Source organism: Pseudoalteromonas sp. MT33b (genome assembly GCF_014117385.1).
Lineage (GTDB): Bacteria > Pseudomonadota > Gammaproteobacteria > Enterobacterales > Alteromonadaceae > Pseudoalteromonas > Pseudoalteromonas lipolytica.
Window position 1 is genome coordinate 115,343 of record NZ_CP059832.1, and the last position, 57,273, is coordinate 172,615.

General features: G+C 39.9%; 60 protein-coding genes (2 of these 60 only partly in view). 32 read left to right on the top strand and 28 right to left on the bottom strand.

Features of this window, described 5'->3' with window-relative positions:
- Window positions 1-139: the 3' portion of a hypothetical protein gene (locus H3302_RS16615; RefSeq protein WP_182396613.1), read on the top strand. Its footprint begins 74 nt before the window's first position; the window shows 139 of its 213 coding nt (coding positions 75-213); the start codon falls outside the window, past its left edge; its stop codon occupies window positions 137-139.
- A gap of 33 nt (window positions 140-172) precedes the next feature.
- Here the strand turns inward: H3302_RS16615 and H3302_RS16620 are convergent, their stop codons facing one another.
- The 10 genes from H3302_RS16620 to H3302_RS16665 form a co-directional block, all read right to left on the bottom strand.
- Entirely contained in the window at window positions 173-583 is a 411-nt protein-coding gene (locus H3302_RS16620) for a hypothetical protein (protein WP_182396614.1), read from the bottom strand.
- Between the two features lie 389 nt (window positions 584-972).
- On the bottom strand, window positions 973-1,158 hold the full coding sequence (locus tag H3302_RS16625) for a hypothetical protein (protein ID WP_182396615.1): 186 nt from the start codon (window positions 1,156-1,158) through the stop codon (window positions 973-975).
- 89 nt (window positions 1,159-1,247) lie between these two features.
- Entirely contained in the window at window positions 1,248-2,597 is a 1,350-nt protein-coding gene (locus H3302_RS16630; protein WP_182396617.1) for a zonular occludens toxin domain-containing protein, read from the bottom strand.
- Entirely contained in the window at window positions 2,594-2,908 is a 315-nt protein-coding gene (locus tag H3302_RS16635; protein WP_182396619.1) for a DUF2523 family protein, read from the bottom strand. The genes H3302_RS16630 and H3302_RS16635 overlap by 4 nt, the downstream gene beginning before the upstream one ends.
- On the bottom strand, window positions 2,908-4,395 hold the full coding sequence (locus H3302_RS16640; RefSeq protein ID WP_182396621.1) for a hypothetical protein: 1,488 nt from the start codon (window positions 4,393-4,395) through the stop codon (window positions 2,908-2,910). Before H3302_RS16640 ends, H3302_RS16635 begins: the two co-directional genes overlap by 1 nt.
- 87 nt (window positions 4,396-4,482) lie before the next feature.
- Window positions 4,483-4,710 (bottom strand): hypothetical protein, encoded by a 228-nt coding sequence (locus tag H3302_RS16645; protein WP_182396622.1) that lies wholly within the window; start codon window positions 4,708-4,710, stop codon window positions 4,483-4,485.
- Window positions 4,711-4,721: 11 nt separating this feature from the next.
- Window positions 4,722-4,925, bottom strand: a complete 204-nt coding sequence (locus tag H3302_RS16650; protein WP_182396624.1) for a hypothetical protein — start codon at window positions 4,923-4,925, stop codon at window positions 4,722-4,724.
- 2 nt (window positions 4,926-4,927) lie between these two features.
- Window positions 4,928-5,251: a hypothetical protein gene (locus H3302_RS16655; protein WP_182396625.1), complete on the bottom strand. Its 324-nt coding sequence runs from the start codon at window positions 5,249-5,251 to the stop codon at window positions 4,928-4,930.
- A gap of 43 nt (window positions 5,252-5,294) precedes the next feature.
- Window positions 5,295-7,286, bottom strand: coding sequence for a replication endonuclease (locus H3302_RS16660; protein WP_182396627.1), 1,992 nt, complete (start codon window positions 7,284-7,286; stop codon window positions 5,295-5,297).
- A 3-nt stretch (window positions 7,287-7,289) separates the two neighbouring features.
- Window positions 7,290-7,481, bottom strand: a complete 192-nt coding sequence (locus H3302_RS16665) for a hypothetical protein (protein WP_182396628.1) — start codon at window positions 7,479-7,481, stop codon at window positions 7,290-7,292.
- Between the two features lie 135 nt (window positions 7,482-7,616).
- On the opposite strand from H3302_RS16665, the gene H3302_RS16670 reads away from it, so the two are divergent.
- A complete protein-coding gene (locus H3302_RS16670; protein WP_182396629.1) occupies window positions 7,617-7,967 on the top strand; it encodes a DUF3693 domain-containing protein in 351 nt (116 codons plus the stop codon).
- A 184-nt stretch (window positions 7,968-8,151) separates the two neighbouring features.
- Here H3302_RS16670 and H3302_RS16675 read toward each other — a convergent pair whose 3' ends face one another.
- Window positions 8,152-8,718, bottom strand: a complete 567-nt coding sequence (locus H3302_RS16675; protein WP_036972643.1) for a YSC84-related protein — start codon at window positions 8,716-8,718, stop codon at window positions 8,152-8,154.
- A gap of 139 nt (window positions 8,719-8,857) precedes the next feature.
- On the opposite strand from H3302_RS16675, the gene H3302_RS16680 reads away from it, so the two are divergent.
- Window positions 8,858-10,069, top strand: a complete 1,212-nt coding sequence (locus H3302_RS16680) for a tyrosine-type recombinase/integrase (protein ID WP_182396633.1) — start codon at window positions 8,858-8,860, stop codon at window positions 10,067-10,069.
- On the top strand, window positions 10,069-11,256 hold the full coding sequence (locus H3302_RS16685; protein WP_182396634.1) for a sodium:proton antiporter: 1,188 nt from the start codon (window positions 10,069-10,071) through the stop codon (window positions 11,254-11,256). The genes H3302_RS16680 and H3302_RS16685 overlap by 1 nt, the downstream gene beginning before the upstream one ends.
- Before the next feature lie 22 nt (window positions 11,257-11,278).
- Here the strand turns inward: H3302_RS16685 and H3302_RS16690 are convergent, their stop codons facing one another.
- On the bottom strand, window positions 11,279-14,323 hold the full coding sequence (locus H3302_RS16690; RefSeq protein ID WP_180311835.1) for an FAD-binding and (Fe-S)-binding domain-containing protein: 3,045 nt from the start codon (window positions 14,321-14,323) through the stop codon (window positions 11,279-11,281).
- Window positions 14,324-14,470: 147 nt separating this feature from the next.
- Here H3302_RS16690 and H3302_RS16695 point away from each other — a divergent pair, with 147 nt between their 5' ends.
- Window positions 14,471-14,680: a PGPGW domain-containing protein gene (locus H3302_RS16695; RefSeq protein WP_036972636.1), complete on the top strand. Its 210-nt coding sequence runs from the start codon at window positions 14,471-14,473 to the stop codon at window positions 14,678-14,680.
- Between the two features lie 99 nt (window positions 14,681-14,779).
- On the opposite strand, the gene ppsA is transcribed toward H3302_RS16695, so the two are convergent.
- Entirely contained in the window at window positions 14,780-17,155 is a 2,376-nt protein-coding gene (gene ppsA / locus H3302_RS16700; protein WP_036972634.1) for a phosphoenolpyruvate synthase, read from the bottom strand.
- Window positions 17,156-17,308: 153 nt separating this feature from the next.
- Between ppsA and H3302_RS16705 the strand changes: the two genes are divergently transcribed.
- Window positions 17,309-18,118, top strand: a complete 810-nt coding sequence (locus tag H3302_RS16705) for a pyruvate, water dikinase regulatory protein (RefSeq protein ID WP_036972633.1) — start codon at window positions 17,309-17,311, stop codon at window positions 18,116-18,118.
- Window positions 18,119-18,199: 81 nt separating this feature from the next.
- Here H3302_RS16705 and H3302_RS16710 read toward each other — a convergent pair whose 3' ends face one another.
- Window positions 18,200-19,549: a class II 3-deoxy-7-phosphoheptulonate synthase gene (locus tag H3302_RS16710; RefSeq protein ID WP_036972631.1), complete on the bottom strand. Its 1,350-nt coding sequence runs from the start codon at window positions 19,547-19,549 to the stop codon at window positions 18,200-18,202.
- A 433-nt stretch (window positions 19,550-19,982) separates the two neighbouring features.
- Here H3302_RS16710 and H3302_RS16715 point away from each other — a divergent pair, with 433 nt between their 5' ends.
- Entirely contained in the window at window positions 19,983-20,858 is an 876-nt protein-coding gene (locus H3302_RS16715; RefSeq protein WP_182396636.1) for a DNA replication terminus site-binding protein, read from the top strand.
- Window positions 20,859-20,924: 66 nt separating this feature from the next.
- On the opposite strand, the gene H3302_RS16720 is transcribed toward H3302_RS16715, so the two are convergent.
- On the bottom strand, window positions 20,925-22,139 hold the full coding sequence (locus tag H3302_RS16720; protein WP_036972628.1) for a hypothetical protein: 1,215 nt from the start codon (window positions 22,137-22,139) through the stop codon (window positions 20,925-20,927).
- 770 nt (window positions 22,140-22,909) lie between these two features.
- Here H3302_RS16720 and H3302_RS16725 point away from each other — a divergent pair.
- From H3302_RS16725 to rmuC, 4 genes are all read left to right on the top strand, one after another.
- A complete protein-coding gene (locus tag H3302_RS16725) occupies window positions 22,910-24,148 on the top strand; it encodes an AAA family ATPase (protein WP_036972627.1) in 1,239 nt (412 codons plus the stop codon).
- Window positions 24,149-24,162: 14 nt separating this feature from the next.
- Window positions 24,163-25,125 carry a transcriptional regulator gene (locus H3302_RS16730; protein ID WP_036972625.1) on the top strand — a complete coding sequence of 321 codons (963 nt, stop codon included), beginning with the start codon at window positions 24,163-24,165 and terminating at the stop codon, window positions 25,123-25,125.
- Between the two features lie 416 nt (window positions 25,126-25,541).
- The gene (locus H3302_RS16735) at window positions 25,542-28,682 is read left to right on the top strand and encodes a DEAD/DEAH box helicase (RefSeq protein WP_182396637.1); all 3,141 of its coding nucleotides are present in this window, start codon (window positions 25,542-25,544) and stop codon (window positions 28,680-28,682) included.
- A 227-nt stretch (window positions 28,683-28,909) separates the two neighbouring features.
- Window positions 28,910-30,376, top strand: coding sequence for a DNA recombination protein RmuC (gene rmuC / locus H3302_RS16740; protein ID WP_182396639.1), 1,467 nt, complete (start codon window positions 28,910-28,912; stop codon window positions 30,374-30,376).
- A gap of 59 nt (window positions 30,377-30,435) precedes the next feature.
- On the opposite strand, the gene H3302_RS16745 is transcribed toward rmuC, so the two are convergent.
- A complete protein-coding gene (locus H3302_RS16745; RefSeq protein WP_036972620.1) occupies window positions 30,436-31,140 on the bottom strand; it encodes a hypothetical protein in 705 nt (234 codons plus the stop codon).
- A 125-nt stretch (window positions 31,141-31,265) separates the two neighbouring features.
- On the opposite strand from H3302_RS16745, the gene H3302_RS16750 reads away from it, so the two are divergent.
- A complete protein-coding gene (locus H3302_RS16750; protein WP_182396640.1) occupies window positions 31,266-31,835 on the top strand; it encodes a DJ-1/PfpI family protein in 570 nt (189 codons plus the stop codon).
- On the opposite strand, the gene H3302_RS16755 is transcribed toward H3302_RS16750, so the two are convergent.
- On the bottom strand, window positions 31,830-32,714 hold the full coding sequence (locus H3302_RS16755) for a LysR family transcriptional regulator (protein WP_081759768.1): 885 nt from the start codon (window positions 32,712-32,714) through the stop codon (window positions 31,830-31,832). The genes H3302_RS16750 and H3302_RS16755 overlap by 6 nt on opposite strands.
- A 94-nt stretch (window positions 32,715-32,808) precedes the next feature.
- Here H3302_RS16755 and H3302_RS16760 point away from each other — a divergent pair, with 94 nt between their 5' ends.
- The 4 genes from H3302_RS16760 (at window position 32,809) to H3302_RS16775 (ending at window position 37,268) form a co-directional block, all read left to right on the top strand.
- Window positions 32,809-33,297, top strand: a complete 489-nt coding sequence (locus H3302_RS16760) for a DUF2938 domain-containing protein (RefSeq protein WP_075593361.1) — start codon at window positions 32,809-32,811, stop codon at window positions 33,295-33,297.
- 9 nt (window positions 33,298-33,306) lie between these two features.
- Window positions 33,307-33,939 (top strand): thiopurine S-methyltransferase, encoded by a 633-nt coding sequence (gene tmpT, locus H3302_RS16765; protein WP_182396641.1) that lies wholly within the window; start codon window positions 33,307-33,309, stop codon window positions 33,937-33,939.
- A 112-nt stretch (window positions 33,940-34,051) separates the two neighbouring features.
- On the top strand, window positions 34,052-34,852 hold the full coding sequence (locus H3302_RS16770) for a class III extradiol ring-cleavage dioxygenase (RefSeq protein WP_182396642.1): 801 nt from the start codon (window positions 34,052-34,054) through the stop codon (window positions 34,850-34,852).
- 88 nt (window positions 34,853-34,940) lie between these two features.
- Window positions 34,941-37,268 carry a S9 family peptidase gene (locus tag H3302_RS16775; RefSeq protein WP_074988406.1) on the top strand — a complete coding sequence of 776 codons (2,328 nt, stop codon included), beginning with the start codon at window positions 34,941-34,943 and terminating at the stop codon, window positions 37,266-37,268.
- 89 nt (window positions 37,269-37,357) lie between these two features.
- Here the strand turns inward: H3302_RS16775 and H3302_RS16780 are convergent, their stop codons facing one another.
- Window positions 37,358-38,206, bottom strand: a complete 849-nt coding sequence (locus H3302_RS16780) for a LysR family transcriptional regulator (RefSeq protein ID WP_182396643.1) — start codon at window positions 38,204-38,206, stop codon at window positions 37,358-37,360.
- Between the two features lie 118 nt (window positions 38,207-38,324).
- Between H3302_RS16780 and H3302_RS16785 the strand changes: the two genes are divergently transcribed.
- Entirely contained in the window at window positions 38,325-38,987 is a 663-nt protein-coding gene (locus tag H3302_RS16785) for an FMN-dependent NADH-azoreductase (protein ID WP_182396645.1), read from the top strand.
- 70 nt (window positions 38,988-39,057) lie between these two features.
- Here H3302_RS16785 and H3302_RS16790 read toward each other — a convergent pair whose 3' ends face one another.
- Entirely contained in the window at window positions 39,058-39,516 is a 459-nt protein-coding gene (locus tag H3302_RS16790) for a GyrI-like domain-containing protein (protein ID WP_182396646.1), read from the bottom strand.
- Between the two features lie 190 nt (window positions 39,517-39,706).
- Here H3302_RS16790 and H3302_RS16795 point away from each other — a divergent pair, with 190 nt between their 5' ends.
- The 6 genes from H3302_RS16795 (at window position 39,707) to H3302_RS16820 (ending at window position 44,400) form a co-directional block, all read left to right on the top strand.
- Window positions 39,707-40,333, top strand: coding sequence for a fused MFS/spermidine synthase (locus tag H3302_RS16795; protein WP_036972611.1), 627 nt, complete (start codon window positions 39,707-39,709; stop codon window positions 40,331-40,333).
- The gene (locus H3302_RS16800; RefSeq protein WP_065979203.1) at window positions 40,318-41,205 is read left to right on the top strand and encodes a spermidine synthase; all 888 of its coding nucleotides are present in this window, start codon (window positions 40,318-40,320) and stop codon (window positions 41,203-41,205) included. Before H3302_RS16795 ends, H3302_RS16800 begins: the two co-directional genes overlap by 16 nt.
- Complete coding sequence (locus H3302_RS16805) at window positions 41,202-41,678, top strand: TlpA disulfide reductase family protein (protein WP_182396648.1); 477 nt, start codon at window positions 41,202-41,204, stop codon at window positions 41,676-41,678. Before H3302_RS16800 ends, H3302_RS16805 begins: the two co-directional genes overlap by 4 nt.
- Window positions 41,679-41,809: 131 nt before the next feature.
- Window positions 41,810-42,286 (top strand): MarR family winged helix-turn-helix transcriptional regulator, encoded by a 477-nt coding sequence (locus H3302_RS16810; RefSeq protein WP_036972607.1) that lies wholly within the window; start codon window positions 41,810-41,812, stop codon window positions 42,284-42,286.
- 4 nt (window positions 42,287-42,290) lie between these two features.
- The gene (locus tag H3302_RS16815; RefSeq protein ID WP_036972606.1) at window positions 42,291-43,352 is read left to right on the top strand and encodes an HlyD family secretion protein; all 1,062 of its coding nucleotides are present in this window, start codon (window positions 42,291-42,293) and stop codon (window positions 43,350-43,352) included.
- Window positions 43,353-43,365: 13 nt separating this feature from the next.
- Complete coding sequence (locus tag H3302_RS16820) at window positions 43,366-44,400, top strand: DUF2955 domain-containing protein (RefSeq protein ID WP_182396649.1); 1,035 nt, start codon at window positions 43,366-43,368, stop codon at window positions 44,398-44,400.
- Between the two features lie 30 nt (window positions 44,401-44,430).
- On the opposite strand, the gene H3302_RS16825 is transcribed toward H3302_RS16820, so the two are convergent.
- A complete protein-coding gene (locus H3302_RS16825; RefSeq protein WP_182396650.1) occupies window positions 44,431-44,754 on the bottom strand; it encodes a hypothetical protein in 324 nt (107 codons plus the stop codon).
- 133 nt (window positions 44,755-44,887) lie between these two features.
- A complete protein-coding gene (gene arfB, locus H3302_RS16830; protein ID WP_182396652.1) occupies window positions 44,888-45,301 on the bottom strand; it encodes an alternative ribosome rescue aminoacyl-tRNA hydrolase ArfB in 414 nt (137 codons plus the stop codon).
- A gap of 111 nt (window positions 45,302-45,412) precedes the next feature.
- Here arfB and H3302_RS16835 point away from each other — a divergent pair, with 111 nt between their 5' ends.
- A complete protein-coding gene (locus H3302_RS16835; protein ID WP_182396759.1) occupies window positions 45,413-45,973 on the top strand; it encodes a short-chain dehydrogenase in 561 nt (186 codons plus the stop codon).
- A gap of 45 nt (window positions 45,974-46,018) precedes the next feature.
- Here the strand turns inward: H3302_RS16835 and H3302_RS16840 are convergent, their stop codons facing one another.
- From H3302_RS16840 to H3302_RS16855, 4 genes are read right to left on the bottom strand one after another with little or no spacing between them, the layout of a single operon-like run.
- Window positions 46,019-46,753: a phytanoyl-CoA dioxygenase family protein gene (locus H3302_RS16840; protein WP_182396654.1), complete on the bottom strand. Its 735-nt coding sequence runs from the start codon at window positions 46,751-46,753 to the stop codon at window positions 46,019-46,021.
- A 4-nt stretch (window positions 46,754-46,757) separates the two neighbouring features.
- Window positions 46,758-47,339, bottom strand: coding sequence for a uracil-DNA glycosylase family protein (locus tag H3302_RS16845; RefSeq protein WP_180311825.1), 582 nt, complete (start codon window positions 47,337-47,339; stop codon window positions 46,758-46,760).
- Window positions 47,340-47,358: 19 nt separating this feature from the next.
- Window positions 47,359-47,721, bottom strand: coding sequence for a VOC family protein (locus H3302_RS16850; protein ID WP_036972597.1), 363 nt, complete (start codon window positions 47,719-47,721; stop codon window positions 47,359-47,361).
- Window positions 47,722-47,730: 9 nt separating this feature from the next.
- The gene (locus H3302_RS16855) at window positions 47,731-48,423 is read right to left on the bottom strand and encodes an aspartate/glutamate racemase family protein (protein ID WP_065979210.1); all 693 of its coding nucleotides are present in this window, start codon (window positions 48,421-48,423) and stop codon (window positions 47,731-47,733) included.
- Window positions 48,424-48,629: 206 nt separating this feature from the next.
- Here H3302_RS16855 and H3302_RS16860 point away from each other — a divergent pair, with 206 nt between their 5' ends.
- The 3 genes from H3302_RS16860 to H3302_RS16870 are packed head-to-tail and all read left to right on the top strand — an operon-like array spanning window position 48,630 to window position 50,901.
- Entirely contained in the window at window positions 48,630-48,971 is a 342-nt protein-coding gene (locus H3302_RS16860; RefSeq protein WP_036972593.1) for a hypothetical protein, read from the top strand.
- A complete protein-coding gene (locus H3302_RS16865) occupies window positions 48,968-50,569 on the top strand; it encodes a PepSY domain-containing protein (RefSeq protein ID WP_182396656.1) in 1,602 nt (533 codons plus the stop codon). The genes H3302_RS16860 and H3302_RS16865 overlap by 4 nt, the downstream gene beginning before the upstream one ends.
- Entirely contained in the window at window positions 50,566-50,901 is a 336-nt protein-coding gene (locus H3302_RS16870) for a DUF3325 domain-containing protein (protein ID WP_182396658.1), read from the top strand. Before H3302_RS16865 ends, H3302_RS16870 begins: the two co-directional genes overlap by 4 nt.
- 173 nt (window positions 50,902-51,074) lie before the next feature.
- Here H3302_RS16870 and H3302_RS16875 read toward each other — a convergent pair whose 3' ends face one another.
- Window positions 51,075-51,608, bottom strand: a complete 534-nt coding sequence (locus H3302_RS16875; protein ID WP_259369918.1) for a lipocalin family protein — start codon at window positions 51,606-51,608, stop codon at window positions 51,075-51,077.
- Window positions 51,609-51,712: 104 nt separating this feature from the next.
- Here H3302_RS16875 and H3302_RS16880 point away from each other — a divergent pair, with 104 nt between their 5' ends.
- From H3302_RS16880 to ggt, 5 genes are all read left to right on the top strand, one after another.
- Entirely contained in the window at window positions 51,713-52,165 is a 453-nt protein-coding gene (locus H3302_RS16880; RefSeq protein ID WP_036972589.1) for a YaiI/YqxD family protein, read from the top strand.
- Window positions 52,162-52,701 carry a DUF6942 family protein gene (locus H3302_RS16885; protein ID WP_182396659.1) on the top strand — a complete coding sequence of 180 codons (540 nt, stop codon included), beginning with the start codon at window positions 52,162-52,164 and terminating at the stop codon, window positions 52,699-52,701. Before H3302_RS16880 ends, H3302_RS16885 begins: the two co-directional genes overlap by 4 nt.
- Window positions 52,702-52,775: 74 nt before the next feature.
- Complete coding sequence (locus H3302_RS16890; protein ID WP_036972586.1) at window positions 52,776-53,144, top strand: response regulator; 369 nt, start codon at window positions 52,776-52,778, stop codon at window positions 53,142-53,144.
- Between the two features lie 29 nt (window positions 53,145-53,173).
- Window positions 53,174-53,986, top strand: a complete 813-nt coding sequence (locus tag H3302_RS16895) for an ABC transporter substrate-binding protein (RefSeq protein ID WP_182396660.1) — start codon at window positions 53,174-53,176, stop codon at window positions 53,984-53,986.
- 115 nt (window positions 53,987-54,101) lie between these two features.
- Complete coding sequence (gene ggt / locus H3302_RS16900; RefSeq protein WP_182396661.1) at window positions 54,102-55,799, top strand: gamma-glutamyltransferase; 1,698 nt, start codon at window positions 54,102-54,104, stop codon at window positions 55,797-55,799.
- Between the two features lie 417 nt (window positions 55,800-56,216).
- On the opposite strand, the gene H3302_RS16905 is transcribed toward ggt, so the two are convergent.
- Window positions 56,217-56,879 carry a class I SAM-dependent methyltransferase gene (locus tag H3302_RS16905; RefSeq protein ID WP_036972584.1) on the bottom strand — a complete coding sequence of 221 codons (663 nt, stop codon included), beginning with the start codon at window positions 56,877-56,879 and terminating at the stop codon, window positions 56,217-56,219.
- A 9-nt stretch (window positions 56,880-56,888) separates the two neighbouring features.
- On the bottom strand, window positions 56,889-57,273 hold the final stretch of the coding sequence (locus tag H3302_RS16910) for an SbcC/MukB-like Walker B domain-containing protein (protein WP_182396662.1). It continues 3,266 nt past the right edge of the window; the window shows 385 of its 3,651 coding nt (coding positions 3,267-3,651); its start codon lies off the right edge, out of view; it ends in the stop codon at window positions 56,889-56,891.

Here is a 57,273-nt window from a genome sequence, read left to right on the forward strand (position 1 = left end):
TTTATACTTATTTTATGTTTTTGTTAATTGGGTGTTTGAAAAACTTAGAGCTTACCAAGAAATTCGTTCTGCTAAGGCTAAAGCAGATCTAAAGGAATTGGAGGTTAAAAAATTTAAAAAAGATAATGATATTACGTAACTTAAGGTGAGCCTATTTATAGGCTCAATTACATCAACTACCTGTTTTTATGGCTAGTTCACCTACTATATCTAGCAATTGCTCCTGAAGATCAAATAAATATTTGTCTTGTACTTTAGTTTCGGATTTAAGCTTTTTATACATGGTTTCATGCTCTTTAGCTGACCATTTATAGCGATGAACAAACTGTACGTCCGATGGTTTTACTTTGCCCCATGGCGTAGTCATTACATTGTTATGATATGAAATACTACATTCTGCCCAAGGGCCTGTATCCGGTAAGTAGCCGCGATACATTATCCAAATCAGTTTTTCGACTGGTTTACTGGCTTTATTTGCTTTTACATATCTCCTTACTTGTCGTTCACTTACTCCGAGTTCTTTAGCTCCTTTTGCGTAGTCATATCCGAATAGCGTAACGAACTGCAATTTAAAGTTGCTCATTGTGATTTACTCCTTTTTGTTAAAATCACAATGCACACTCGGTTTCGGTGTAAGTGGTTTCGCTCCCCCCTATTAGTATATGGGGGGAGGGTGTTTCCCTCGGCTGCTGTGCCGTCCTTAACTCAGCTTGGTTTATCAGAAGGCAATCAACTTTTTTCAAAGACAGACTAGGGCAGTGAGTGCGATTAGCTTTCTCACTGAATTGATACCCGACCATAATAAACTGTATGTAAAATGGAAACATATTCTCGATAAAATGGGAATTTTCTGGAATGCATGACATGGCTTCGCCATCCTCCAAGAACTGGAGACACAAAGGTGACTGGTACGTAATAATGAAATTCATTATTACGTACTGATTAAAATGTTACGTAAAAAGTTACGTACCACTATATGGCCTTTTTCATACGACCTGTTTTAACGTTCCTTGCCATAAAAGGAATGTGGTCAGGGTTATCAATCAGAAACTCTATCATCTGTTTGATTTCAATTTCTGATTCGTCAGGAATCCAAAGGGTTACTTTCTTTAAGCCTTTAGACTTTTGTTTCTGTTCGTATTTTTGATTTCTAGTCATAGTGTCACCAGTGACAGGTAATAGGTTGACGTTTCTAAGCACACAAGGCAGAGGCTCGAAGCTCGCCTTTCTGCCTTTGTGTTGCTTAGTTAAAACTGTCTAAGGAAAATGTTTTTGTCAGAAAATTTTAAGATTGGTAAATCTTCTGTTAGGTATATCGAGTAACCGATTTTCTCTAAATAGTTTGAGCTAAGCGCTATTACTTCGGGCTCAGATACGATTTCGGATTTCTCGGTTTGATTTTCATCATCACCAAAAATTGAGGTGTTTTTCCTTTCGACGTTCTTACCAGTGACGCAGTTAATGTAATGCTCGACAGTGACAACGCCATGTTTCTTTTTAAGCACATAGCCACCGTATTCGTAGTCATCACATATTTCGTTTAGTGGATGCTCAAATTTCTGTGGCTTATACGTTAAATCTAATTTTGGTTTAACAGTCGGTTGTTGTGTTTGCTGTTTTACATCTGCACTTTTGGGTTCTGGTGTGCTGGCCGTTTCGGGTTCTTCTGAACTGCTCAGTCCTAAGCTACCGAGTAAGGTATAAAAAAGATAAATAAATATTGGGACAGCCAAGAGAAACAAAAACGCCTTTGGTGGTAATTTAAACTTTGCTGTATGTTCATCTGCTGACCAATAGACACCGTAAAAATTAGCATCTCGGCGCATAAGTTTAGTTGCACATTTCTCTAAGTCACCTTTGTAATCGGTATTGAATTGTTTATCACGTTGGAAGCGTGTAATCGCAGAGCCGCCCATTGGTCTAAAATAATGAATATGGGAGTTGGTACACTTTTGAATAACGTTATCTAAAAAGGTGTAGTGCTGAGTTACAAGGTGTATATCGACACCTGAATGTCGATGTGTTTGAAACCTTGTGTAATGGACTGGCCGTTTAGCGCTATTGGCCATTGGTGAAAAGTAATCCTGACACTCATCGAATACACTAATAGAGCCATTGGGTAAATCGAACCATTGCGTTGGGTCATCTACTTTTGTCCAGTGATAGTTAAGCAGCTTAATGGATTCAATGGTTGGCTGTTCGGCCTCAGCAATATAGGTATTTAAACCAGATAAGTTTTGTTTTGGATAACAACGGCGACACCAATTAACAAACAGCGTAATAGCGGCTTGTTCATCGTATAACTTAAACGAAGGTGCTAACCAAGGAACGTCTGTTAGCTCGACTAACCTGCCTTGTTCATGCGCTTTCTTTATTATCTTAGAATAACGAGATCCTTTTTTAGTTTGTTGGACTGTTGGATAGAACGAACCATAGAACCAACCCGCAAAACTATTTAAGAAATCTAAGTCGAGTAAGAAACACTTAATGTTGTTATAGAACTTTTCTTTTTGCGTGACGGCTGGGTCTTGGCAAATTTCTTTCAACGTATTTAATGTTTTGCCTGCACCTGGGACACCCGTTCGTAAATAAATCATGAGTTAGGTGCTCCCAATTTCATTTTTGTAACTGAGCCGCCAGACGTTAAGCCCCGAATTGTGAGTGCCGCAGCATAAGCGCCAAGCATAAACCCAATTGCTTGGTCTAATTTTGCGTAATTGAAAACAGCAATAACTTCAATTGGTAGCGTGGCCGCATTTGAAACAATGAGATTAAAGATATAATCAATACCGAATGAACCGAGTTCATAAGTAACATAGCCAAAACCGAGACCTACAAGAACCTTGGCTACAAGGCTGGGAAGTAGGGTAGCTAGTGCAGTGAAAAAGGCTTGAATTAGAAATGGCATTATACTGACCTCGCAATTATTGAAGCGCTATGAATCAAAGAGCTAAGAACGATTAACCCAGATATAGCCTGAAAGAAAACGATAAAATATTGAAAGCTAAAACAAAGAGATTTGCCGTTAGTGAGTGTGATACATTTTTCTGGAGGTAACTCGGCATTAGGTAGCCAGTTGTTATACTTTTGTGCGTACTGGTCTAAATTTCGGGTTTCATGACTGAGTTCTACACCGTCACCATTACCAATGCCTGCACATTCTTCGATTGTTCCCTCACAGTCTTCGCCGCCAATGTTACCTTCACCAGAGCCATTACCACCGCCGCCAGTTCCAGTACCATTCCCCTCTAAACCATTAATTGCATCAATAACCCCCTGCAATTTACCAACAGTTTGCGCAGCATTAATATCGGATTTCTTATCGGCCATGAAAAGAATCGTGCCTATTGAATCCATGGAATTGATTACTGCTTTTGTGTTTTCAACATCGGCATCAATTTTTTTGTTGTGTAATACATTATCGTTTTCAATCTGGTCATTTGTTGAGTTGGTGATTTCAGCTTCAACATTTTTCATCTGGCAGCTAGCATCCGCAGGGTCACAAGACTCCTTAGGCAAGTCAGGTTTTTTATCCTCCCCAACTTTTGCATCATCATTATTATGAGGGTCAACCTCAGGAGTCGTGGCTGTTGACTCTGGACAGGCCATAAGAGAAACACCATCTGCATTGGTGGTCACATTGCACTTTAAGTCCTCACCGTCATCAGCCATTTTGAAATTATCGTAAGGTTTGGTGCCACATGCCGCACCTTGACTAGTTCCAACTGCATAACTCTTTGATGTGATTTGAGTCGATTCAACAGTGTATGCACAACCATCATTGCAATACATGCCACCGCCAGAAAATGGAATACCACCAGTCATAGGTGAAGATGAAAGGTTTTCTCCTGAACCAGCTGCTGGACAAGCTTTTGGCATACATTCATCACCACCAGAAATGGCTTTCGAAGCTGCTAAGGAGTGGTATCCAGCAGGGCAATCATCAGGTAATTTTTCACGAGCGCATTTTAATGTGCCATCTGCTTCAAAGACTTCATATTTAAACATTGGGAAAGATTCAGGCGGGCAAGATGGCTCACCTTCTATTTGTGTCCAGTTCCCCAATTCCACTTTGACATAATTACACGTAGCGCAAGTTTTAAAGCTCGAATAAATATTGTAGATTGGCCCTGTTGAGCTCTGACCAATAAGAGAGGAAAAAGCATCACCAGCATTATCGCCATTCCTTGATTTATAATGGTCATCGATAAGTTTGACGCAAGCACCTAAAGGAATGTTAGTTTTATTAAAAATACCGTAATAATTACAGTTACCAATGTATTCAAATTTAGGGTGTTTCAAATTTTCCATATCTAGTTTAGTTGACTCGATTGAGTAAACATTAGAAACAAAAAAGGCGCTCATTAGCGCCAATATAAATATTAGTATTCGCATAATTGCGCCTTAGTTTTTAATCATCGAAAAGGATATAAAGTGCTAAAAGTCCGGAGACAATTAGCACTGTGTCTAATGTGATAAACATTAGCTAAAGGTTGTGCCTTTAAGCCATTTCCAGCCAACAGCCACAAAAGCAGCAGCTAGAAAAACGCCACCGATTAAATTCGCGTTATCAGTGAAGAATGTTTGAAAACTCGAAGTTGCAGCCGATACTTCTGGTGCAGCTTCCGCAAAAGCAGAGCCAGAGGCCGCAGCAAGTGCAGTAAGAATTCCCGCTTTAGTAAGCTTGTTTTTAAGAATGTTTGTTTTCATGGTTAAGTTCCTTATCTATTCCAAACCATTTTGTTTAATTTCTTCCAACCATAAGCGGTAAGAAGAACGACGATGATTGAAGGGGCAACTTCAGTTTTGAAGGTGTCCCAATCAAGCGGAACGGGAAGGGGCATTGCAACCACCTCCAACTCCACCGGACACTGTTTCTCTACAGGCGCAACGGGACAAATAGCAATGTATTTGTTCTCGCCCATAGTTAGTTTTTAACCTGTTTTGTTTCAGCTGGTAGACTGTGTAAGCGGAAACCTTTCCAGTCCATCTGGCGGGCAACGTTTGCACCTTCGTAATACTCGATATTGAGTAAAACAGGTTTTAAGCCCCAGCCATTAGGGTCTGATTGCATTTGTTCTAATTGCTTGTATGTGCCGTCTGCATATTGGTCAGCAGAGACTTTTACAGACAGAATTTGTGCAGGGTTTTTCGTGTGTAGCTTAAACTCTGCGGTTGTTGGGAGTGGCACACCTTTATCGTCTGTACGATTGATTGGTGCTAAATCAGTAATTGCGCCTTCAATATTCATAGCTAATTTCCTTAATGAGTGGTCGATAAATTAAAAGTTACAGTTAATGACACAAGTCCAAGCTCGCGATTTCATCGCTCATAATGTTGTCTGCAAGTGCTTCGTAATCCATGAACAAACACATGTTTTGATAGTCCTCTAAAACACATGCTTCTAAGAATTGCATTTCTTCTTTAGTCGGCTCGAATAAACGGCCATCGTCATGCCAGCCTTGAATCTGCTCTGATACGCCTATCATGATTTTGCGCTGAGCCTTAATGTCAGTTTCAGTCAAAATCTGTGACGTACCACGGCGAGTGATAACAACAACGGCATCCCATGCAACACCCAAAATACGGTTTGCTGGTTGGTCACCATATTTGGTGGCAAAGTAGGGCGACTGGGTTTCGCTTCGGCTAATCTCGCCTGTAATTTGGTCAACAATATCGGGTATCTGATAATGCAGTCTTAGCGTTTGGTCTTTACGCTTAACTTGTACGCCGCCCATTGCTAAACAAAACGCTTTCCAGTCAGATGAATCAGCGGCTTGACGAACCTTTTCTAAGGCATATTTTGATACGGTATCTAGTGTGGTTTTCATTGCGTTTGCAACCTCGCATTTGCCTTGTTCGCCTTGGCCTAGTCGTCTAAGTTCACGCCATAAACTGACAGATGGACCGCCGATTTGTTGAAAGCGTCTAATGTTAAAAGTGCTTGCCCATGTTGATGCACGTTCTGCGGCATCAGCGGGGAGTACGTTCATTTCACCTGCTTGAGAGCAAGTGACTTTATCAATGCAATCACCAGTAACAGCTTTGGTAATGTATTTAGCAATGTAACCAGCCGCAGAGCCTTTGTTTTTATTTATGGCTATTGCTTTAAAGCGGGTTGATGTCGTTTTAAATTCGTCGGGTGTATCTTGAGTGCAAAGCTTGCGTAATATGCTACGAACCTGTTTTGCTTCACCTTTTTCCATGAATAAAAGCATGTGCCAGTGTGGGCAACCGTCATGATGTGGCTCTACAACTCTAAAACCGTATGGTCTTAAATCTTGCTTAGCGAATAGGGCGCGGGCACGTTTCCAAATATCGTTAAAGTATTCTTGTGCATCTTGAGGGGTTGAACCGTTATATTTTTTGTTGGGTATGCCTGTATGGTGTACTGAATGAAAACGACTCGGCGCTGATAAAGTATAAAATTCACCACGATGGCCATGCATGTCGGCCAGTTCTTCAAAACCACGAATACGAACCATGAGTTCGGCGGCTTGTTGTTTACCCGATGTATGCGAACGTTCAATGATTGATTGTAATGTTTCAAATTCTTCAAATGGATTTGATTCATTAGGAACAACAAATAAATCAGACATGATTTGTTCTGATTTACGTTTTCTATCACGGCGGTTTTGGATGGTTGGTTGTGAGACATACGCACTCGCTTTTTTGTGAACGAGTCTTAAATCACGGGCTAATTGTTCGATGGTTACAGCTTGGATTTTGCGTAATTTTCTACGCCACCAAATAGGGTCTGCAAAACGGTTAAGTGCTCCAACTAATGATGTTGCTGAAAGGGCTGAACAGTATGGTGAAACCAGTACCGGTGCATCAATATCAAATGAATTTGCTAGTTCTTCTAACTGTGCAAATACTTGCAAGTTATGTCCTTTTTTAGCGATTTTAAGCTCGCAATAGCGAGCTTTTTGCTCTGCAATATCGCAAAGCTCATCGTCAGAAACAGATAAATTGATGTGTCCAAACTTCACATTTCCCAGTTTTAACGCTTCATCTGCATGCTTTAAACGGGCGTTTGCATCGGCTAAATTGCCGAATTTTTCAGCTAAAAAGTAACCCGTACTAAGCATGTGAGCAAGGTTAGAATGACGTTCAAATATACGATTTCGCCAAGATTGATAGTCGAAAAAACGTTCTTTCATTGGCTTAGATAAGTTCTCGAAAACGTCTTTTGCTGTGTTTGCTGGGTGCAAGTTGGCCGTTAAATTCATTGCTGCATTTAAGGGGAAAACCTTTGCGTATTGGTTAGATGATAGTGCGGTCATTTTCTATTTCCCTAAATCATCTGAATAAGAATCTTTAAGTGATGCGTTAATAGCTGCCAGAGCGCTGAAAATTACGAGTAAGTACAAGATGAAAAAAATCATCATTGTTACTGGGTCAGGAATATCGACTGAGAATGTATCGAGTAAATATTGAGATAAAGATTTGTTTAACTCATGTAATTTAGTGAAACTCATATCCGTATTCCTTGTTAAAATGACAAACGGTCACGTGTGACTGTTTTTTGAGGAGTCTAGCGGTCACGATTGACTCTTGTCAACTTTTTTAAATATCAAGTTTGACAGTTATAATGAGTATTAAAGGAGAAGCTTATGAACTTTAGCTACGAACTAATTGAAAAGTATAAAGAAACCAAAGGTTATACTCAGGACAAACAAGTTATTTCTGATTTTGAAGAATTTAACTCTGGTAATATGAGTAAAATCAAGAAAGGTACTAGGCACTTAACCGCCAATCAGTGCATTGAAATGGCTAATGCTGTAGGTATGGATCAAAAAGAAGCTTTACTAAAACTTGCCATCGAAAAATCAAAATCGAAGGAAGAAGGTAAGATTTGGTCTGATATTGTAAAAAAGATTAGCGCTGCGTGTATTGCGGGAATCCTTGCAGCTGCAAGTCTTACTGGTCAAGTAGTGACCCCGCATTTGCGGTATCGTAGATAACCCATAAATTACGTTATGTTAAATAAACTAAAATAAATAAAAGTGGGTGTTATGTTACTAACTAGCCCACTTATAGAAGGGTTTTTATTTACTGATTTACTGATTTACTGATTTACTGATTTACTGATTTACTGATTTACTGATTTACTGATTTACTGATTTACTGATTTACTGATTTACTGATTTACTGATTTAGCTCAGAATCTACCCAAAATTTAGTACCTTTAAGAACCGCTTGAAGCGCCAAGCCATTTTCGGTTAAAGAATATACGGTAACTTGATCGGCTATCGCTTCGGCAACTAAAGCGCCACCTTTATCTTCATATTTAGCGGCTGCATCTGCGTTGCCACCAAACGCCCATCCATGCTCGATGAAACGGTTTACAGCAGCCTGATTATGAAAAACCATAACAACATTGAAATCTTTAACACCTAAACCGAGGCCTAAACCTGCTTCGCCCATGTTCATGTAAGTTGATTTACCTGTTAGGTTGTTTTTAACAACACCGTAGCCACCGCCAAAACTTGCCAAAACTACATTTACATTGGCATTATCGAAAACAGCATAGCCAGCTGAGTTAGCAATTTGTTGTTTCACATCAGGTTTTTCTGCATATAATGTGTTTAGAGTGTTTGTTTTCATACTCTGAACTAGCGCCCGTTTTTCACTCGGAGAGGCACTGCCGGTAGTAGCACAACCCGACAAAACGGTTGATAATATGATTAAACTGATCGCAATAAACTTTTTCATACATATTCCTTGAATAATTGTATGGCAAGATAGTAATTAAAATACTCGTTAATTTAAGGATATCTTAAGTCCAATACTAGACAGTATCGGACTTTGTGTTACTCTTATAACTAGTTATTTTACAAGATATTTATACATTATGCTCGTTGCTCTAGTCGATACTATAAAACAACTTCGTTACCAAATTGCCCACCTAGAAGATGATACTCTAGCAACAGAATATCCAGAACTTGATACATTTATACACCAGGTTGGATTGACTGTTGCTGAATCAAAAAATGACTTGGCTTTTTTGTATCAGTTTCTTTATGTTTATGGTCGAAAATCCGAAGCGACATTTAATCGATTTAGAAATGAACTTGAACGTTTTTGTTTATGGTCTTGGCTAATAGCTGAAAAATCAGTTTTTGAACTAAAACGTGAAGATATTGAAGCTTATGTTGATTTTATGGTTGAGCCAGAATCAGCGTGGTTATCAAATTCAGTTCAATGGCGATACAAAGATGAACAAGGTATTCGACGATTAAATTCTAATTGGCGCCCTTTTATCGGAAGAGAAAATATTGCTAGTCAACAAACGTTAGCTGCAATGTTTACTGCATTAAATGTATTTTATAAATTTGCCATTCTAGAAGAAAAAACATTCGCTAACTTTGTACCTGTTGTAAAAAAGAATAGCCCATATTTAGTTGTGCAATCTCAAATTAAAATTCCAGACACATTAAGTGATATACAGTGGGAGTATGTATTCGGTGTAACGCGAGATTTATGTGAAGAACAACCTGAACTTGAGCGAAACTTATTTACGCTTGCATGCTTAAAAGGATTGTATCTACGGATTTCTGAATTGTCGGAACGGCCGCAATGGTCACCGGTAATGTCACATTTTTGGCAAGATAATGATGGGTTCTGGTTTTTACGTATCATGGGTAAAGGCAATAAATTACGGGATGTAACATTAAGTGAAGATTTTATTACTTACCTAAAACGTTACCGATTATACCGTGGGTTACCCGCCCTGCCCCGAGTTGATGAAGCCGAACCTTTAGTTCACAAAATTCGTGGTAAAGGTGGTATGACGGTTAGACAAATTAGACGTTTAGTTCAACAAAGTTTTGACTTGGCGAAAAAATCATTACTTGATGATGGTTTTAAAGATGATGCAGAACAACTTGAAGCTGCCACAGCACATTGGCTTCGACATACGGGTGCAACACACGATGCACAAACTCGACCTTTAAAACATTTATCTGAAGATCTTGGTCATGCAAAAATAGCTACAACAGATCAAATTTATATTCAAACCAATATTAAAGAAAGAGCAAAGTCAGGGATGAAAAGGAAAGTATAATGGAATACACCATATTGGCCATTGTTGGTTGTGCGTTGCTATTTTACTCAATGACAATCCGCCAACTTGAGCGCACCGAAATCACCGGACCAATGTTCTTTGTATTGGTCGGGATTGCAATGTCTTACTTATTACCCAGTGAATTTAAGCTTGGTGAAAATGGACTCAATGAAATTTTACCTTTAGTTGAGTTAACGCTAAGTATTTTTTTATTTACCGATGCAGCTAAATCAAAGTTAAGCGTATTGCAGCATAGTTTTCAGTACCCTAGCCTGCTTTTATTTGTAGCATTACCACTCACATTACTTGCAGGGGTTGCCGGTGGTTTATTTATATTTTCTGAGCTATCACTATTTCAATCTGCACTTATTGCAATTATTTTAACTCCGACGGACGCGGCGTTAAGCAAAGGTATTTTAGAATGCTCGTCTGTTCCTGAAAAAATTCGAGAAGGGATCAATACTGAAAGTGGGTTAAACGATGGATTATGTGTGCCAATATTTTTAGTTTTATTATTGCTAGTTCAGAATCCAGATAGTGCTGTGACAACAACAGATACTCTCGTTGTTTTTATAAGAGAATTGGGTGTTGCGTTTTTGGTTGCCGCAGTTGCAACAGCGATATTTATCCCACTCCTTAAGGCTGCTTTGGCGCGTCATTATTTTGCAAACAATAGTAGTCCATTTTTATTGATTGGTTTAGTAATGGCGATCTTCTCGTTAACGCAAAACTTTCATGGTAGTGGATTTATTGCCGTATTTGTCGCTGGGTTATTGTTTGACTATTTTTCACCAAGAAAAATTCGTCTTACTTTAGTTAAAGACTCGGAGCATATCGCAGAATTTATAGCATTACTCATTTGGTGTTTGTTTGGGTTTGTTTGTGGACATTTAATAATTAATGATATTACTTGGCCTATTGTTTTTTATGCATTACTTAGCGTGACCTTATTTAGAATCATACCTGTATTACTTTCTTTATTTTTCACAGACTTAAATAGAAAAGATAAATTGACGTTTGCCTGGTTTGGACCAAGAGGTCTTGCGTCAATTGTATTTACACTAATGGTTATGGATACAACAATTGCTAACAAAGAACAAATTGCGACAGTAACGTTAACAACAATTCTATTCAGTGTTTTTATTCATGGCATGAGTACCAAGCCTATTGCGAATAGCTATAAATAAAAAGGCGCTTAAAGCGCCTTTTTTATAACAGTTCTGCTATTAATTGCAGTGGATGTCTTGGTTTATATTTTTCGTAACGCTTTACTTGGCTACGGCAAGAAAATCCAGTAGCCAAAATAGTTTCGGGTTCACTATTTTCAATAAGTGGTTTCCAACTCATTTCGTACAATGCGCGTGAGTTTTCTTGATTTTGTTTTTCATGACCATAAGTGCCAGCCATACCACAACAACCTGTACTTGTTGTACTCAAAGATAAACCTAAATCAGAGAAAATATTTTGCCAAACTTTTGAGGCATTTGGCATCGCTGTCGTTTCAGTGCAGTGGCTTAATAATTTAAATGGCACAGCACTTTTTGCCGACAGTGAGACGTTTTTAAAGTTTTGTGTTTGTAACCACTCATGAGCAAGTTCAACTTTAAAATCACCACGCGTTTCTTTTAGTATTGATACATACTCATCGCGGTAACACATAACAAGTGACGCATCGAGACCAACCAGTGGAGAGTTTATTTCAGAAAGTGAATTTAAAAACTCAGCCGAATTTTTTGCTGTAATTTTAAATTCATTTAAAAAACCTTTTACGTGCTGGGCTTTTCCATTTGGTTTAAAGGGTAACAGCATTGGTTTTTTACCCAGCGCTTTTATTACTTTTATAAAACTCTCAACCAATTCAGCTTCGTAAAAACTGGTAAATGGATCTTGCACAATAAGAACATACTCAGCTTGTTCATCACTGGTAAGTGATTTAAGTAATTCAAAATTGAACATGTCATTTTTGTTTACGCGTTTCGAAAGTTGAGGAACACTTAACGTTGGTGTATCTACATAGCCAATTGTATTTTTTATTAAACTAGAAACCAGTTTTGTATTTACAATTGGATTCACTACCTTCGCAAATTTAGCCATGACAGGTGCCGTTTGTTCGATACCTGCCACTAAATAATCTTTTAATGGCCGCGCGTAGTAACTGTGATAGAAATTTAAAAACTGCGATCTAAATGTTGGCACATCTACTTTTATAGGACAGGCTGTTGTACATGCTTTGCATGCTAAACATTCGTCCATTGACTCTTTCACTTCATGCGAAAAATCATAAACGCCTTTTTTCTTATCTCGGCTATGCTGAAAACGTTCCCACCACGTGATTACTTCTCCATTGATAAGTTCTTTTTCAACATGTATTAAATCAATATTTTCTGATTCTTGAAGACGCAACCATTCGCGCATTAAACCTGCACGTCCTTTAGGTGAGTAGCGTCTGTCACCCGTTACTTTATATGAAGGGCACATTGGAGAATTTTGATCATAGTTAAAACAAAGTCCATTACCATTACAAGTCATGGCGTTATTAAATTCTGTTTTAACGTCAATAGAAATTTCTTTATCAAACCATGCTCGCTTTTGATCATCAACAGAAACGAGGGAGTCTTTACTTTCAAGCGGTGTACATATTTTACCGGGATTAATGCGATTGTCTGGATCGAAAGCTGATTTAATTTTTCGTAGTTGAGTAAATAAATGCTCACCAAAAAATTCTGGTCCATACTCACTACGATAACCTTTACCGTGCTCGCCCCACATTAAACCACCATATTTAGCGGTAAGTTTTACAACTTCATCTGAAATATGGCGAAGTAATTTTTCTTGCTCAGGATCACACATATCTAGGGCTGGACGCACATGTAAAACACCCGCATCAACGTGGCCAAACATACCATACTGAAGATGATGACTATCAAGAAGTTGACGAAACTCAACAATAAAATCTGCCAAATTTTCTGGAGGTACGGCAGTATCTTCTGCAAATGCGAGCGGCTTTTGACTACCTTTAACATTGCCTAGTAAACCAACAGACTTTTTACGCATGGCATAAATTTTTAGAATATCGGCTTTATCATTTGTAAGTTGATAACCGATCACACCATGTGTTTCGTTTTTAACGCAGTCATCTAACAATCTACATAGCGTGTCTATTTTTTCTTTAATATCATCCGGTGATACAGCATTAAACTCAACCATGTTGAGGCCTTGCATATCTTTATTATCAACATCGGTTATTAAGTCCGATACTGAATGCCAGATGATATCTTCCCGTGCCAAGTTAAGCACTTTACTGTCGACTGTTTCAACAGACGTTGCATTTGCGGCGACCAAAAAAGGTGAATGACGCAATGCTGAATCAAAACTATCGTATTTAATATTGATTAAGGTTTTAAACTCAGCAATTGGGGTAATATTAAGTTTGGCTTCGGTAACTATACCTAAAGAACCTTCAGATCCCGTAATTAAACGACTCATATCAAAAGTTTGTAAGTCGTCAGAAAAAATATGTTCTAAGTCATAACCGGTTAAAAAACGATTTAATCGTGGGAATTTTTGCAAAATTGCATCACGATTATTGAGTCCAATATCCATTACCGTTTTATACAACTTGCCGACTGTTGAGTTTTGCTCAGCAACTAACTGTGCTTTTTCGATAGGCATGGGTGAGGTAGACATTTCAGTTCCATCGATTAGGTATGTTGTCAGACCTAAAACATGATCACTGGTTTTACCGTAGACAAGCGAGCCCTGCCCTGATGCATCGGTATTTATCATTCCACCAATTGTTGCTCGGTTACTGGTTGATAAATCAGGTGCGAAGAAAAATCCATAAGGCCGTAAAAAGTCATTAAGCTGATCTTTAATGACACCTGTTTGCACTCTTACCCAGTTTTCCTCAACATTTATTTCTAATATTTCACGCATGTAGCGAGATAAATCAACGACGATACCAGGAGTAAGAGACTGACCATTTGTCCCTGTGCCACCGCCGCGAGGACCAAAAGTCAGTGACAGAAATGGATCTCGAGAGGCGATTTGCATTGCAAGTTGAATATCTTTCGCCGTTTTTGGAAAAATAACTCCTTGCGGTACTTGCTGATAAACACTGTTATCGGTCGATAAGCTTAATCGCGTAGAATAACTTGCGTCTGTGTCACCCGAAAAACCTTGTTTTACAATAGTTTCTAGGTAGTTAGCGACTAACTCAGAAGCGACTTGTTGTTGACTTATTGTTGCTATCATGACGGTGATAAATTAAGGCATTTCGTAAATTATATCATGCTAATAGCTAAGTTAAATTGAAGATTTTACAGTTTGTAACACTCTTTTAATCGATTTAAGTCTCAATACTTTTATACTGTTTATTAAAGCATCAAATGAGTAAGGGATATGAAAAAGATTTTATTAGTAAGCTTAGGTATTTTAAGTATGCTACTTGGGTTGATATTTGTCATTGTGCCCGGCCCATCATTACTATTTTTTATAGTGGGATTACTGTGCTTTTCGTTTTATTACCCACTGGCACGTCGCTATTTGGTTTATTGTCAAAAAGCACTCACTAAATCATGTGCTTATTTAGATAAAAAACTAGCGAGATAATTGCCAATCTACGATAACACTTAAGTGCATCGTGATACTTTCTAATTGAGTAAACAAAAATGCCAGCATAATCGCTGGCATTTTTTTAATAAATAATAGTTAGTCTGCTAGCTTTTTAGCTAAGTATAACCAAGTTTCTAATACTGTATCTGGATTAAGAGATACAGAATCAATGCCCTGTTCAACTAGCCATGCTGCAAAGTCTTCATGATCTGATGGACCTTGACCACAAATACCTACGTATTTGCCTTTTGCTTTTGCAGTTTGGATTGCCATTGAAAGCAGCTTTTTAATCGCAGGATTACGCTCATCAAAAAGATGTGCAATTAAACCTGAGTCACGGTCAAGACCAAGTGTTAGCTGAGTCAAATCGTTTGAGCCAATAGAGAAACCATCGAAGTATTCTAAGAACTCATCAGCTAATAGCGCATTTGATGGTAATTCACACATCATGATCACTTTAAGACCATTTTCGCCACGTTTTAAGCCATGTTCTTCAAGAAGTTCGATAACACGCTTACCTTCTTCAAGGGTTCGTACGAATGGAATCATGATTTCGATGTTCGTCATACCCATTTCGTTGCGAACGCGTTTAATTGCTTCACACTCTAGCGCGAAACAATCACGGAAATCTTCAGAAATGTAGCGAGCAGCACCGCGGAAACCAATCATTGGGTTTTCTTCTTCCGGCTCATATTGCTGGCCCCCAACTAGGTTTGCGTATTCGTTTGATTTGAAATCAGACATACGAACAATGACACGCTCTGGTGCAAACGCACACCCTAATGTCGCAATACCTTCAACAAGCTTAGAAATGTAGAACTCAACCGGTGACTCATAGCCAGCCATCATGTCTGAAATTTCTGCTTTTAACTCATCTGATTGCGCATCAAAGTTTAATAGTGCTTTAGGGTGAACACCGATCATACGGTTGATAACGAACTCAACACGTGCAAGGCCAACACCTGCATGAGGTAAACGGGCAAAATCGAAAGCACGGTCTGGGTTACCAACGTTCATCATAATTTTCATTGGTAGTTCTGGCATTTCATCAACGCGCGAAGTAAGTACTTCGTAATCTAGAATGCCTTCGTAGATATAACCTGTATCACCTTCAGCACACGAAACGGTTACATCTTGGCCTGCTTTAATTAAATCAGTTGCGTTGCCACAACCCACAACAGCAGGTATACCTAGTTCACGAGCAATAATAGCTGCGTGACATGTACGGCCACCACGATTGGTAACAATCGCCGCTGCACGTTTCATGATTGGTTCCCAATCTGGGTCGGTCATATCGGTAACAAGGATATCGCCTTGCTGTACTTTGTCCATCTCGTCAATAGAGTTAAGAACTCGTACCGTACCAGCACCAATTTTGTGACCAATAGCACGCCCTTCGACAACAACATTGCTCGAGCCATTTAATTGGAAACGTTCCATTACGTTGGCATCTTCATTTGAGCGAACGGTTTCTGGACGTGCTTGAACAATGTAAAGCTTACCGTCGTTGCCATCTTTAGCCCATTCGATGTCCATTGGACGACCGTAATGTTTTTCGATGATCACAGCTTGCTTAGCCAGTTCTTGAACTTCGGCATCTGTGATTGAGAATTTGTTTGATAATGCAGTATCTACATCTACGATTTCAACTTGCTTACCATGTGATTCATCACTTGAGTAAATCATTTGGATTGCTTTTGAACCGATGTTACGACGAACTACTGCAGGCTTGCCGCTCGCAAGCGTTGGTTTATGTACATAAAATTCATCTGGGTTTACTGCACCCTGTACAACCATTTCACCAAGACCGTAGCTTGATGTGACAAACACAACGTCTTCGAAACCAGATTCAGTATCGATACTGAACATAACACCTGACGATGCTTTGTCTGAACGTACCATGCGTTGAATACCAGCCGATAAAGCAACACCACGGTGATCATAGCCTTGGTGAACTCGGTAAGAGATAGCGCGGTCATTGAATAGTGAGGCAAACACGTGTTTGATTGCAGTCATAACTGAATCAATACCACGTACGTTTAAAAACGTTTCTTGTTGTCCTGCGAATGAAGCGTCTGGCATGTCTTCTGCTGTAGCAGATGAGCGAACTGCAAATGATACATCTTGAGATGCGTCGCCATGTAATTGGCTATATGCGTCGCGGATGGCTTGGTCTAGGTTAGGTTGGAATGGTGTGTCGATAATCCATTGGCGGATTTCGGCACCGACTTTAGCGAGTGTATTTACATCATCCACATCCAATGTGTCTAAAATATCGTGGATTTTTGAGTTTAGCCCTGATTGCTCAAGGAACTCGTTAAATGCATCGGCAGTTGTAGCGAAACCACCTGGCACTTGTACACCAGCGTTAGCTAGGTTTGAGATCATTTCACCCAGTGAGGCATTTTTACCGCCAACACGTGGAACATCTTGCATACCAAGCTCTTGATACCAGAGAACGTATTCTTGCACGGATCTTTCTCCATAAAACAAATTGTAGTACTAACTGTGAGAGTTAAGAAAGAAAACCTTCTAAAAAGGTCGCCATCATTCTACACTGGCAACAGACCTCACGTAAACCGTGAAGCCCCTATTTTGCAGATAAAGGTAATAAAAAGGTTAATTATGAGAACTGCATTCTATATTTCTGACGGAACAGCTATCACCTCTGAAGTGTTTGGCCATGCTACATTGTCGATGTTCCCTGTCGATTTTAATCACAAAACAATTCCATTCGTTGAGACAGAAAAAAAAGCAAACGAAGTTAAAAATTTAATCAACTCAACAGCTCAGCGCGACGGTGAACAGCCTTTGGTATTTTTCACTTTTGTGAATCATGAGCTAAGTGAAATTATTAAATCTTCGTGTGCGGTGTGTTACGATTTTTTATCTCAGTACAGTGACCAAATAGCAAAAGAGCTAAAAGTTGCGCCTGTGCCTAAAGTTCACCGTACACACTCTATGCATGAAAAAAGCTACGATTTTAGAATTGATGCCGTTAACTACGCGCTAACAAACGATGATGGCGCTAATATAAAAAACTATGCTGAAGCTGATATCATTTTGGTGGGCGTAAGTCGCAGTGGTAAAACCCCTACTAGCCTCTATTTAGCATTACAATATGGAATAAAAGCGGCAAACTATCCATTGACCGAAGATGATCTAGAGCGTGGCAGCCTACCTGAATGTTTGAAGTCGTATAAACATAAACTATTTGGTTTAACAATCGACCCTGTCAGACTTGCTGATATACGACAGCGACGCATGGCGAACTCAAAATATGCATCATTAAAACAATGTCGAATCGAAGTCCGCGAAGTTGAAATGCTTTATAAAAAGCAAAAAATTCAATATTTGAATTCGACACATCACTCTGTTGAAGAAATATCAGCCAAAATTATATCTGACACAGGACTTGAGCGTCGTAAGTACTAACCAACTTATCTTCATAATTAGTATCGGACATAAAAAAGGCTGCACTATGCAGCCTTTTAATACTTAATAAGTAAAGCGTGATTACTTGCGCGCATCCTTTAATAAGTCTGCAACAAGGAAGCCTAACTCTAATACCTGATCTGCATTTAAACGTGGGTCACACTGCGTGCGGTAACGTTGAGCTAAATCTTCATCTGACAGCCCATATGCCCCACCTGTACATTCAGTTACATGTTGGCCGGTCATCTCAAGGTGAACACCACCAGGGTATGAGCCTTCGGCTTTATGGACTGCAAAGAACTGGCTAATTTCACGAAGTATATTATTAAAGCTTCGTGTTTTATATCCTGAGCTCGCTTTTTCAGTATTACCGTGCATCGGGTCTGAGCTCCAGATAACCTTGCGTCCTTCTTGCTGTACTTTACGAACAAGCGCTGGCAGTTTTTCTGGTAGAATGTCTGCACCCATGCGTGTGATTAATGTTAAGCGACCAGGGATATTATCTGGGTTAATTGCATCTATTAACTTAATCAACTCGTCAGGGTCCATGCCAGGACCTACTTTTACACCGATTGGGTTCTTAATACCTTTAAAGAACTCGATATGAGCATGATCTAATTGACGAGTTCGTTCACCAATCCACACAAAGTGCGCAGAACAGTCATACCAATCACCTGATAAATGGTCTCGACGTGTTAGTGCTTCTTCGTAGCCAAGTAATAGCGCCTCGTGCGATGTAAATAAATCTGTTTCTTTTAAACTTGGTGCAACCGTAGAGTCAATACCACACACTTCCATAAACTCAAGCGCATCTTGAATGCGATCTGCAAGTTGTTGGTACTTCTCTTTTAATGGATTTGCAGCAACAAAGCCCATATTCCAACGATTTACCTGATGCAAATCAGCAAGGCCACCTTGTGCAAATGCTCGTAATAAGTTTAACGTAGCCGCACTGTGGTGATAAGCAGTCATTAAACGTTGTGGATCGGGTATTCGTGCTTGTTCGGTGAATTCAAAATTATTTACAATATCACCACGATATGAAGGTAATGAAACCCCATCAATGGTTTCGTAATCTGACGAACGTGGCTTTGCGTATTGACCTGCCATGCGTGCAATCTTAACAACAGGGCATTTACCGCCATAGGTTAAGACAACAGCCATCTGTAATAGAGTTTTAAATGTATCGCGAATATTGGCGGCATTAAAATCACTGAATGATTCAGCACAATCACCACCTTGAAGTAAAAAGGCACGTCCTTCACATACATCTTCTAATTGTTTAAATAAGCTACGCGTTTCTTCGGCAAACACTAAAGGCGGTGCGCTTTTTAATTGCCCTTCAACTTGTTTAAGGGCTTCTTTATCTGGGTACTCTGGCTGCTGAAGTATCGGCAGGTTTCTCCAGCTATCTGGGTTCCACGATTGCATGTTCTTTCCTCATTCCTAACATAGACCGTTAATGAAAACTAACTTAATGCACAGGGTAAGTTCAAGGACTATATTCACCTATTTTCAATTATTTAGTTATTTGATAAACCAAAGCATTGATTGACTGGACATCAACTATATCATAGCCAATTAAAACAAAAGCTTAAGTTAGATTTGCATAATATGATTGAGCAATAAAATAAAGAACACATCTTACCTTTAACAAGGCACAGTGTAACCTCAGCTTTACACTGCATTTAGATAAAAATAAACAGCAGATTGAAATATTAAAAAAGCATGCTATGGATATAATAAAGAACACATCATACTTGATTTAAAATAAATGTAAGGTCAGCAATTAAGAAGTATTAGTCCTTTTAATATCAAAGATGCTGAGGTAATATTAACTCATGTTAGAGTAAGATGTGTTCTTATGACTTCTAAATTAGAAATTCGTAGTCAATTTGATTTAGTCAGCGAATTAACCCAATTATTTTGCGATGATCTAAAACAAGTTGGTTTTAAAAAAGCGTTTTATTATCAATTACCAGAAACGGATATTAACGATGAGAAAAAAATACCCTCACTGATTCCTGTCAAAAAGTTCGAAGGTGATGAAGCGCACAAATTAATTATTAACTCGTATTTAGACCTTTATAAAAAACCAGGGATTAGTAGTCGAGTTTTAAAACGTCATCCTGGGTTATTGGTACTTCATGATGTTGATAAAAATCAACTTACAGCCCGCATTCAACAATTGAACAAAGCAAAAGCTGACTTTAAAAACTGTATACTCGCTATCGATAATAATGATGCTCGATTTGAAGCAGTGCATAACGCTGTACCAAATTTAATTACGCTTGCAGCATATCGTAAAATTCATTTTGAAACTGAATCACCCTACTCGGTCAGGTTCACATGGATGCACAAACATGCAACTAAAACTTTATCCAAAAAAATGGCATTGGCCATGCTTGATAAATCGGCGAGTTACTCTAACCCTAGAATGATAGATCAACATACTTGGCAATCTCTTGTTGCACAAGAACAAAGCCGTGTTGCGAGTTTAAATGATAAAGATAAATTAAGAATTCGCAGACCTACCCGTGTTAGTCCACAAGTTAATGTGCGATACACTGCTCAAAAACGATATCATGTGAGTGCCGCATTACCATTCATTCTTATAAATCCAGAACCGGATGTAAAACTTGGAGCACTAAATGATTATCAAAAACCTGAGAGTCATCCACGTAAAAAAGAATATGACTTTTTAGTAGATCGACTTTATTTGGAACAAGTAACAGATTGATTATGTTAAAAAGGCCACTTTAGTGGCCTTTAACATGTAACAGTATTGGAGATAAGAAATATAAATTTAATCTTCGACTATTTCTTCTATTTTATCTTCATCAATTAACACAGCATTCTCAACGATACGTTTACCGCCTTGAATTTCAATTCGTTTATTGTGTTTATTGAGCGCTAAAATTTCATCACAAAATTGATCAGACGGATGCATTTCGTAAGTGTAATCAATAATATTACCCGTTTTATCATCTTTCACATTTGTGATGTTGTATTCTGATATCGCGCCTTTTTCTATTAAATCTTTCATCGTTGTGGTCATATCACGACGTAACGCTTTTAATTTATTCTCAGTAATTTCATCTGTCGAATAAATTGAGCCGTACTTTTCCATGATTGATAACAATCTAAAATGATATGTCTTACCTGGCGCAGCATAACGCCAAAGATGATACAAACGTAACATCATCCAGCGAGATAAACCGCGTTTCAGTTCTTGAGCACTATTAAAATAATAGCCTTTGTACTCAAGGTTATCGATCATGTTATGAACAAACGCATTTAAACATGCCACACATTTTACATTACCGCCTTGTCCTTTTTTACCGCTAAAGTGAAGCGACGATAAAAAGTTCATGTTCGACTCGTAAAATGAATCATCAATATCAGAGTTCCGCGTGTCAGTTGCAGAATATTTAAATGACAACTTAGAACCTTGAAGAGCTTCAAGCGATTCTTTAATCTGCGGATACGGCATTGATTGACCAACCGCTTTTAATTCTTGTGCCAACTCATTCATTGAAAAAACAACCGCGTATTGAATACCCGATTTAAAATTAATTTTTACAATTTTACCTTTAGAGGCCAAACGTATTAATGCACGTTCAACTTTTTCTTCACGATCGGATGGCCATACTAAATATTCAATGTCTTCACCATCTTTTCGTGTGCTGACAACTGCAGGGGTAATTTTAATTTCGCCATCATAGAGAATCCCATCAACTTTTTCTGAAATTCTTCTTGTAACAATTGTCTTTTTTGGTGCTTCTTCAACCGGAAGCTTTTTATGACCTGAACGAACAAAACGTCCCCACAAATCATAATGATTAAAGGTATTTGAGTAAGCTCTCAAACCATGTGCTGCATTTTCAATTGAAACGCGCACATCTTTGTTGTCTGTAAACAGTGCAAGACTTTCATTATCGATTGCACTTTCCACCCCATGGATTTGCCCGCGTAATGTATCGGGGAGGTTATCCACTGAGATGTTGACCTTTCGGCTCATTGTTCTTATTTCCAATTTTTCTTCGACAGTTAATAACAACACATAAAACTTAAAAAGTTAAATGTTTAAGTTAGTATAAACTTGATCCGATCTGAAATATTTTATTGAGATCAGTTTTATACTAACTAGATTAATTCTAGAACTTTTCAGATCAGATTTTTACTAAGTTATAATGTATGGGTCAAAATTTTACTAACTCAGTGAATATTATGTCATGTTAAAATTCATTTTCAGGTCAAAAAACACGACACATAAACCCATTTTTACAAAAGCATGTGGATAAATGCTTACTGAGTTAGCATAGATCTGATCTGTACCAACTATAGATCAGATCTATACTAACAAAATGCACTATTCTGATTTTGCTTCAGTGCATAACTCTCTAATTTAGTTATTAAAATCATGATCTACAGCAGTAAAAATGTGCATAAACTAGTGACTAACCTGTGTATAACTAAGCAGCTGATTTTTTAGTTAGTATTAAGCTGATCTGCGAGTTATAAGAGATCTGATCTTAACCAAGTAAAAACATGATCTGCTTTTTTTAATAATATTCTGGTTAATCAGTAACATAGATTGCTATTTTAGCACGTTAACCTTATATACCTATATCTTTAACCAATTCTAATCTTACTTATTTATACTTAGCTTCATTTAGATTACAAATTTTTCTTAAATGTCTTATTAATAAAAGGCATGTCGTACAAAATAGTTGTTTACAGCAATTTGAATGGACATTATACTTAAAGCATAACTTTGAGGAAGAAAGTATGTCTATTAATAATAATGCGCTAGCCACTTACCGGTTACTAAAAGCAACAGCTGAAGTTGCTGAAAAATCGCTAGAAGGACGTATCCAACATTATCGTGCTCATCTTAAATCGGAAGAAAAAGAACTTCGCACCTATACTCAAAAAGCCGCAGCAGATCTTTTAGGCTGTAATAACAGAACGTTAAAGCGACGTCATGATAATGGTGACTTTGATGAATTAAACATCAAACGAGGTGCAAATGGACATTATGCCTATACGCTAGTTAATATTTTCGCTATGGCAGATATCATGGATATCAAGCCAGATCACCGTACAACAGATGACAAGCTACAAGTTATTGTCATTAACTCTTTGAAAGGTGGCTGTGGTAAAACAACCAGCATGGTTAATATTGCAGCGGCCCTCGCTACAACCAATATTAAACGGTATCGAATTGGTATTATTGACTTAGATCCACAAGGCTCATCATCGAGTTTCTTCCCGCCAAGTGAACCAGATCCAATTACTGTGGGTGACTTAATGCGTGATTGCATTGAGCTTGAAGAAAATGAAACGTGGGACGAACTTGTTACTAATTCATTTTTACCGACTCACATTCCCAATATTCGTATTTTACCTTCTGGTATGGATGATTTTTATTTTGAACATGAAACAGCCACACTGTTAAAAGATAGTTCAAGTTACGATAAAACACGTCACTATCATAAATTATTAGAAAAAGTGATTGAGCCTGTAAAAGATCAATTTGATATTATTTTAATCGATACAGCTCCATCACTTAACTTTATGTTTTATAACGCTTTAATGGCTTCAACATCGATGCTTATTCCTGTTCATCCTGAAGCTGTTGATTTTGATGCAAACAATAAATACTTAAAACGTTTAGGCGAGATCTATCACACGGTTGCTGCTTTAGGGCATCAAGGATGGGATTTTATGCAGTTTCTCGTTACAAATTACGTGAAAGGCAATCATTCACAACGCGATATTGTTAAAGACGTGCGCAGTGCCTTTGGACGTCAAGTTATGAGTTACCCAATAAACCATAGCTCCGCTATCACGGCGAGTTCATCGTCTTTTAATACCATATTTGACCAAAAAACGTCTGACAGTCTCGCAAGTAGAGAATCATTACTACGTGCTCAAGAGAATATTAAAGATGTGGTTGATGAGCTTGAAATGTTGATTCGTTCTAACTGGCAATCAACCCAATCAAAATTGAATACAGCTAAGTAAGGTAAATGATTAAGATGGCTAAAAAACGTAAAAATGATACCAGCTTAGATCCTTTTTCAACGTCAATTGAAAGCAGCAGTCTAGATGCTTTACTTGAACAAGCCAATGCTGGCGATGTTATTAGCATGCCCGCGCCAAGTGATCCTACGCGCCAAATTACCCTGGTATGTAAAGTCATTCCAAGTTCTGAAATCGAATCTAAAACTAAAGTGTATGGCAAGAACCGTCGAGTTCAGTCGTTACTGAATGAAAAATCGGTGGCTGATATTTTACCGGCTATCGCTGAAGACGGACGAAACCAACACCCTGCCCTTTGCTGGGATAAAGGCACTGAAATGCTTGTTTTAGCCGGCTCACGTCGTCGCAAAGCCTGTATTTTAAGTGGTTCGGACTATTTAGTGCTAAGTTCAGAAGATTTCACAGAACAAGATGCAAAAATACTTGCGGTCTCTTCTGATCAATACATTGCCCCCAGTCTGTGGGAGCTTGGACAAGCTTATCAGCAAACCCGTGATGAATTAATTGCAGAAGGCAAAAAGGGCTCGTACCGTGAGATTGCAGCAATTGAAGGGGTATCACATACAGCAATAGCGGATGCCATTAAAGCCTATGAAAATTTACCCGCTTCTGTACTGAGCCTCTACCCAACAGCGAATCATGTTGGCCGAGAAGTGGCTAAAAAGCTTATTGCGGCGAAAGAGCGTGACGAACAGGCATTCACTCGCCTTGTAAGTGAAATCAGCACTGACAGCGAAATAAACGCCATAAGCAGTGATGATAAGCGTGCGCTAGCCATTACTAAGTACTTAACAGTCGAACCCGCTACGCCAAGCCGTCGTGAATCACTCATAGAAAGTGAATTTGTGACCGTACAGCGAAACATTAAAAGCGGTGATTTATCGGTAAAAATCGATAATAAAGTGATGACTGACAAGCGTTTAGAGCAGCTTACTAAGTTATTAAATAGCTTTAATTAGTTAGTAAAATAGCGATCTGTCACGCTTTTATTGTTAGTAAAAGCGTGATCTCTTACCCTATTTTGTTAGTAAAATACTGATCTAAATATCTTAAAATTTGCTCAATTCGCATCCATAGATCAGATTTTTACTAACTATCTGCCCCTTTACAGGCTATTTAAGCCTTTTCACTGTTTCCTTAGTAAAAAAGTGATCTGTAAAGGCCCTGCCTTGTTATTAAGTTGTTTATATCTTGTGCGTTTGTTGTTCGTTAAATAGTCGAGCCCTCTTCTTTGGCTGTATTTTTTTAGACAAAAACATAATTTTACCAACTAATCAGCTCCAACCAGTCCGAAATAAAGGAATAGTGCTTTAGCTGGGCGCTGATAGATCATATACTGGCAGAATTATTTTTTGTTTTTACTGTTAAAAGCGTTATGTCTGCTAACTTATCCAAAAATGACTTATTAGCTATCTTTGAAGAAATCAAACAAGAGCAAGAAACACAGTTTCCGCTGTCAGAGCGATTCATCAAGCAGCTATTTAAGCCGCATGTGCTAAGTAAAGCAAAAGAGTACCATCAGAACGGCCAAATCAATTGGCTTGAGCATAGTAGTGACTTTAGTGTGATTGATGCTTCTATGTTTGGTAACGAAGGGAATACTTTTACCCAGCATATCGAGATCAGTAAATTACCAACCGGATTTTCAGTTGATTCACATTGTACGTGTGGTTCAAAAACAAAGTGCCGTCATATTGCTGCGGTTTTGCTTAAATTAAAAATTGAGCATTCAGGCGATTATGGTGAGGACTATATTATTAATGATTGGTTTAGTGAGCTAAAGACGCTAAAGCAATCAACAACCGACACAGCAAAACATGTATTATTATTTGTTTTAGATGTTGAAAAATCGGCTGTTACCCTTACCCCTAAAATTGCTAATTATGATCCTGAGCATAACTACACATTGGGCCGTAATTTAACAGAACAACAATTAAATAGCTTTGTTACACCGACTGATTTACTCGAAACTGACTTTAGATTATATAGTTGGATCCGCTCTCAAAACGCGCTCGGTAAGCTTGAGTTGAAAGGCTCATGGGGCTTTGCGGCATTACAACAACTTATAGCGACACAACGATTATTTTTAGGCCGTTCTCGCCAGGCTATTAAAGCAGATACCATGCAAGCCTTAGAATTTAGCTGGCAGCAAAATAGTGATTTAACCTCATTATCTTTGTCACTAGCAGGGCAAGATAATTGGTTGTTACTCAAAACGACACCCCCGACTTACCTAGATCCAGACACACTTAAAATTGGCCGTATCCGAACTCCTTTGACTGCAGATGAAATTGCGTTATTGGCTAACATGCCTGCGATACACAACGAAAACTTTGATCGTGTATACCAACAACTCAATGACAATTTTGGTGAGGGTGTTATTCCGCATGCATTTAAGCAAAGTAAAAAGAATCAATCACGTTCTGTATTTCCCGTTATAAGCATACGCAACGATGAGGGAAACATTGGTCTATCGCTTCAATTTAACTATCAAAATTCACTTTACGAACTAAGCCAAGCCCCCGAGGGGATTATTAATCAATCGCTTGAGAATACCGTTGTTAATGAGCTAACGAACTTAGGGTTTGAATTTTGTAAAGGGGCTTTACAAACCGAGTTTGTATTTAATAAACAATCAGTTATACATGCACACTGGTTGAAATTCGAAATTATCCCTACCCTGCTTAAACGCGGCTGGAAAATTAATGATGAACTTGATGTTAGTAAAGCATTAAAGCAAATATCGCTTCAAGTTGAGCGAGGAAAAGGTCATCAAATAGTTAGTAAAATCGTGATCTCTGGTGTAAAAACGCAGCAACTTTTTACAGCGGATAACAATTTTCAGTCTCTCAATCGTCAAAGTGAACGTTATTATTATTTCAGCGTAGGTAAACGTTTTGCTGTTGTTGATAAGTTAGCGATTACTCAGCTTAATGAATACCGCGAACGTTTTGAGCATATAAAAACGCGTGATGAAATACTCATGCCATTGTCATTTTTACCCCAGTTAATCGCCCAAAAAGCAATTAAAGTCAGTATTGTTGATGATGCCCTTGATGCATATTTAACTGAATTAACGAACACCCGTCCGGTGGTTAAAAAGTCCGATATTCAGGGATTGAATGACGGTGTACAACTTCGAGAGTATCAGCAACATGGTGTTGATTGGCTTAACTTTTTAAAACGTCATCAGTTGGGGGGTATTTTGGCTGATGACATGGGATTGGGTAAAACCTTACAAGTTATTGCCTTTTTAGCGAATGCCAAACAACGGCCTCAAGCTGGCCCTACTTTAATTGTTTGCCCGACCAGCTTGGTAGGAAATTGGCAAAATGAAATTAATAAGTTTGCGTGTAACCTTAAAATCACCACCGTATTTGGTTCGTTACGAAACGAGCAACTCCAGCAGTTATCGCAGGCCGATTGCATTTTAACAACGTACCCTTTGTTAAAACGTGATATTGCATATTACTCGCCACTGTATTTTGAAAACATCATTCTGGATGAAGCCCAGTACATTAAAAATGATGCTGCGCAGGTATCGCGTTTGGTTAAGCGCCTTAATGCCGATTTTAAATTGTGCTTAAGTGGCACGCCTATCGAAAATAACCTGTTTGAGCTTAAGTCGTTGCTCGACTTTGCAATGCCCTCACTCCTGGGCTCGCAAGCGCACTTTAAAACATATTTTCAAACACCTATTGAGCGCGATAACGATGTTAAACGAGCCGATGAACTTAAATCGCTGATCATGCCTTTTATTTTACGCCGAACAAAAGCGCAGGTAACGCAAGAACTTCCCGAGAAAACAGAGCTGGTTAAAGAGTTTGAGTTCGAAGCGAAACAAAAAGAAATTTACACCGGTATAACGCAATCGCTAGAGCAAAAGCTGGTTGACTTGTTTGCCCAACAAGGTGTGCAAAAGAGTAAGCTTGCGTTTTTGGACGCGTTACTAAAATTAAGACAAATTTGTTGTCATCCCAAACTTATTGATCCAACAACTCAGGCGGGTAGTGCAAAGCTTGAATGGCTCTCTAAGCATTTACCCGTTATGTTAAGTGAAGGTCGTAAAGTCATTATATTTAGCCAGTTTACGACCGCTTTAGATGTGATTGCAGAACGTTTAAGTGAGTTGGGAATTACCTTTAGTATGTTGACCGGTCAAACTCGACATCGCAGTCGTGTTATTGAAGAGTTTACCGAAGGTGAATCGTCAGTCTTTTTAATAAGCCTAAAAGCCGGCGGCACCGGGTTAAATTTAACCCAAGCAGATACCGTGATTCACTTTGACCCATGGTGGAACCCTGCAGTTGAAAAACAGGCAACTGATCGGGCATATCGAATAGGTCAAACCAACCCTGTGTTTGTGTATAAATTGATTATGGCCAACTCTGTTGAACAAAAAGTATTTAAAATGCAGCAGCATAAACAAGCGTTAGTTGATGCATTATTTACTGATAAATCAATGAGTTTTACTCAGTTTGATGAAGAGCAGATGTTGGCGCTGATAAAAAATTAAATTTTTTTAAACTTTTTTTGAACTAATCAAATTTAGTGGCGTCTATTAATATGCTTGTTGTTAAATTGCAGTTTACATGAGCATTATGTTGATTTCCCATTTGGTTACTAAATTTAGTAATGTTAGAGCCAGCTCACCTTGAGCTGGCTTTTTTTATGCCTACTCCCCTACTCTGCTGTCATGTAATTCGTTATGATGAAGTGTCTTTAAGTTATTGAGTTTTCATTATGATTACAGAGCTATTAGGCCACATTGATTGGCTTCAGATTGCAAGCGGTTGTGCACTAGGAGTATTGGCTGCAGGTTCTGTGCTTTCGTTGCAAAAGAGTCGCTTAAAAAGCCAGTTAGTCGCACTGGAAAATAGCCATCAGTTACAGCAGAATCAATTAGAGCAGAAGCTACAACAGTTACAAGAAAGTCAGTTAACACTGTCGCAGTTACAGCAAGATTACGCAGAGCAACGTGATGAATCTCAACACTTTAAAACCCGCTTTGTCGAGCAAGAAAAGCAAGCGCAGCAATTTAATCAATTTTGGCGACGAGTTGAAGCTGAACTCGCTGACACCAAAGCAATGCTAAATCAACGCGATGTCGTTTTAAGTACTTTACGCAGCACCTTAGAACAAAAAGAACTGCACTTTAAAGAACAACTTAATCATATAAAAGACAGTAAAGAACAGCTCAAAAAAGAGTTTGAAAACCTAGCAAATCAAATTCTTGAAGAAAAATCACAACGATTTAAAACGCTCAACCAAGAAAGTATTGAACAGTTATTAAAGCCCGTTCAAGGTGAGTTAAAAGGCTTCCGCGATAAAATGGAGCTAATTCATGTTGAAGACTTAAAACAACGTGCCGCATTAAAAACTGAGCTTTTACATTTACAGGCAAAAAGCCAGGCCATAACAGAACAAGCTGACAGGCTCAGTACCGCTTTGCAGGGGCAAAAGAAAACACAAGGTAACTGGGGCGAGTTAATGCTCGAAAACGTCTTAGACAGCGCGGGGCTTCGCGCAGGAATCGATTATGAGCGAGAAGTGTCATTTAATACTGAAGACGGGCGTCTGCGCCCCGACGTTGTGGTTTATTTACCTCAAGAACGACATTTAGTGATCGACGCTAAAACCTCGCTCAATGCATATACACGCTACGTTAATGCCGACAATGACCTTGAAGCACAACAAGCACTTAAAGAGCATGTGACTGCGGTGCAATCGCGTATCAATGAATTGGCCAGTAAGGCATACGACAGACTCCCAGGAATTAACTCCCCCGAGGTGGTCGTTATGTTTGTCCCCATTGAGTCTGCATTTGTTGAAGCGCTTAAATATCAGAGTGATATATATCAGCAAGCGATCGAAAAGAATATTTTGGTGGCGACACCAACGACCCTGCTAACCAGTTTAAATATTGTGAAGCAACTGTGGCGATTTGAAGAGCAAACAAAATACTCAAAAGAATTGGCCGCCCGTGCTGAGCGCTTTTACAACAAACTTAATGGCTTTTTAACCAGTATGGAAGGCGTTGGTAAACAGCTCGACCGAGCCAAAGAAAGCTACGATAAGGCCTTTTCACAACTTTATCGCGGAAAAGGAAACTTAATTAAGCAAGCGTCGGAGTTTAAAGAGTTGGGTGTATCTGTGCAAAAAGAGCTCCCGAGTGACAGTGTCGAGAGAGCGCAGTTAGAGCTCGATTAATCCCGTAAATATCCCGCACGTATGCGTTTGTGAAAGCCAACAGCATGTTGGCTTTTTAGTTAGTTGATTAGCTCTGCCGAGACGATTCTGTTCAGCATTAAAAAATGGCTAAGCACAGCCTCTTCAAGCTCAAAGATCTGCACTACTTTTTCACCCTTGGCAGATAGCCCAGTTTGCTCCCCCTCAAACTGTATATGCAAACCGAGGCGTTTTAATGTGTTTACATCATAACTGTATATCGGGGCATCACGTTTTTCGGTTATGCCAGGCATCATCCCAATAATGGTTATCGCCTGTTCTACATTAATCGTTTCAAAAAATTGTTTTTCTGCTTCTTGCCACTTTGCAATGTAATTTGTTATTTGCGTATTTTTTTCCATTGGCACATATAACGGTTGCAAAGCTCCTCCATGCCAGCCAATGATCCCCTGCTCTTCAACGCGAACATCTGGGCTTGCCGTTATCACATAGTTTGCACATGATGAGGCGCACAATTCGCGTACAATCACTTTTAATTGATACTCGTGAACTAAGCCGCCTAAATGGAGACCAGCCATAACATCGCCGCCCTCACTGTTGATCACTAGGGTATCGATTTTGTTTTTGCTATTCACAAGCACGCTTTCGAACATTTCAACATTTTGTCTTGATGTCTCGCCTTGATACAAAACGGTACCTGGCGATATTTCACTGATTTCAGTGACTGTTTGCTCTGTTGATTTACACCCAACAAGCAGGCCACACAGTAATAATAATAAACGCATTAACAATGCCTTAAAGATTTATTTGTATACAGTATTAATTTAATAATATGTTATTAACGCTCTGCAAAAATGGCATAGTACGATTTTTTACTTGAGAAATAAATCCACATATTAGGAACAATTGTATGAATATTGGGATCTACATTTATGATGATGCTGAAGTGCTTGATTTTTCGGGTCCGTTTGAAGTGTTCAGCACCGCAAAGCGTTTAGCTAACAATGATTGGCAAGTAAGTTTAATAGCACAGACTAACGGCCCTGTGAATGCGCGTGGCGGATTCAGTGTAAACCCCCATTACAGCTTTGCTGATTGCCCAGAACTTGATGTGTTTATAGTGGTTGGTGGCGACCATACGCATGAGCTTGAAAAAAGCACAGTGATTGAGTGGTTAACCCACACCGCATCAACAACAAAACGGGTTGCGAGTGTCTGCACAGGCGCATTTTTGTTAGCTAAAACAGGGCTGTTATGCAAAAAAAATGTCACAACTCATTGGCAGGATCAAAGTGATCTCGCTGCTATGTTTAAAGACTTGACAGTGATTGCCAATAAACGTTGGGTAACCGATGGAAAATTTACCACGTCTGGTGGTATTTCTGCAGGCATTGATATGAGCTTAGCGTTAGTGGCAGAGCTGATAAATAAAGAGCACGCTTTATTAACAGCAAAACAAATGGAATACGCATGGCTATAGTGTTTCAGAAATAAACTGTGTTACGAACTGTTTTAGACAAACCGCTTTTTTACTAAGTAATCGCCCGCTTGGCCAAATTGCATATATCTCTCTGTTTTCACCACGCCATAAAGGGAGCACTTGCTTGAGCTGTCCACTTTTAAGCTCATCAATAATCTCAAAGCGTGGTAACAACGCTACACCTTGGCCATCACAGACTAAGTATTTCACAAACCCGGTGTCGTTAAATGTGCTAGCAAACCGGCACATGTAAGTCTGTGTTTCGCCTGTTTTTAGGTTGTTTAGTTGCCATTTATTTCTGAGCGTCGTGCCTATAATCCGGTGTTGCCTTAAATCTGCTGGGGTACTGAGTGAGGGAGCGTCACTTAAATAGCGCTCTGTCGAGACAAATAATGTATCGACACTGCCTAGTTTCTTTTGTTGGTAGTGTGAATCAGTTTGCGGACCAATACGAATAGCGATATCAGCTTGGTTTTTACTGAGATCGTCACGTTGGTTGTTTAGCAGTAACTCAAGTTGAATTTCTGGGTAGTGTTTCGTGAAGGCAAGCCACATAGGTTTTAAAAATCCATGGCTAATATTCAGGGGTGCGAGTACTTTTAGCTTGCCCGTTAATTTCGCTTTTTGATCGTTTAATTGATGGTGAGTTTGCTCAAATTGCTCCACTAACTCTACGTAGCTTTGAAAGTACACTTCGCCAACGTGAGTTAATGTGCATTGCCTTGCAGTACGATTTAATAGTTTTTCACCAACGCGCTGTTCAAGCCGTTGTAATCGCCTTGAAACTGTTGCTGCTGGTACAGATAGGTAATCGGCTGCTGCTGTAACTCCGCCTTGTTTAACGATATGTATGAACAGTGCAATGTCATCAATCATCATTTCATTTATGCAATCATAGTTTGTTTATATTGTTGTTTTTAGCATTTTTGTAATTGTTTATCATGTTTTTTATGATTCACTACTTGGTATAAATATGACCTTCCTTCAATTTATTCAGGCGATAGTTATTGGCCTTGTTGCCACGCTTTCAATTGATATATGGAGTTATTTTTTTAAAAAGTGCTTTAACCAGACTACATTAAACTTTTGCTTTGTTGGGCGTTGGGCCCTTACTATGGCATCGGGGCAATTTAAACATGTCGATATTGCTGCCAGTGAAGCTAAAGAACGCGAATGTGTTGTTGGTTGGATTTTGCATTACATCATCGGCGCCCTATTTTCTCTGTTTTTTGTGTTATTGATTGGTAAGGAATGGATGACTTCACCGCTATTTTTACCTGCCTGTTTATTCGGATTGTTCAGCACGGTCATGCCATTTTTTGTTATGCAACCTGCTTTAGGATTAGGAGTTATGGCTGTTAATACAGCTAAGCCAAACCAAGCACGTTTGAAAACTCTCACCACCCATTTACTATTTGGTGTAGGGTTATATTTATCAGCTCAATTTGTGTTGTTTATTTAGGAGTTATTGATGGACGCAAAACATTGGCATAATCGTTGGGAAAATAATGAAATAGGATTTCATGAAGGGGATGTTAATCGTTACCTGGATCAGTATTTTACCAACTTGAGTTTGCAACCTGGCGATACCGTATTTGTGCCTCTATGTGGCAAAACGCACGATATTCATTTTTTGTTAGCCAGCGGCATGAAAGTTGTGGGCGCTGAGTTAAGTGAAATTGCAATTAAGCAGCTTTTTCAAGAATTAAACCTCACACCAGAGATTACTAACCATGGCACACTAACGTGTTATCAGAGCGCTAATTTAACTGTGTGGGTGGGAGATATATTTACATTGACTCCTGAACAACTTGGTACGGTAAACGCTGTGTATGATAGAGCGGCATTAGTGGCATTGCCATTATCAATGCGAGTACGTTACACGCAACACATTTTACAGTTAGCCAATAAAGCGCAGCAATTGGTTGTGGTGTTTGAGTATCAACAGAGTGAGTTTTCAGGTCCTCCATTTAACGTTACTGCCAACGAGCTTCATCAGCATTACGACGCGTTTTATCAATTAACCTTACTTTGTCGAGAGCCATTAGAAGGGGGGCTTAAAGGGAAAATACCCGCAATGAATGCTGCATGGTTGTTAAGTTAGTACTTACAAACTGCTGGTGTGTAAAATCACACCTAAGCTGTGCATTTATGTGGCTGGTTATTGCACCTCTGTGTGTGCACTATACATAACAACGTAAGTAAGGAGCCCGTTTATGCAAAAGCCACGCGTCTTTTTTGTTTCTCATGGTGGCGGCCCAATGCCGCTATTAGGCGATGCCAGTCATGTTGATATGGTTACCTGTTTGCAATCTGTTGCAGAAAAAATTAAAAAGCCATCAGCTATTTTGATGATCAGTGCCCATTGGGAAGCCAACCCAATAAATATTACCTCTTCCGCTGCGCCTGAGCTTATATATGATTATTATGGATTTTCGGATTCTGCATATTCTATAGAATACCCATGTCCCGGTGAGCCAGCGCTTGCTGAGCAAGTTCATCAAGCACTCACAACTGCATATATTGACAGTGAGTTGAATCCAACTCGTGGCTTCGACCATGGCATGTATGTCCCTTTGAAGATAATGTACCCAGACGCAGATATACCTTGCGTGCAGTTGTCGTTGCACCCTAGCCTATTACCAAACGTGCATCTAGCAATAGGCGAAGCGCTGCAAAACCTGCATTACGACAACCTATTGATTATAGGCTCAGGGTTTACTTTCCATAATATGCGCGCTTTTTTTACACCGGAAACAGCCGAAATCAAAATGCAAAATCTCGCTTTTGAGCAGTGGCTTGTTGATGTGTGCGGTAATACATCGCTTACAGAACAACAGCGTCACGCTAAGTTATTAGAATGGCAAATGGCGCCAGCAGCACGCTTTAATCATCCTCGTGAGGAGCATTTGTTACCACTGCATGTGTGTTACGGAGCCGCTAGTCGACCATGTAGTGATATATATGAACTGCGTATTGCTAATAAACATGCCAGTATGTTTTTGTGGGATGATTAAGTTCAACCCCCTTGTTTATACGATAAAAACTCAGATTTTATTAACTTATTTTGCTACGCTAGGTTAGTTAAAACCAAGGGATAACAAAATGAACTTAATAAAAACATCAGCCCTCGCGTTTGCCGTTGTTGCAGGTTTGGGACTACAAGCATGCTCAAGTACTGAGCAAGCCAATACAACCACAACAGTGAGCGCAAACTCTAATCCTCTTTCACTTGAGCAAATATACAAAGACAAAGACTTTAAAGCACAACGTAGCACCTATTTCACATGGCTCGACGACGGCACGGGTTACACAGTGCTTGAAGAGCGTGAAAGCGATAAAAACAAACAAGACGATAAAGCCAAAGACGATGAACATGGTGTAAAAGGCAACGACATTGTTTTTTATAATGCAGATGGTACAAATCGAAAAGTGCTTGTTAGCTACGAAAAACTGATCCCAGAAGGCGAAAAAGAGCCGTTAACCGTTGAAAGTTATCAGTGGTCAAAAGATGGCAAGTGGCTTATGGTGTTTACCAATGGTGAGCAAGTTTGGCGTTCACGTAGCCGTGGTGACTTTTGGCTTTTAAACCTAGAGACAGACTCGCTGTATCAATTAGGTGGTGAAAACGTTGAAGCTAAAAAATTAATGTTCGCAAAGTTCTCACCAGATAGCTCTAAAGTGGCCTATGTGCGTGATAACAATATTTACATGGAAAAAGTAGGCAGCAAAGCGGTTACTGCATTAACTACCGATGGCAATGACACCCTCGTTAACGGTAACTTTGACTGGGTATACGAAGAAGAGTTTACTATTCGAGATGGATTCCGTTGGAGCCCTGACAATAAATCTATCGCCTATTGGCAGCTTGATACCAGTGGTGTGAAATATTTCACTATGATCAATAACACCGACGAGCTTTATCCGACACTCAAAGAGTTTCCGTATCCAAAAGCGGGCGAAATGAACTCTGCCGTAAAAGTCGGTGTGGTAAGCTTAAGTGATAAAAAAACGCGTTGGGCAGAACTGGGTGGCGATAACCGTGACCGTTATATCCCACGTATTAGCTGGGCTGGCACGGGAGAATCATTAATGATCCAAGATCTTAATCGCCCGCAAAGCCACAACAAAGTGTGGTTATTTGATTGGAAAAAGCAACAGCTAACTAAAATTCTTGAAGACAAAGACGATGCATTCATCGAGTGGTTCTATAAAGCTAACTGGTCAAAAGATGGCACGTTCTTTATTTGGCACAGTGAGCGAGATGGATGGCGTCATCTTTATCGTGTTTCTCGTGATGGCAAAAGTATCATTGATTTAACGCCGGGCGAATACGACATTATTGATATGTTGGCGTTAAACGAAGATAAAAATGTGATGTATTTCACAGCTTCACCTGATGATCCGGGCCAGCGTTATTTATTTCGTACATCGCTTGATGGAAGCACAAAACCGATGCGTGTAACGCCAGAGTCATTTGATGGCTCTAATAGCTACTACATGTCGAAAGACACATCATGGGCAATGCATACCTACTCTAAGTTTGGCACACCCCCCATGAAAGAAATCATCAAAGTAAGTGATCACAGCAATGTGAAAACCTTAGTTGAGAATAAAGCGCTAAAAGAAAAGCTTACAACTGAACAATTACCAACACACGAGTTCTTTACAGTAAATGCCCGTGATGGTGTTGAGCTTGATGGTTACATTATGTTCCCTGCTAATATGGATAACAGCAAAAAGTACCCTATCGTATTTTATGTATACGGTGAGCCATGGGGTTCTACAGTTCAAGACCGCTGGGAAGGCAACAGTTACTTGTATAAGTCGTATTTAACACAACAAGGCTTTATTGTTGCCTCGGTTGATAATCGCGGTACTCGCGCACCGAAAGGCCGAGATTGGCGTAAATCAATCTACAAAAAAATTGGCTCAATCACCGTGCGTGACCAAGTGGATGCACTTGATGCAATGGCAAAGCGCTGGGATGTAATTGATACTGACCGTGTTGGCGTATGGGGTCACTCAGGAGGCGGCAGCTCAACACTTAACTTGTTATTCCGCCATGGCGACAAGTACAAAGTGGGCATTGCTTCAGCCCCAGTCCCTGATATTCGCTTGTACGACACCATCTATCAAGAGCGTTATGCTGGTAATCCAAATACGGATCCTGAAAGTTACGACAATACCTCGCCAATTACTTTTGCCAAAGACTTGCAAGGTAAATTGTTGCTGATCCACGGCACTGGCGATGACAACGTGCATTACCAAGGTTCAGAACGTTTAATTAACGAATTAGTTAAGCACAATAAACAGTTCGAGTTCTTCTCATACCCGAACCGCTCTCACAGCCTGCGTGAAGGTGAAGGCACGACCCTGCATTATCACACGATGATGGCTAACTTCTTTGAAAAGCATTTACTCAAGCCGTAATTCAGCTTTTAGTAAAAGCCGCAGCTTAATAACTTAAACTGCGGCTTTTTTATGCAAACTGTAAACCCCCGTTACAGATTACTAAATGTTTAATTTAATAATCGTTCTAACCACTCAATTACGGTTTTATGTGTGTTTGTCTCAAAGCGAGACTTATCGGGTATGTAATAACAAAGCTGTGATTCTACAGCATGGCTCTTAAAGTGTGTGAGTAACCCTGCATCAACATAGGGTTTGACCAACGTGTTTGAGCAAAATACAGCGCCATTATTTGCCAATGCTTGTTGAATACCAAATAACTCCTGATCAAACGACTTAATCTCGAACTGCGATGAGCTTTGGTTGTTTTTAGTCAGCCACTCAGTGAGAGGGGGCGCAGCTAATGCGTTGTTTTTCCATTGACTAGTGTACAAAGTAATGTGCCCATTTAGCCAAGGCGCGCGCTGGTGCGTGCTTGCAGCAAAGACATTAAAAGCTTCATATTTTATGATATCAGCTTCGTTGATTTCTTCTTTATTCCCAAGTCTAACGGGTAAAGTATGCAATTGTTTATCCAGCGCTTCACTGGTTGATATATCGAGCGTTAATTGTGGATACTGCGTGTTTAGCGTATGTAAAGCGGGTATTAGCCTCATTGCGGCAAGCGATGAGGTGGTTGTTATCCGAATGTGGTTATTTGTTTGGCTTAGCGTGTCTATCGCATCAAAAATTAGTTTAAACCCTTTTGAAGCGCTTAGGCTCAAGTATTCACCCGTTTCAGTTAAGGTGATTTTTCTTACTTCACGATGAAATAAATCGGTGTTTAAACGACTTTCGAGGTTACTTATATGATGTGAAACTGCGGTAGGCGTAATCGCAAGTTCTGCTGCTGCAGCTTTAAAACTGCCCAAGCGCGCAGCCGACTCAAAGGCTTTTAAGGATTGTAATGATACTTGCATAAAAAACTCTCGCAGATTTATAGCTGAGTATAACTTACTTATAGTGAATTTTAACTCGTTTGTTAAAACGCCTCAATTTATTGATGATACCCATACATTAACTAATGAGGTTTTACTTATGACTACCCTTCTACATATTGATGCTAGCGTACGTGCGGCAAAAAATGATAATTCAAGCCATGATTCAATTTCAAAGAATATTGCTAAACATTTTATAAGCTGCTTACAAAATACTAATGCAATAGCTGAGTATATCTATCGTGATGTAGGGGTTCACCCGCCTTCTTTTATTACTCAAGCGTGGATAGGTGCCGTGTTCACACCGGCTAATAAGCAAACCATAGAACAACAAGCGCTGCTTGCTGAGTCAGATGAACTTATTAATGAAGTCGCTAAGGCCGACACTATCGTGATCTCAACTCCTATGTATAACTACGGTATGCCCGCGCAACTAAAAGCATGGTTTGATCAAATAGTTCGTATTAACAAAACTTTTGATTTTGACTTAGGACGTGGTGATTTTCCTTTAAAACCGCTGCTAAATGGTAAACGCTTAGTGATCATTACCTCTACAGGCGAGTTTGGCTTCGAGCAAGGTGGGATACGCGAGCATATGAGCCATTTAGTGCCTCATCTACGCACATTGAGTCTGTATTTAGGCGTTGAGAAAATCGACGAAATTGCCAGTGAATACCAAGAGTTTAATGATGAAAGGCATCAGCGTTCACTCACTAACGCCTATGCAAAAGCTGAACAAATAGCACTGAGTTTTTATAAATAGCCAGCGCCGCATTAAGCGGCGTATTTAGTCAATTTGTAATGGGGGTTTACACGCGTTGTTTAGTGCATTGCTATTCAACAGAAATAAACACCTCAACCTCATCGCTACTTTTATAAAACTCGTAGTCAGTTTTATAAGCGCGAATGTGTGGGCACTGCTCATTACTAAAGTATTGCCAAACTTGACCCCATACATCAATCACAGCGTGTGGCATACTTCCTTGACCACTAAAGCGAAGATAATGCCCTGCAGCCAGATCAACGGACTCTGTTTCTACCGTGTTTATCGGGGTATTAGTACAGGCATATACATCAAAGTCGCCGGTGACATCTGATTCGTAATGTGTATACACACCGTAAACCTGGCTTGTTGAGGTCAGTTCTGGTGCTATTTCGCTATAAAAACGTTGCCATAAATGCCCTATTTGAGCGCCCTCGCCACTCATTTCATTCGCGTTACACGTGCGCACTTTAAAACCTGAAAGTGATTTTATTTCGCTAACGTTTATTGAGGTAATGTGCTGTTCCATCGCTTGAATCCTTTTTTAATTGCTCCCGATAAAATACCAGACGATGATCTAATTAGCCTCTTTTTTTATAAAGGTTATTTAAAAAGGTATTTTTATCAATGCCCCTTTTATGGACAAAAAACAGTCATAGCATCGAGTTCATCATCAGGTTAAGATGGATTAAAACTATAACGAAATCAGCAGGTGTTTAATGAATAAAATCAATGCGCTTATCTACTTTTTAGCATTCAGTAGTGGCTTTTGTATAATGGGGATTGAATTACTCGGTGGGCGAATTTTAGCCCCATTTTTTGGTAGTAGTGTGCATATTTGGGGCAGTATTATTACTGTGTTTATGTTGAGCTTATCAATTGGTTATTTGCTTGGCGGTAAACTTTCTACTCGCAACCCTACATTAACCAAATATGGCGCTATCTTTTTTATTGCCAGTATTATGGTGATACCAATAGTTATGTTTGCTGAGCCAATTATGGCTTTTATTTTCAGTCATATCGAAGACAGTCGTTACGGTTCTCTGCTTGCCTCAATGGCATTGTTTTTCATTCCAACTATTATTTTAGGCATGATCTCGCCATATTCGGTGCGGTTATTGGTTACCGATCATGAAAAAAGTGGACAAGTGGCTGGCGGGTTATATTTTGTGAGTACATTAGGCAGTGCGCTGGGCACTATTATCACTTCGTTTTATATGGTACTGGCATTTGATGTTAATGACATTATTAAAACATTTGCTGCTGTACTTGGTGCTTTGGGGTTACTTGCTATTGTTGTGAGTCAGCTTTCGGTTAAGGAGCGTGCTGTATGCTTAGAGTCTTAATATGGTTAGTGTTAATCATGCCATTCATTGCACAAAGCAAGGTAATACACAAAGAGCGCTCTTTGTATCGCAACATTTTGGTAGAGAAAAATGCTGACTTACTGTGTTTAAAATTTAATGAAAAAACCCGTAAAAGTACGCAAAGTTGTATGTACCAAAGTGACCCTAAAAAGTTAGTGTTTAATTACACTAAAATGACCTTCGCAAGTTTATTATTTATTGATAATCCAAAGAATGTGCTCATTATTGGATTGGGGGGTGGCACACTTTCTAACACCATTCATGAACTCTACCCCAATGCACACATAGAAAATGTAGAAATTGACCCTGCGGTGATTAAAGTTGCACGCGATTATTTTGATTTTGTTGAAACCGACAGCGTGACATCAAAAGTGCAAGATGGACGCATTTTTATAAAACGCGCGGCATTAAAAAAGCAAAAGTACGACTGGATTATTCTCGATGCCTTTAACGGCGACTACATTCCTGAGCACTTACTTACAAAAGAGTTTTTTGCTGAAGTAAAAAGTGTTCTGACCAAAAACGGCGTTGTTGCCGCGAACACCTTTTCATCAAGTAAGCTTTATCAGCACGAGTCTGCAACCTATTTTGATGTCTTTGGTGATTTTGTAAATGTAGTGACAGATAAAGATTCTAACCGGATAATTTTAGCGGGTTTTCATGCCATGCCCACAGAGCAACAAATTGCTGAGCGGGTAAAGCGTTTAACGCCAAAATTAGCCCCTTATGATGTCGATATGCAGTTGCTTAGTGAGCACTTGTTTTATACTAAAGGCAACCAAGACTGGCCAAAAGACACCAAAGTCTTAACGGATCAATATTCACCAGCAAACTTGTTAAATTATCAATGATCAAACTCATCTTCTCTCTATTTCTTTTTGTTAGCTCTGCTGTGATAGCAGAGCAACCTGCATCGACAACAGTTTCACCCAGCCTGCAACAACTCGCAGCGTTACTCAGTCAAAATAAAGGAAAAGTGGTACTATTAGATTTTTGGGCGTCGTGGTGCAGCCCTTGTCGCCGCTCGTTTCCGTGGCTTATTGAAATGCAAAATACGTATCGTGAACAAGGATTGACGATTATTGCGGTTAACATTGATGTAGAGCGCGCAGATGCTGAGAAGTTTTTAACTGATTTTGCGGTTAATTTTAATATCATTTATGACCCCGATGCTGTCATAGGCAGGCAATATCAACTCAAAGGGATGCCCAGCAGCTTTTTAATTGATAAAGAAGGGATAGTCCGCTACCAACATACGGGCTTTGTAATTGATAAGTTAGACCAATATGAGCAGCATATTAAAACGTTAATCGCACCTTTGTGAACTGACAGGTTATTATTTTCGTTGTTTCGGTTTTTTCGATTAGTTCTATCTGTTTTATAAAATGCATTAATATTTACTTAGCATGCTAACTACATTAAAATAGTTAGCATGCTAAGTAAATGGAGTGCATTATGTCCTCTTCTATCCCCTTTCATGAAACCCTTGATCTAACCTTGTGCGGAAGCATGGGGCGTGTACATCGTTTATGCCGCGATGCCGTTACATTTGCGGTTGAGCCTTTAGGTTTAACGCAATCGCGCTGGACGGTAATGATTCATTTATTTCACTTGAATCAAGGCTGCACACAGCAGCAATTGGCGAGTAGTTTAGGTATTGAAATGCCGTCACTAACACGCACAATTAAGCAGCTTGAGCAGCAAGAGATTATTGTACGCAAGTCAGATACCGAGGATAAACGCAGTAAACGCCTTTATTTCACCGAACAAGGTCTACAATTATTAGACACCTTGCGCGTTATTATTGCTGATGTGAAACAACACTTGTATGCAAACTTAACCACTGAGCAGCTCGATACCATGGCGCATGGTCTTGTGCAAATGGAAATAAACGCACGCCAGTGCATTAAGCAATATTCAGGAGATAAGTAAGTTTATGACACCGGATCAAAAATTTGCCCGTTATGTAAAAATCTCCTTAGCGGGTTTTATTGTATTATTTCTTTATTTTGTGGTTGCTGATTTATTCATGCCTGTAACTCCGCAGGCACGCGTGTATCACCCTGTTGTACAGGTAACGCCACAAGTCAGTGGGCGTGTAACGGATGTGTTCGTAACCAATAACCAGTCGGTTGTGAAGCAACAACCATTATTTCATATTAATGATGAGCCTTTTAAGCTTGCCGTACAGCAAGCCGAACTTGCTTACGATGATGCAAAGTTGCAAAACCAACGCTTAGATAGCAGTGTTAAAGCGATTGAAGCACAATTAGCAGCGGCAGAGGCCAAGTTACATGAGCAAACCTTGTTGTTTGAACGCGGCGAATCACTCCTTAAAAAGCGCTCTATATCAGAGCAGGAATACGAAACGATTAATGCGAATTATCAGTCGAGTAAAGCGAATGTGGCAGCGATTGAAGCGCAACTGAGCGAAGCTAAATTAGCGCGTGGTAAAATGGGCGATGACAACCTAGCGCTTCGTCACGCCTTGAATCAACTAGAGCAAGCAAAGCTTAATTTGTCTTATACAAGTGTTACAGCAGAGACCGATGGTAAAGTGGCGAACTTGCAAGTTACGCCAGGTACTTATGCGAATAAAGGCCAGCCATTAATGGCAGTTGTGGCTAATAAAGCGGATCTTGTCGCGGATTTTCGCGAAAAATCACTCGTTCATGTGCAGGTTGGTAGCCGTGCAAAAGTCAGTTTTGATGCCCTACCCGGCAAGGTTTTCAATGCAAAAATTATCAGCTTTGAGGCCGGTGTGAGTGATGGTCAACTTAATGCTAATGGCTTATTAAGTGCCACTGAAAGTAGCAATCGCTGGGTACGTGATGCACAGCGTCAGCGTATTCATCTGCAATTAGAGCAACACGACATGCTGGCTAAGTTTCCAAGTGGCGCACGAGCAACGGTGCAACTATTGCCTGAGTCAAGCATCGGTAGCTGGTTTGCGGGCATGCAAATCCGTTTGATCAGTGTTTTGCACTTTATATATTAAGGTTAAGTAAGTTATGTCAACACTGCAACTCGATGGGAATGGTTTGCGTCAAGCATTGCGTATTGCTACGGGCTCAGCATTAGGGTTTGCGCTTGCAAAGTTGATGAATTGGCCAAATGGGATCTTTTTTACTGTGTATCCTATGTTGTTGCTTGGCCTAGTACCTGTACTTAATATGCATATTATTCGTCAGTTTTATGCGGGTGCAGTATTCAGTGCATTGTTTGTACTTGTCGTTCAAGGTTTGCTTGCACATTTGCCTGTGGTCATGACGATGGTAAGTTTTTTGGCATTTGCTTTTTTGTTTTACCAAATGAGTCGTGGTGCTAACTTTTTATTTGGTGCAACAACGGTAGTCAGCCTCTCGATTCAATTGCACTTTTCAACCTACACAGGGGCAGGAATCAGTATTTATCCGTTGATCATCAGCAATGCAGTCGCTGTTATTGTAACCGTTGTTTTTTCGGTACTGATGCATGGAATTTTTCCTGATGTTTCACCCCGTCAAGCTCGCGTAATGCCTGAAAAAGCCAAAGAAAGTGTTCGGCATGAAGTCTTGTTATGTTCAACTGTCGCGACTCTTTCTTTTATTGTTTTTCAGGTATTTGATTTACAAGACTCTATTTCTGCACAGGCGGCGTCGGTATTGATTTTGTTTTCTTTATGCTGGAAAGCGGCGGGAATGGCTGCATGGCAGCGTGCTATTGGTACATTAATTGGCTGCAATTTAGCACTTGTGGCGCAGTTATTTTTATACAATCACACTGATATATTAATTTTTCCTGCACTGATTTTATGGATTTTGACCTTTATATTTAGTCGCTATCATATTTTATCTGGCGGCATTCCAGGGGTTGGTTTTGGTATTATTACGACCTTTGGCATCTTGTTTGGCCAGTCATTAGGGCCGGGTCAAGATCTGGTGTATAGCGCTTTATATCGCTTTTCATCGGTGTCGGTTGCAATACTTTTAAGCTTGTGTGCTGTCTATATTATGCATCACATACTCAATCGATTTGAAATGACACGCCACCATACATTTGATTAGTGCATGCGGGCCTGGTGACAAAAAAGGGAGTTAATCAGAACTCCCTTTTTTATTATTATTTGTTTCGAAGATGGTTGGCAGCGACTTTAATAACTCATCTTGCTTAGCCATACTCATACTCTCTACACAGGTTTTTGATGCAACATCGGCAACCCATGCCCCCCATTGTGAACTACCGGGTTCTTCTCCTGGGGTTGCCCACCATCTGGCTTTATAGAGTATCTCGTTATAACAGGTTTCACTTCCTTGCGGATAAGCGCTTCCGGCTTGCCAAGAATCAACGGCAAAGCTGGTCATAGGCAAAACTGACAGCGTTATCATAGCAACGCCGATTAAGCATTTTTTTTGGCCCATTTGCGGCTCCTTTCAAAAGTGAGATAGTATGATTATTATAGTCTTGGTAGGATTAACCATCAATTAACTTTGTTAACAAGTTACACTTCTTTACAGTTATGCTTATTATTGACACTATTGGGTGGTGATAAGGTTATAGGTTTATATTTTTTCTTAATGCTTTTGTTTGGCCTCTCTTCGTTTTGCTATCCATGCGCTTACGTTGTGAATTTCTTGATGGCTTGGTTGCACGACGCTTTTTTTGAACCTGTGTTGCACTGATAATTAACTCTTTCAAACGATTGAGTGCTTCTTCTTTATTCAGTTCTTGTGTACGATGACTTTGCGATTTAATGACAATAACTCCCTCTTTGGTTAACCGAGAGTCATTTAAATTGAGTAATCTTTGTTTGTAAAAGTCAGGAAGCTTTGAACGCTTTATATCAAAGCGTAGATGAATTGCACTGGCCACTTTATTTACATTTTGTCCGCCTGCACCCTGAGAGCGGATTGCACTAAAGTCGAGCTCCCATTCATCAATTGTTACAGTATTAGAAATAATTAACATTAGGTTCAGTTAGTTGTGCTAAAAACTGTATTGTAACACTTGTAATTAGCTGATCATAATAACTCGCTAAGCAAGTCGGTTGTTATAAACTGGAAAAGAAAGGAAATCATGATGAAAGCACTAATTATTTCAATGAGTTTACTCGCGATGAGTTTTTCTAGCTTCGCACAAGATATTACCGAAAACCAACTACAAAGTTATATTAAAGCACTCCCCGCAGTTGTGAACTGGTCAAAAAATCAACCTGAGCTTGAAAGTGTAGACCTGGGTAACATGCTGGGTAGCACAGACGGGGTAGATACTTCTGTGGTAATGAGCGCACTGGGTCACATTAAAGAGCATGAGCTTTACACTGAATTTGCCGCCTTAACTCAGCAGTATGGCTTTACGCCAGAGCAGCTTGTTACTGTGGGTTCTGAAGTTTCTATGGCCTATCTTGAAAGTGTGAAGGCAACACTGTCACCAGAAAACCAAGCGCGAGTTAATCAAGCAATGAGTGGCTTACAAAGTTTAACAGCGTCTTCTGCAAGTTCTGGAACACGTTCAATGACCGGTGCCTTAGAGGGCGTGAAAGAAGCGAATAATGCCCCCGTTGATGTTAGCGAAAACAACGTTAACTTGGTTAAAGAATATATGCCGCAGTTAAAGCAGTTATTTGCGATGCTGCAATAGTATTAAATGCAATGCGAGAAAGCGGCAAATTAAGCCGCTTTTTTATTAAATAAAAACCGCAGGATTTTCCAATTTCTTAAGCTGAGCATCTGTTGGTAAAAAGTCCGTGTTTATAAATTGCTCCACGCTCTCATGGCGTTCAAAAAACAGGATATCGAGTGAAAACCTATTGAGCCCATACAATCCTCGGTGAATCATATTGGCCGAAAAAATCAATAGATCACCTTTTTGTAGTGAGATAGTTTTACCACGGCTTAAAGAATCATAATTGTGAGCCCCTTGCAGCTCTAGCCTTACCGCTAATTCTTCTTCAGAATCCCAATTTTTATGACTCGCTGGTATTAACTCAATCCCCCGTTCATCTTCAAATGCAATACGGCAATGCAGTACTTCAGGACCTGTTAGAGCTGATTGCTGTGCATTGATATCTAAATGATACTGCGAATCTCGGTGCCAATAATTATGTTGTTCTGGGTTGTAAGGATTAAAAAATAATTGGCTATTTAAAAACCGTGGTCTCGCGATGATTGAGGTAACCTGATTGAGCAATTGCGTTGAGTTTATAAAATGGAATAAGCTCAGTTTTTCATTTTCTGTTAACCATGGAGACGCTGTGAGTCCTGAACTATTAATAGCTTTAGTTTTATAAAAAAGAGAATTTTCGCGAAGCCAATTATTATGAAATTTATCTAAAATGGGGCGAATAGCAGATAAAGCAGAATCATTGTAAAGCCCCTTTACATGCATGTAACCGTGTTGCTTAAAAAAAGTATTTTCCATTGTGTTATCTATTAAGTAATGAACGTATTTGGCTACTCAGTTCAGGAAGCACTTGTTCTTCAAACCATGGATTTTTCTTTAACCAAATATTATTGCGTGGGCTTGGGTGTGGCAAAGGTAAATACTTAGGCCAATAATCACGCCACGATTTTACTAACTCTGTTAACGGCAACTGTTTGGTATGAGGTAAATGATACGCCTGTGCATACTTACCTAAAATGATAGTCAGCTCAACGTTGTTTAATTGGGCGAGGAGCTTTTCTCGCCAAGCAATAGCGCATTCCTTGCGCGGTGGTCGGTCGCCAGACTTACCTTTACCCGGATAGCAAAAGCCCATTGGTAAAATAGCGAAGTTTTGGGCATCGTAAAACTCGTCATCACTGACACCTAGCCAATTTCGTAATCGTTTTCCGCTGGCATCATTAAAGGGCACACCTGTTTCGTGAACTTTAACCCCGGGTGCTTGCCCCGCTATTAAAATGCGCGCACTGGCATTAAATTGAATAACGGGACGGGCTCCTAACGGTAACTCAGGTTCGCAGATCACGCATTTACTAACTTGTTCTAAGAGTGTTTGATGTTTCATTACTTAGTAAAAATCTGATCTATGCTTGTTTTGACCACACGGCAAGCTCGTTGCCACTGGGTTCTGTAAAGTGGAAGCGGCAACCTCCTGGGAAATCAAATAATGGTTTAATAATAACCCCGCCGTGGTTCTCAACTTGAGCTTGGGTTTCTTTAATATTGTTAGAGTAAAGTACCAATAAAGCCCCGCCATTGCTCGTTAAACTGGTTAAGGGTGCTTGATAAAAGCCGCCATCAAGCCCTGCTGATTCACAGCTGAAGGCTGTATATTCGGGGCCATAGTCAGTAAATTTCCATTTAAATACCTGCTGGAAAAAAGTTTTGGTAGCGGTTAAATCTTTAGCGGCGAATTCTACATAATTTAGACTGTGGTGATTCGACATAATAGTCTCCTAGTTTATGCTGTGCTTAAGCGCCATTGAACAATGCAATGCGGTGCTATCAAATAACGGAATGGCGGTATCAGTGTGTTGAATTAGCAAGGCTATTTCGGTACAACCTAAAATGATTGCTTCTGCACCTTGTTGGTATAGTTGATTGATAATTCTCAAATAAGCGGCTTTAGAGTCTGGGTTTATGATACCTATGCAGAGCTCTGTATAAATAATTTCATGGATCACCGCGCGTTCGTCTGGCTCAGGAATTAGCACTTCAATTCCAAATTTGTCACTGAGGCGCTGTGTATAAAAATCTTGCTCCATGGTAAATGACGTACCTAGTAATGCGACTTTTTTGTGTTTACTCGCTGTAAGCTGCTCTCCAACGGCATCGGCAATGTGTAAAAGAGGAATCGAGATAGCTGCTTGAACTTGCTCTGCAAGCTTATGCATGGTGTTAGTACAGATAAGCAAACAATCAGCACCCGCAGCCTCAACTTGCTGAGCCGCATTTATTAATATTTCTGCCATTTTAGGCCAGTTTTGCTGTTGTTGAAGCGTTGCTATTTCGGCAAAGTCAAGGCTAACTAAGGCAATTTTTGCTGAATGTAAACCACCAAGCTTATCTTTAACTCCCTGATTTAAAAGTTGATAGTAGCTCTGTGTCGACTCCCAACTCATACCGCCAATTAATCCGATTGTTTGCATTATAACTCCTTCTGCTGTGTGCATAACACCTTAGGCTATTGTGTAAAACAAAGCTAGCAGATCATTATTTTACTAACTATGAAATCGGGTTTTAAATCGTTCCTTTATAAAATACGGTTACGCAAATGATAATCACTATCTTTTTGGTTTTGTCACTATATAATAATGCGTTTTCTTCTCGTTTAACTTTTTTTTAAGGGATTATCATGCACTCTCAGTCCTTACAAGCTGGGCAAGCTAAAGAACCAAGAGGCGCTAAAAAACGTTCACAGAGCCTGTCATATCGTGTTGCTGTGTTTTTTCGTTTTGTTGCTGCCATCTTAGGGGGTTATGTTTTTACCAGTGTATTTATCTCATTACTGGCGGTCTTATTGCCGCTAAATAAACTCGACAGTGTGTTGTTGACCACAACCTTATCGGTCTTTTTTTATTGCTGCGTGTTCATATGGGTGTTTGCAGTTAAGTCACTGAAGGTCGTTTGGATCACCATTTTACTAACGACAAGTCTGCAATTATTCGTACTGGCTTTGATTAAGGGATGGCTATGAAAGAGAATTTCTTCCGTTCAATGACGTGGTTACACACGTGGGTAGGTTTATTAGTTTGCTGGCTTTTATTTTTAATTTTTTTCGCAGGCACGTTGAGCTTCTTTAAAGACGAAATTAGTTTTTGGGCTAAGCCTGAAATCCATCAAATACGTCATCAAGATCACCGTGTTGCTTCACAAGCAAAGCAAATTAACGATGTGTTTGCAGATTTACAGCAAAAAGCACCTAACTCTCTTTCGTGGCGTATAAACATGCCCGACTCGCGAAACCCCGTTTTAAGTTATGGCTATGCAGAACCTAAGCAACCAGGTCAACGTCGTGCTCCGTTTAATTACACTCATATAGACCCAAATACACTGGAACCAGTTCCTGAGCCACGTGATACAAAAGGCGGCGGCTTTTTTTATCGTCTGCATTTTGATTTGCATTATATAGATGTGTTTACTGCGCGTATTCTTGTTTGTTTAGCTTCAATGTTTATGTTGGTTGCGCTTGTCACGGGGGTCGTAATTCATAAGCGTATTTTTAAAGATATGTTTTCTTTTCGTCGTAATAAAGGCAGTAGAAGCTGGTTAGATGCGCATAACGTGTCGTCTGTTTTGGCGCTTCCTTTTCATATTATGATTACTTACACAGGTATCATCACACTGATTTTTATGTTGTTCCCTTACCCCGCAGAAACCGTGTATGAAGAGGGATTAAGTCAGATGTTTAATGAAGCCTTACCGGTCAATAAGCGCGCGGCGCCAACCGATAAACACCGTCCCATGGTGGCAATAAATCAGGTTTTAGATCAGATTTATACTAAGTACCCTAATGCCGATATAAGCCATGTATTTGTTCGTAATGCCAATACGGCGTCATCACAAATCGTTGTCTATCTGGCGACAGCTAAAGAGGTGGTCGATAATGGCCCTCGTTATTTATTTAATGGTGTAACAGGGCAAATAGACGCGCAATCAGGTGAAGACTGGAGTGCATCGGCACAATTTTACGATTCAATGACCGCGCTTCACAGTGGGCGATTAGCTGAGCCATTACTACGATGGCTGTACTTTTTATGTGGGGTTGCTGGCTGTGCCATGATTGCGACTGGTTGCATGATGTGGGCTAAGCGTTTAAGAGAGCGCATGAAGCCTGAACAATCAGCACACCGTGGCTTGAAGCTTGTTGAAACGTTAAATTTAGCTACATTAATGGGCTTGCCTTTTGCAACGTGTGCATTTTTTATCGCGAACCGATTACTACCTATAGAGTTAGCCGCACGTGCCGATAAAGAGGTTCTAGCCTTTTTCTTAGCGTGGTTATTCATTGCTGTTTTGGCTTTGTTTGGACGTACTCAGTCACATTGGCGCTTAGCTGCGTGGTTAAATGCGGTGGCATGTTTTTCAATCCCTTTAATTAATGCATTTACAACAGAGGGAAATTGGATCAGCTATTTACTAACTCAGCAATGGGCGCTGTTTGGCATTGATAGTGCGTTTATCTGCGCTGGTTTGATGTTTATTGTTCAAAGCAGAAAAATACCTAGCCATGGCAATGTAAAAGAAAAAGGCAATTTATTTAAAAACAGGCAGTTAAAGGAGCAACAAGGATGATGGAATTACTGCAATTTAGTCTCTGCTTTTTAGCGTTTAATTGTTTTTCACTTGCAAAGTTTAATCATTTTCGCGATGTATTTAAAAAGAAACTTACTGAAAAACAGCGATATAGATTTTTAACGATTGGCTGGATCACTATTTTACTAAGTTTAGGACTGAGTGTGATGAGTGAAGGCGGATACGGCGCATTATTATTTTGTGGTTATATGGCGCTAAGTGTTCTTATGCTTATGATTTTATATAGTTTTACGGTCTCATGGGTAAAACACATCAGCGCAATAAATGTGTCTGTTTTGGTTTTAAGTGGGCTTTCAGTGATGATTTTCTAGTTAAGTTAGTAAAAAACTGATCTCAAAAAAAAAGGGTAGGCAATGCCTACCCGAGCAGGGGATTAAATTGGGGATCACATGTCATGTTCAATTTAATGTCGCACAGTGTGCCTCTTTTCCATGACAATTGTGTTGCACATTCGTGATAGTTTAAAGACGCGTGTAAAGCCCCTTTACATACCTTCATGCTCAACAAAAATAAGCTCGTCTGTTTTAAAGCCATATTGTCTGGCGGTATTTTTAAAGTCGTCTAGCTGCTCTTTGGTGACTGTCGGGGTTCTTGATAAAAACCATAAATACTCTTTGTTATAGCCAGTAATATACGCGTATTGGTAGTTTTGCTTATCGAGCTCAAAAATGACATAGGAGCTGTAGAATGGGCCAAAAAATGAGACTTCTAAATGACCAATGTCATTTTTACCGGCAAACTTAGCCTTGCCTTCTGCTTGTTCCCACTTTTTATCTGAGGTGTTATAGCCTCTATTAATAACTTTAACAGTGCCATCAGAGTTGACTGAGTACTGTGCGGTTATCCCTTCTAAACCGCGTTCAAATGAATGATCAAGGCGCGCTATTTCGTACCATGTTCCGGTGTACTTATTTAGTTCAAAATCATTAACGGGTTCTATGTTGTCAGGCACTCCTGTACAAGCCGATAACAGGGTCGTAAAGAAAAGTAGAAATATAAATTTTATGCTGTTTTGCACACGCTCACTCCTTTTAAAATTAAAGAATTTAATACGTTAATAGCGGTAAATAAGTTTAATTACGTTAAACTACCTAAGCTTAGAATAGTTAAATAGAGAAAACCATGAAGATTTGGGTTGATGCAGATGCCTGCCCCGTTGTTATTAAAGAAATTTTATTTCGTGCTGCAGAACGAACGCAAACAGTCACTACATTAGTGGCTAATCATGCTATGCGTGTTCCGCCGTCTAAGTACATTTTTCGTCAGCAAGTATCGTCTGGTTTTGATATCGCCGATAACGAAATTGTTAAGCGAGTCGAAGCCGGTGATTTGGTTATCACGGGTGATATCCCGTTGGCAGCCGAAGTGATTGAAAAAAATGCACAGGCGTTAAATCCCCGCGGTGAGCTGTATACAACAGAAAATATACGTTCTCGCCTTAATGTGCGTGATTTTATGGACACAATGCGCTCAAGTGGTATCGAAATGTCGGGTGGGCCGCCACCGTTGAGCCAAGCTGACCGTCAGAATTTTGCTAATAACTTAGATCGAATTCTTGCTCAAAAATCATCATGATTCAGCAACAACACTCTTTACAGGGCTTTGGTGACAGTGCATTTAACGTTGCTGTTTACATAGAAAAGCGTCCGCCGATGGTGCCTTGGCACAATATTGATCATTTACATGCTATGCAAATTGGTCAAATAGATGACATTAATCAGGCTTGTGGAAATGGCTGGCGAAAAGTCTTTAATGTGTATGCAAAAGTGCTGTTTGCGCTGCCGAGCGAATATTTTCAGTTTGCTAAATGTTCTGCCAATTGGCAAACCTATCGTGATACGCGTTTACTCCAAGCACACAGTCACACAGCGTTGCTGTTTAGCCCTCCTGTATTTGACAACACGGATAAATTACACATTATCGCTGGGCGCACGTATGCAAAAAGCCTTGTTCAATCAGGTTTATTATCTAGCCAGCTCACTTGGCTTGATGAAGAGTTTGCCTTTAATAAGCAAGATAAGGTGATTGTGTGCCCCTATTTTGATTATAGGCAATTAAGTAATATTAAAATTGCGCGGCTTAGTCAGTTGGTTGCAGATATTTTCGCGTAAAAGTCTGCCTTATCATTGCGTTATTTGGCTTGCAAACTAAGCTTTAAGGTAATGTAAAACGGACTACACTTTATATGAAAATCCTTGTCGTTGATGATATGCCCTTAATGCGTCATGTTTTGATAAACATGCTACGTAGCCTTGATTACAACGACATAACAGAAGCAACGGATGGTTCGCAAGCGTTAGAGTTGTTAAAAAAGCAGCATTTTGATTTAGTTATCACTGATTTACATATGCCTAAAATGGATGGAAAGTGTTTACTTAATCACATTCGCGAAACCCCCGAGTTTGACGATTTACCCGTTCTTATGGTGACGTGTGAGGATAGCAAGCAAACAGTCACTGACATGATTGCCGCTAAAGTCAGTGGTTTTATCATTAAGCCATTTTGTCTCAACACGCTGCAAAAACAGCTAAGTAGAATCGTTAAACCTGCGTAATAAACCGAATAAGCCTAGAGTTAATTACGATGAAGAACTGGCCAGCCACACTCTGTTTATTTTTCACATGGGCAGCACCGGCTGAATCACAGCCATTAACCTTGTATACCGAATCATTTCCTCCTTATAATTTTGAGGAACATAATCAACCGACGGGTATTAATACTGAAATAGTTGAGACGCTTTGTAAGCACGCAAAATTAAAATGTGTGATACAGGTGTTGCCTTGGAGGCGAGCGATGTCAAAAACGCTTGAGCAGCCGTATTCTGGTATTTTTTCAACGTCTCGAACAGCACAAAGAGAAGCTCAGTTTCAATGGGTTGGTCCACTGGTGTCGGGGCAATCTTGTTTATATAGGTTAAGTGAGCGCACAGACATTGAGCTGACAAGTTCACGCTTGTTAACTAATTACACAATTGGCGTATCACGCGGCGATGTTTATCAAGCCGTACTTACAGACTTACAGTTAGTTGAAGGGCATCATTTTTTAACCTACTCAGGTAAATTTGAAGAGTTAAATATGTTTAAACGTGGTAAGCATGATTTATTAATTGGCTCTTCCATGACGCTTGCAACACAATTACAAAAAGTGGCTTTAAACCCTGATCAAGTGATACCTGTGCTTGAACTTAACCACCCTGCTTTAGGGGGAAACTATTTGGCTTTAAACAAATCTGCTCCAGCTAGTGTGGTCAGCGCACTTCAGCGCGCACTCGATACCATGAAAGAAAATGGGCAAATAGCCCCCATTGTTGAAAAGTTTGTCCCTGCTAATAAGTACCCTCATGTGCAAACCTCTCCTACGGTTGATAGGTGTTTTTACGGTATGGCTGTTTATTAATAATCGGGTGCTGTTTACGAATTCAATCGCGTTTTTTTTGCCCTCGGTAGCAAAACCATTGTTTACAGTGACTTTGCTTTTTATAGTGAATAAAACAATAAAATGAGAAATAACCATGAATCCAACGCCACTACTAAAAGGGCTTGTGTTAGCGGTATGCTTAGGCGCTGCTGGCACGACACAGGCTTACGACCGTATTACAGGGCATAACTTTGCCAGTCGCTCAGAAGTTATTGCGCAATCAGGTATGGTTGCAACGTCGCAGCCATTAGCCACACAGGTTGGCTTACAAGTGTTAAAAGACGGGGGCAATGCCATTGATGCAGCAATTGCAGCCAACGCCGTACTCGGGCTTGTAGAGCCGACAGGGTGTGGTATAGGTGGCGACTTGTTTGCCATTGTTTGGGACAGTAAAAGCAAACAGTTATATGGCTTGAATGCATCTGGCCGCTCACCGAAAAGCCTGACATTTGACACCTTAAAGGCACAAGGCGATATGATCCCCGCCTATGGCCCGTTACCTGTTTCTGTGCCAGGCGCTGTGGATGGCTGGTTTGAATTACATAATAAGTTCGGTAAAACACCGATGAAAACCTTACTTCAGCCAGCAATTGATTATGCTGAAAAAGGCTTTCCCGTTTCTGAATTGATTGCCTATTACATGCAAAAAAGTGTTGATGCGCGTGGAAAATACCCTGGGTTTAAAGACGTATACATGCCAAATGGGGCGATGCCAGAAAAAGGCGATATTTTTAAAAATCCTGCCCTTGCAAATACCTATCGTAAAATAGCGAAGGAAGGACGTGATGCTTTTTACAAAGGGGATATAGCAAAAGAAATTAGCCGTTATATGAAAGAAAATGGCGGTTATTTATCGTATGACGACTTAGCTTCACACCACAGTGAATGGGTTAAACCTGTCAGTGCAGATTACCGCGGTTATACGTTATGGGAATTACCGCCCAACGGCCAAGGCATCGCCGCTCAGCAAATTCTAAATATATTAGAAGGATACGATATTAAAGGTATGGGTTTTGATAGCCCTGAGTATGTTCACACGTTTGTTGAGGCAAAAAAACTGGCCTTTGCAGACCGCGCTAAATATTACGCCGATCCTGCGTTTAATACTATTCCCGTGCAGACCTTGATTTCTCAGCAATATGCCGATGAAAGACGCAAGCTGATTGACCCAAATAAAGCGGCAAAACGTGATCATGCGGGCCCAGTAGAAGGCGATACTATTTACCTGACGACGGCCGATAAAGACGGCAATATGGTGTCATTAATTCAAAGTAATTATCGTGGTATGGGCTCAGGTATGACCCCCGCTAAACTGGGCTTTGTATTGCAAAACCGAGGAGAAATGTTTGCACTTAAAAAAGGCCATATGAACCAATATGAGCCGGGTAAACGTCCGTTCCATACGATAATTCCAGCCTTTGTGACCAAAGATGGCAAGCCATACATGAGTTACGGAGTAATGGGCGGTGCGACACAACCGCAAATGCATGCGCAAATCTTAATTAACATGATTGATTTTGGCATGAATTTACAAGAAGCCGGTGACGCTCCACGTATTCTGCACAGTGGCTCATCACAGCCTACAGGCGAAATTATGGAAGACGGGGGCGTTGTGAGTTTAGAATCAGGTTTTTCGATGGAAACTCGCCGTGAGCTGATGAAAAAAGGCCACACTTTGCAAGACGCTGTTGGACCATATGGCGGTTATCAAGCTATCTTAAAAGACCTTAAAACAGGGGTGTACTATGGCGCATCTGAAACCCGCAAAGACGGCCACGCCGCAGGGTATTAAGGCAATATAAGGTAATAAATCATTGCGTTGCAATTGATTGATGACGCGGCTTAAAGCCGCGTCTAGCTCTCGCTGTGAGACTCGCTTTGCGTGGCTTATAAGTTATCGACATACCTACCTATATACCTATCTATCTACCTACCCCAGTAAGACTGACTTTAGAGGTGAACCGTACTTCGTGTGCGAGCGTGCGTATGTTGCGCGATATATAATACCATTCCGCAAAAATACTTAATCATTTTGAGTGATTAAACCAGTCGCTACCTACGTTAAAAATTTCTGATTTAGAACAACTAAATAACTAAATTTTTGCCTTGTTATCAACGCGGTTTTATTGCCTCAAAATAGACCACTTAATTAAGCGGAATGGTATAATCGCGCTGACAATGGAAGTTCAAAGCTTAAAACTTAAAGAGTCTAACTCCCCACCACATACCCAGTGAAACCCAGCACTTTAAAATACTGTTTAGGGGTGCTAAATCCGCTTTCATTCATTAATTCTGAAAAACGAATACGGTCTAATGGGTAAAACTCGTGTTCTAGATTGTGTCGGGTGCGCTCTTTGCCGGCATCGGTTAAACCTAGCTGAGTACAAAGCTGTAGTTGTGATTCGCGCTCAAATTGCGTTTCAGGGCGCATTAAATCGGCAATGAATAAGTTGCCCTGCTTTTTAAGCTTGCTTTTAATCGCTTTTAACAGCGCTTTTTTATCGCCATTGTCCTCGACAAAGTGCATGACTAATAAACATAATGCTGCATCGGCGCTTGCATCAATATCGTTAATATCGCCACAATGAACCGTTACACGATCACTGATGTTATGTTGGCTAAAGTGCTGCTCAGCGATATCCAACATATCTTGAGAAATATCCTGCGCAATAAAACGCCAGCCTGCGTTGAGCTTAGCAAGTTCTATGATCTCTTTTCCGGTGCCTGCACCAATCACTAAAATACACGCGTCGTTGTCGAGCGTGCTGACTAGTTGCGCTGCGGTTGCTTGGTGTAATAACGCGTACCCTGGCACTAAACGCGTTATGCGCTCATCGTAATGACTGGCTTCTTCATGATTAAAAGTTGGCATGCTAATCCTTTAAATAACAGAGATGGTTGAGTAACCACCGGGCTTTTTCGCTACATGTACCTGCGTGGCCACGCGTTCGGTCATTTCAGATACATGCGAAATAACCCCTACTTTACGGCCTTGTGCTTGCAGCGAATCGAGAGCATCCATCGCGATGCTTAACGTTTCACTGTCCAACGTACCAAACCCTTCATCGATAAACAAAGAGTTTATTTGCACTTTATTCGATGACAACGAGGCAAGCCCCAAAGCCAGTGCCAGCGAGACTAAAAACGACTCCCCGCCTGACAAAGTATTAACAGAACGCTGCTCATCGGCCATGTCTTTATCAATGATGGCAATATCCAGCGTTTGCCCGATAGCCGTTAATTTGTAGCGCTTGTTTAAAGTGTGT

Bases quoted from the DNA above. Each gene is read 5' to 3' on its own strand.
- H3302_RS16620 (WP_182396614.1), bottom strand. From the start codon at position 583: ATGAGCAACTTTAAATTGCAGTTCGTTACGCTATTCGGATATGACTAC.
- H3302_RS16625 (WP_182396615.1), bottom strand. From the start codon at position 1,158: ATGACTAGAAATCAAAAATACGAACAGAAACAAAAGTCTAAAGGCTTA.
- H3302_RS16630 (WP_182396617.1), bottom strand. From the start codon at position 2,597: ATGATTTATTTACGAACGGGTGTCCCAGGTGCAGGCAAAACATTAAAT.
- H3302_RS16635 (WP_182396619.1), bottom strand. From the start codon at position 2,908: ATGCCATTTCTAATTCAAGCCTTTTTCACTGCACTAGCTACCCTACTT.
- H3302_RS16640 (WP_182396621.1), bottom strand. From the start codon at position 4,395: ATGCGAATACTAATATTTATATTGGCGCTAATGAGCGCCTTTTTTGTT.
- H3302_RS16645 (WP_182396622.1), bottom strand. From the start codon at position 4,710: ATGAAAACAAACATTCTTAAAAACAAGCTTACTAAAGCGGGAATTCTT.
- H3302_RS16650 (WP_182396624.1), bottom strand. From the start codon at position 4,925: ATGGGCGAGAACAAATACATTGCTATTTGTCCCGTTGCGCCTGTAGAG.
- H3302_RS16655 (WP_182396625.1), bottom strand. From the start codon at position 5,251: ATGAATATTGAAGGCGCAATTACTGATTTAGCACCAATCAATCGTACA.
- H3302_RS16660 (WP_182396627.1), bottom strand. From the start codon at position 7,286: ATGACCGCACTATCATCTAACCAATACGCAAAGGTTTTCCCCTTAAAT.
- H3302_RS16665 (WP_182396628.1), bottom strand. From the start codon at position 7,481: ATGAGTTTCACTAAATTACATGAGTTAAACAAATCTTTATCTCAATAT.
- H3302_RS16670 (WP_182396629.1), top strand. From the start codon at position 7,617: ATGAACTTTAGCTACGAACTAATTGAAAAGTATAAAGAAACCAAAGGT.
- H3302_RS16675 (WP_036972643.1), bottom strand. From the start codon at position 8,718: ATGAAAAAGTTTATTGCGATCAGTTTAATCATATTATCAACCGTTTTG.
- H3302_RS16680 (WP_182396633.1), top strand. From the start codon at position 8,858: ATGCTCGTTGCTCTAGTCGATACTATAAAACAACTTCGTTACCAAATT.
- H3302_RS16685 (WP_182396634.1), top strand. From the start codon at position 10,069: ATGGAATACACCATATTGGCCATTGTTGGTTGTGCGTTGCTATTTTAC.
- H3302_RS16690 (WP_180311835.1), bottom strand. From the start codon at position 14,323: ATGATAGCAACAATAAGTCAACAACAAGTCGCTTCTGAGTTAGTCGCT.
- H3302_RS16695 (WP_036972636.1), top strand. From the start codon at position 14,471: ATGAAAAAGATTTTATTAGTAAGCTTAGGTATTTTAAGTATGCTACTT.
- H3302_RS16705 (WP_036972633.1), top strand. From the start codon at position 17,309: ATGAGAACTGCATTCTATATTTCTGACGGAACAGCTATCACCTCTGAA.
- H3302_RS16710 (WP_036972631.1), bottom strand. From the start codon at position 19,549: ATGCAATCGTGGAACCCAGATAGCTGGAGAAACCTGCCGATACTTCAG.
- H3302_RS16715 (WP_182396636.1), top strand. From the start codon at position 19,983: ATGACTTCTAAATTAGAAATTCGTAGTCAATTTGATTTAGTCAGCGAA.
- H3302_RS16720 (WP_036972628.1), bottom strand. From the start codon at position 22,139: ATGAGCCGAAAGGTCAACATCTCAGTGGATAACCTCCCCGATACATTA.
- H3302_RS16725 (WP_036972627.1), top strand. From the start codon at position 22,910: ATGTCTATTAATAATAATGCGCTAGCCACTTACCGGTTACTAAAAGCA.
- H3302_RS16730 (WP_036972625.1), top strand. From the start codon at position 24,163: ATGGCTAAAAAACGTAAAAATGATACCAGCTTAGATCCTTTTTCAACG.
- H3302_RS16735 (WP_182396637.1), top strand. From the start codon at position 25,542: ATGTCTGCTAACTTATCCAAAAATGACTTATTAGCTATCTTTGAAGAA.
- rmuC (WP_182396639.1), top strand. From the start codon at position 28,910: ATGATTACAGAGCTATTAGGCCACATTGATTGGCTTCAGATTGCAAGC.
- H3302_RS16745 (WP_036972620.1), bottom strand. From the start codon at position 31,140: ATGCGTTTATTATTATTACTGTGTGGCCTGCTTGTTGGGTGTAAATCA.
- H3302_RS16750 (WP_182396640.1), top strand. From the start codon at position 31,266: ATGAATATTGGGATCTACATTTATGATGATGCTGAAGTGCTTGATTTT.
- H3302_RS16755 (WP_081759768.1), bottom strand. From the start codon at position 32,714: ATGATGATTGATGACATTGCACTGTTCATACATATCGTTAAACAAGGC.
- H3302_RS16760 (WP_075593361.1), top strand. From the start codon at position 32,809: ATGACCTTCCTTCAATTTATTCAGGCGATAGTTATTGGCCTTGTTGCC.
- tmpT (WP_182396641.1), top strand. From the start codon at position 33,307: ATGGACGCAAAACATTGGCATAATCGTTGGGAAAATAATGAAATAGGA.
- H3302_RS16770 (WP_182396642.1), top strand. From the start codon at position 34,052: ATGCAAAAGCCACGCGTCTTTTTTGTTTCTCATGGTGGCGGCCCAATG.
- H3302_RS16775 (WP_074988406.1), top strand. From the start codon at position 34,941: ATGAACTTAATAAAAACATCAGCCCTCGCGTTTGCCGTTGTTGCAGGT.
- H3302_RS16780 (WP_182396643.1), bottom strand. From the start codon at position 38,206: ATGCAAGTATCATTACAATCCTTAAAAGCCTTTGAGTCGGCTGCGCGC.
- H3302_RS16785 (WP_182396645.1), top strand. From the start codon at position 38,325: ATGACTACCCTTCTACATATTGATGCTAGCGTACGTGCGGCAAAAAAT.
- H3302_RS16790 (WP_182396646.1), bottom strand. From the start codon at position 39,516: ATGGAACAGCACATTACCTCAATAAACGTTAGCGAAATAAAATCACTT.
- H3302_RS16795 (WP_036972611.1), top strand. From the start codon at position 39,707: ATGAATAAAATCAATGCGCTTATCTACTTTTTAGCATTCAGTAGTGGC.
- H3302_RS16800 (WP_065979203.1), top strand. From the start codon at position 40,318: ATGCTTAGAGTCTTAATATGGTTAGTGTTAATCATGCCATTCATTGCA.
- H3302_RS16805 (WP_182396648.1), top strand. From the start codon at position 41,202: ATGATCAAACTCATCTTCTCTCTATTTCTTTTTGTTAGCTCTGCTGTG.
- H3302_RS16810 (WP_036972607.1), top strand. From the start codon at position 41,810: ATGTCCTCTTCTATCCCCTTTCATGAAACCCTTGATCTAACCTTGTGC.
- H3302_RS16815 (WP_036972606.1), top strand. From the start codon at position 42,291: ATGACACCGGATCAAAAATTTGCCCGTTATGTAAAAATCTCCTTAGCG.
- H3302_RS16820 (WP_182396649.1), top strand. From the start codon at position 43,366: ATGTCAACACTGCAACTCGATGGGAATGGTTTGCGTCAAGCATTGCGT.
- H3302_RS16825 (WP_182396650.1), bottom strand. From the start codon at position 44,754: ATGGGCCAAAAAAAATGCTTAATCGGCGTTGCTATGATAACGCTGTCA.
- arfB (WP_182396652.1), bottom strand. From the start codon at position 45,301: ATGTTAATTATTTCTAATACTGTAACAATTGATGAATGGGAGCTCGAC.
- H3302_RS16835 (WP_182396759.1), top strand. From the start codon at position 45,413: ATGAAAGCACTAATTATTTCAATGAGTTTACTCGCGATGAGTTTTTCT.
- H3302_RS16840 (WP_182396654.1), bottom strand. From the start codon at position 46,753: ATGGAAAATACTTTTTTTAAGCAACACGGTTACATGCATGTAAAGGGG.
- H3302_RS16845 (WP_180311825.1), bottom strand. From the start codon at position 47,339: ATGAAACATCAAACACTCTTAGAACAAGTTAGTAAATGCGTGATCTGC.
- H3302_RS16850 (WP_036972597.1), bottom strand. From the start codon at position 47,721: ATGTCGAATCACCACAGTCTAAATTATGTAGAATTCGCCGCTAAAGAT.
- H3302_RS16855 (WP_065979210.1), bottom strand. From the start codon at position 48,423: ATGCAAACAATCGGATTAATTGGCGGTATGAGTTGGGAGTCGACACAG.
- H3302_RS16860 (WP_036972593.1), top strand. From the start codon at position 48,630: ATGCACTCTCAGTCCTTACAAGCTGGGCAAGCTAAAGAACCAAGAGGC.
- H3302_RS16865 (WP_182396656.1), top strand. From the start codon at position 48,968: ATGAAAGAGAATTTCTTCCGTTCAATGACGTGGTTACACACGTGGGTA.
- H3302_RS16870 (WP_182396658.1), top strand. From the start codon at position 50,566: ATGATGGAATTACTGCAATTTAGTCTCTGCTTTTTAGCGTTTAATTGT.
- H3302_RS16880 (WP_036972589.1), top strand. From the start codon at position 51,713: ATGAAGATTTGGGTTGATGCAGATGCCTGCCCCGTTGTTATTAAAGAA.
- H3302_RS16885 (WP_182396659.1), top strand. From the start codon at position 52,162: ATGATTCAGCAACAACACTCTTTACAGGGCTTTGGTGACAGTGCATTT.
- H3302_RS16890 (WP_036972586.1), top strand. From the start codon at position 52,776: ATGAAAATCCTTGTCGTTGATGATATGCCCTTAATGCGTCATGTTTTG.
- H3302_RS16895 (WP_182396660.1), top strand. From the start codon at position 53,174: ATGAAGAACTGGCCAGCCACACTCTGTTTATTTTTCACATGGGCAGCA.
- ggt (WP_182396661.1), top strand. From the start codon at position 54,102: ATGAATCCAACGCCACTACTAAAAGGGCTTGTGTTAGCGGTATGCTTA.
- H3302_RS16905 (WP_036972584.1), bottom strand. From the start codon at position 56,879: ATGCCAACTTTTAATCATGAAGAAGCCAGTCATTACGATGAGCGCATA.